The sequence below is a fragment of the Neobacillus niacini genome, assembly GCF_000759675.1.
Lineage (GTDB): Bacteria > Bacillota > Bacilli > Bacillales > Cytobacillaceae > Neobacillus > Neobacillus niacini_A.
Genome location: NZ_BAWM01000152.1, coordinates 57,672 through 115,342 on the forward strand (window position 1 = coordinate 57,672; position 57,671 = coordinate 115,342).

Here is a 57,671-nt window from a genome sequence, read left to right on the forward strand (position 1 = left end):
ATGACATGTTGAGGATTTGGACCGCATAATGCTGCTTTTAAAGACTTTATACCATCTTCCTGTCCAACAATATCTTCAAAGCTTGTAGGGCGTACTTTTTCAGCTAATGGTTCTGTTAATGAAATAGATCTCATCTTCCGAAGCTGTTCCATTTCCTTACGGGATTCCCGATCAATGGAAACCTTTTGTGTTCGTTGGTTCCTTAGCAAATTCCAAAAATACAGCCCAATGATTATTCCAAAAAACAGCTGTATAAATAAGGCAATCCCCGTCCAACTCATATTTTTCCCTCCTGCTACAAGTAAACTCATTAGATATTAATAAGTATTTCCTGCATAGAGGTGGAATAAACCACAAATTGTAAGAAACTGTTTGAGTTGGCATGTATAAGCTTCATAAAAAAGGACCCAGCGATTTTGCTGGGCCCTCGAAATTTTTCAATATTAAGCAGACTTTTCTTCTGCTACAACGGTTCCGTCTTCTAAGACAAGCTTTGGAAGACTATTGTCGATGACCGTTTCTTTTGTAATGATACATTTCGAAATATCATTACGAGAAGGAAGGTCAAACATAACATCCAGCATGATTCCTTCGATAATCGAACGTAATCCGCGGGCACCTGTCTTACGTTCAATCGCTTTCTTCGCGATCTCGTTAAGTGCGCCTTCCTCGAATTCCAATTCTACTTCATCGATTTCAAGCATTTTTTGATATTGCTTCACTAAAGCATTCTTTGGCTTCGTTAAGATTTCAATCAATGCTGACTCATCTAACTGCTCAAGACTTGCAATAACAGGTAGACGACCGATGAATTCAGGAATTAAACCGAAGCGGAGTAAATCCTCTGGTAATACTTTAGAAAGTAGTTCTTTCTGAGTAATTTCCTGTTGCTTGATATCTGAACCAAAACCAATAACCTTTTGACCTAAGCGGCGCTTAATGATTGGTTCGATTCCATCAAATGCACCGCCACAAATAAATAGGATATTTGTGGTATCGATTTGAATGAATTCTTGGTGTGGATGTTTACGTCCGCCTTGAGGAGGAACGCTCGCAACCGTACCTTCTAGAATTTTAAGTAATGCTTGCTGTACACCTTCACCTGAAACATCTCTTGTAATGGAAGGATTTTCTGATTTACGGGCAATTTTATCAATTTCATCAATATAGATAATACCCTTTTCAGCTTTTTCCACATCGTAATCAGCAGCTTGGATCAATTTTAAAAGAATATTCTCTACGTCTTCCCCAACATAACCTGCTTCAGTAAGAGAAGTTGCATCAGCGATAGCAAACGGAACATTTAAAATCCTCGCTAATGTCTGAGCTAATAAAGTTTTACCACTTCCAGTTGGTCCAATCATACAGATGTTACTCTTGGAGAGCTCAACGTCATCAATCTTACTATTAGAATTGATACGCTTGTAATGATTATAAACTGCAACCGATAGCGATTTTTTTGCTTGGTCCTGACCAATGACGTACTCATCAAGGATCTCACAAATTTCTTTTGGCTTAGGAACGTCTTTAAATTCTACTTCTTCTTCTGTTCCAAGCTCTTCTTCAACGATTTCTGTGCAAAGCTCGATACACTCGTCACATATATAAACACCTGGTCCGGCGACCAATTTACGAACTTGGTCTTGTGTCTTTCCACAGAAGGAACACTTTAATTGGCCTTTTTCATCATTAAATTTAAACAATTCTTTCACCCCTTGAAAACGTGTTATAACACTATTTAAAGTTGCGTAACACAAACAAAAATCCGTTTCTTTTTCGAAACTATTCAGATGTATGTATTGCATTGTAACACATGGACCCAGCGGACTGGAAATAAAAAGCTTTCTTCACTATGTTTTTCTGAAAGCGCATTTTTGTTTGGACACCCTTTAAATGATGCCTATGTACCCAATAAGCATAACCACATTTTAATAAAATAAATCTCTCACATGGCTGGTTTTACTTAATTCGATATGTATTCTTTTATTTCCTGCTTGTTAAAAAGGTTTCCCTGTCCTTATTATAATATGTAATTGAAAAAATGTATAAAAACAGGCACGATAAAATCGTGCCACGTTTTATATTATGTGTTATTTTTTATTTTCGATTAAGAATTCAACCGCTTTTTGCTTTTGAAGATCGCCTTTGATACCTTCAAGTCCGCCAAGTGCTTGCTTAATGTTTTCAACTGTCATGTTGTACATCCCAGCCATTTTTTCAAGCTCAGCATTAACATCTTCATCAGTAGCTTCAATGTTTTCAGCTTTTGCAATTGCTTCAAGAGTTAAAGCAACGCGAACGCGGTTCACAGCTTCTTCTTTCATTTGTCCACGTAGTGCATTCTCGTCTTGACCTGAGAATTGGAAGTAAAGCTCAAGGTTCATCCCTTGCATTTGTAAACGCTGTTCGAATTCTTGCAGCATACGGTTTACTTCGCTTTCAACCATAACATCTGGAATTTCAACTTCAGCATTAGCAGCAGCTTTTTCTACTACTGAATCACGTAAGTGGTGTTCTGCTTCGTGCTTTTTGCTCTCTTCTAAACGAGTTTTGATCTTTTCTTTTAATGCATCTAATGTTTCAACTTCGTCATCAACATCTTTAGCAAACTCGTCATCTAATGCAGGAAGTTCCTTTCCTTTAATTTCATGAAGAGTAACTTTAAATACTGCTGGCTTACCTGCAAGTTCAGCTGCATGGTACTCTTCAGGGAAAGATACTTCTACGTCTTTAGATTCGCCAGTAGCCAATCCTACTAACTGCTCTTCAAATCCTGGAATGAATGAGCCAGAACCTAATTCAAGTGAATGATTTTCAGCTTTTCCGCCTTCGAAAGCCTCTCCATCAACAAATCCTTCAAAGTCAAGAACAACAGTATCACCAAGTTCAGCAGTACCTTCTTCTTTCACTACAAGCTCAGCTTGACGGTTTTGAAGAGTTTCTAATTCTTTTGCAACATCTTCGTCTTTTACAGTTGTGTCGAACTCTTCTACTTCTATACCTTTGTACTCGCCTAATGTTACTTCAGGCTTAACTTGTACAGTCGCTTTGAAGATAAGTTCTTTCCCTTTTTCCATTTGCTCGATATCGATATCAGGACGATCAATTGGCTCGATTCCTGTTTCGTCAATTGCATTACCGTATGCTTCTGGAAGAAGAATATCTAATGCATCTTGATAAAGAGATTCTACACCAAAACGCTTTTCAAACATTGGACGAGGCATTTTCCCTTTACGGAAGCCCGGTACATTTACTGTCTTAACAACTTTATTAAAAGCTGCAGTTAAGCCTTCATTTACTTTTTCCGCGCTTACTTCAACTGTAAGGACGCCAGTGTTTCCTTCTAATTTTTCCCATTTTACTGTCATACATTTTCCCTCCAACAATCTATTATCAATTCATTCGTAACGAATATGGTAGGAATATGACTTGTACATCCAAGACATTTTCCACTTTTTTTATGTAAAATATAGTTTTTACACAATGCAACCCTTACATTATAACACAGGATTTTTTTCTTTCAACAGAGTTACCTATATATTAGGATAAGAAATTTCTTCTAATTCTTTGATTTTTGAGAGTGCCAGCTCTATTTTTTCGATAGAAATCTCGTATTCATCTGAAATATCATCGACATTCTTATCTCCGCCTAGATAATCAAGAACGAGTAGGTGAAAAGCAGCAGCCCAGGCTGACACAGCTTCAGGCTTGAGCTCAAAAGGATAGCTAATAAAGAAAATCCTTTCTACCATCCCTTTAATATTTTCAAATAAAACAGGGTCACTATTTTCTAATTTTGCTTCTAGTATATTCTCTATTTCCTTCATTCTCGGCTGTGTTTGAATGTCTGGAATTTCTGTGGGAACAACGCTTAGATCCTCACTAAACTTTCTAACCATTATTTTCTTATCATATTCCTGCTCTTTTAATAGAGACAGCAGCATGGTTTTTAAGAAGGGATGACCAGATTCTGAGTTTAGAAACTCTTTGATTTCATCCATATAGGGACGAATATTCTTTTCCGCCAAACTTGAAATCACGAGCATTTGCTCATTTAAGTTTTTTAGTGAAGATAGTTTTAGCTCTTTCAGATTGGTATCTTCTTTTGGTTCTTCCATTGGCTCCTCCTGATTATTGTCAGCCATTCGCCGGCTAAATTGGAGGATGGTGAGAAAGTGATCATGCCGGTCGGGCGGAATCTCCTTTTCGTCAAACAGGGCTTCAATCGTTGAGACTATTTCTTGATATTCGTGCAGCTGTATTAATATGGTCAGATAAAGATCAACCAAATGAAAATAATCACCAATACCCTTTAATAGCATTTCATTTGTAAGTTCTTTCGCTTTTATATAGGCTCCTGCTTCAAAGTAAGCGAGGACAAGACCTATTAATATATCACTATTTTCTGGGTCATGGACTCTTGCTTCCTCAAGCAAGGTAATCGCTTCTTGGTACCTTTTGTTTTGAAGGCTCTCAAGACCCTTATCCGTCAATCTCTTTTCGAGTCCGGGAAGGAATATAATATTATCTTTCCGTTTCGCTCGTTCCCGTTTTTTCATATAAATACCGTCCTCTGCATGAAAAGCGTCAGCGCCTTGGTCAGGGAAAAAAGCATTTCATTTTTTCCCCTGGGGCGACAAGCACTGGAGGGCCTGCTGGTGGTGAAGTTCGCTTTTTGACTTCATCTGCAGGACCGAAGCGACTCGAGCCCCTAGGCGCTAAAGCTAGACATAGTCTATATGGAAAATAGTGTAGCATGAAATTTGAGAAAAACAAAAAAACTCACCTTATTGAGCGAGCGAGTGAACAAACATAGTTTAAAAAATGTACCGGTAGATGGGTTTGTGCCCCAAAATCTGCTACTGAGTGGTTTTCGGGCACATCCTTATGCAAATTTAGTTTTTAATGCAGGATTATTGAATTATTGGTTTTTAAAACAAAAAAACTCACCTTCAGTAGGTGAGTAATATATTTTGGTATGTAGTTAAATGGCGTCCCAGGAGAGATTCGAACTCCCGACCGTACGCTTAGAAGGCGTATGCTCTATCCGGCTGAGCTACTGGGACGTAATAAGTTTTTCAAAGACAAGATTTATTATATAAAGGATATATATAAAAGTCAACACTATTTGAAGATTTTTTTTGTACATATAAAAATTGGGCTAATCGCGCAAATATATTACTTTTCCCATTAACAAGATCTTTGAAAAATAACATTGGGGCATTCCAAGATGACTGGAATGACCGTAGGGCTTTCTGAAATAGCATTTGCGGCATTCCAAGTAGTCTAGAGTGACCGTAATGCTTTCTGAAATAACATTTGGAGCACACCAGATAGTCTGGAGTGACCGTAGGGCTTTCTGAAATAACATTTGGGTCACTCCAGATAGTCTGGAGTGACCCAAGAGCTACCAGAAAAAACATTTCGGTCACTCCGGGTAGTTTAAATGGGGAAGAAGTAATCTTCCCTCATTTTTTTGGCAAAACAAATTCAAATGCTAACTCTTTAAGTTCCTGTCCACGGATGTCATATACGGACATTTTAATTTTCTCTTCTAATAAATCTAGAATCACATAAGTTTTTTCGTAGCGTTCCCTTGGCATGCGTATGCTCCCAGGGTTCAAGTACAGGGTACCACCAATAACTTCGGCACCTAAAACATGAGAGTGTCCGAAACAGGCGATATCTGCACCAACCTCTGCTGCCTTGTATTTTAAGTTCATTAATGATGTCTTCACTGAATACTTGTGACCATGAGTAATAAAGAACTTACGTCCAGCAATCTCAGTTGTTGTTTCTAATGGATAGCCGCCAAAGTCGCAATTTCCCATCACGGTCAAATAACCATTTATCGCTTTATCGTCAGCCATTAACTCAGAATCCCCACAATGAATCATTAAATCTACTTCGTTCAGGTGCCGCTCCCTTAATACCTCAAGCTCTTTCGTTAAACCATGGCTATCACTTACAACAAGAACTTTGCTCATGATTATTCCGCTCTCTCCACAATAGAATCTAGGATACCTTCAAGCTTTTTCAATGCATTGGCTCGATGACTTATTTTATTCTTTTCATCCGAAGATAGTTCTGCCATTGCGCAGCCTTTTTCTGGCACATAAAAGACGGGGTCATAACCAAATCCATTTGTTCCCGTTGGTTCCGCGAGAATTCGACCTTCACAAGTTCCCGCTACAGTGATGGTTTCTTTTCCAGGCAACGCTACTGCAAGAGCACAATAAAAACGAGCGGTACGATTTTCTTCAGAAACATCCTGTAATTCATCCAGCACCTTTTCAAGATTGTTCTGATCATTCTTTGGCTCACCTGCATACCGCGCTGAATAAATTCCAGGTCTGCCCTCTAGTGCGTCCACTATTAAGCCGGAATCATCCCCAATCACCATTTTATTCAATTGCTGCGAAACAGCTTCTGCTTTTAAGGTGGCATTTTCTTCAAAAGATTTTCCTGTTTCTTCTACATCCTCTATTTCAGGATAATCAAGCAGCGTCCGGACTGCTATCCTTCTTGGTGCAAAAATTTGTTCAAATTCCCTAGCCTTACCTGGATTTTTGGTTGCTATTATAACTTCCTTCATCTTCGATCCCCTTATTTCTTACGTCTTGCTTCAATTTTTGACGTTATTTCTTCCCCTAAAGCACTTTTTTGATGTTCAAATAGCTCCATCAGCCCTTCTTGAGCTGCACCTAATAGGTCCTGCAGCTGTTGGTAAGAGAACGTAGATTCTTCGCCTGTCCCTTGTAATTCTACAAATTCGCCATTTCCCGTCATCACAATATTCATATCCACTAGTGCTTTAGAATCTTCTGCATAATTTAGATCAAGAACGGTTTCGTTATTTTTTAAAATTCCAACACTCGTAGCCGCCAAGTAATCTGTAATCGGGAACTTCATTCCCTTTTTTTCTCCAAGTCGATTTAGGGCGATGGCCATCGCTACAAATGCTCCTGTAATGGAAGCAGTCCTTGTTCCGCCATCTGCTTGAATGACATCACAATCAATCCAAACCGTTCTTTCACCTAATGCAGATAGATCAACGATAGCTCTCAGAGCGCGTCCAATTAATCGCTGAATTTCCATCGTCCTTCCGGTAACCTTCCCTTTTGAAGATTCACGAATATTTCTTGTTTCTGTTGCTCGCGGCAGCATGGAATATTCTGCTGTTATCCAGCCTTTGCCTTCTCCGCGCATAAAAGGTGGAACTCTTTCCTCGATACTTGCTGTACAAATTACCTTTGTATTCCCCACTGAAATAAGGACAGAGCCCTCCGGGTGCATTAAATAACCTGTTTCAATATGTATGGGTCTTAATTGCAGTCGTTCTCTACCATCAACACGCACAACTGTTTCCTCCTTATGGATGGGTATACCACTCCCACCGTTTCTCAGACAATCAAAAAAATCAAATAAAGAAGAGGAAGCCTAAAGGCAACCTCCTGTGATTATCACTATATAGTATATCAAAAATTAATTTTTAGAAACTACCTGTATTGACTTTTTCTGGACGAGTGACCGGTTCAGATAATTTTTCTCCCTTATCGTTGACCAGCTCTGCCTTGCCATCTACCGTAACCGCAACACTTTCAATTCCCTTTTGTTCAGTCAATGAAAGTACAAGAGCGTTTAATAAATGTTCAGAAACAATTTTTTCTTCAAAGCTTCCATAGATGGATTCATTAAAGTTTAAAGTAACTTTTCCAGCTTCAATTTTCGGTACTTCTAGAAGTTTTACGTCAGGCATAAACTCTGAAGCCAAATTAGATTTTGTATCTGGTCCTTTTACCAGTTCATTAACCACTGCAACGATATTATTCTTTTCGCTCGTGTTAACCCGTTTTGTAACAGGTACATAATAATATGCTCCTTCTTCACCGCCGATATAATAAACTGTCACTGGCTTTGTGTTCGTAATATCCGTAACACCGGCAGTATCAAGATTGATACCTGTAGCTCTTGATAGATTCTCACTTATCGGTGTTCCATTTACAGGCATTTCCGTTAAATCATGACCATTCATTTGAAGCTTTACCTTTTCCACTGTATCAAATTGTGTGAGTGTCCAGGTTACGGCTTCAAGGATCTTTCTTTCATCCTCAGGCTGATAGTTTTTAAACTCCTTCGAGAAGTCGACCACTGCAACGCCATCTTTAATGTTAACGGAAACTTGAGTTTCTTCTGGTAACACAGCTCGGAAATCATTAGGCAGCATATCTGTAACTGGACCATTCGCAACTAAGTATTGTAAGGCTTGCGTCGCTACAGAGGTTGTTTTCGGCAATGTTAATGTTTGTGGTACAACTAAGCCATCTTTATTAATTAAGTATAACTCTGTTTTCACTGAACCTTCGACTTCTTCATTCTTACCGGTGGTTTCCTTAGTTGGGTTTGTATCGGTTACTGTAACCTGTTTTGGTGGATCCACTTTTTTCTGGACTTCTTTACCAAACAAACCGCACCCCGATAATAGAAGTGTTGAAGCAAAAACAGCGGTAACAAGGGGTTTTACTTTATTTTTAGACATTTTTTTCCCTCCTAAGACAGTTTGTACTAATATGTATACGAGCTTATTCAACTAAATAGACCGTCTTTAGAAAAGAAAATTGGACATTCTTTCATTTATTTTCCAAAAAAAATAGCCCCTTTAATAGGAACTTAATTATAATTTAATCTTTTTAACATTATTAATAGGTACTTCCAGCCACTGAGAAGCAATTTTTGAAAAGATATACCGTGACCCGGTCGTGTAAAATTCATGTTCCGGTTCATTCTCATCTGTATCGAGTATATTGTTATACTGGAGAATAGCACTAATTTCCCTTGCTGTTTCATCCCCAGAACTGATGACATTCACAGTTTCACCCATCACTTTTTGAATAAGCGGTTCAAGCAATGGATAATGGGTGCATCCGAGGATCAGTGTATCTAAATTTTGATTTTGCAAAGGTTTTAACGCTTCGTTGACAATTCTTTCAGCAATCTCCCCGTCATATTCACCACTCTCAACGAGAGGAACGAATTTTGGGCATGCTTGTCCTGTAACATATAATCGGCTGTTAAGTGCTTTTAACGCTTTTTCATAGGCACCGCTTTTAATGGTTCCTTCTGTACCTATAATCCCTACTCGATAGTTCTTTGTACGCTTGATAGCCGTACGTGATCCAGGATAAATAACTCCAATCACTGGAATGCTTAGCTCATGTCTAATCTCATCCAGGACAGCTGCCGTTGCCGTGTTACAGGCAATAACAAGCATTTTTATGTTTTTTTCTAGTAAAAATGTAGTTAGTTCCCAGGTGAATCTTTTTACTTCCTTTAGAGGTCTCGGACCGTATGGGCATCTTGCAGTATCCCCTAAATAAATGATTTTTTCATTAGGAAGCTGTCTCATAATCTCTTTTGCAACCGTTAATCCACCAACTCCGGAATCAATAACACCAATTGGTTGTTTCAAAATTCTCGCCTCTTTTTTAACGCATATCTTGATGCAGTTTCATTAAATTGCTTTGAAGTTGTTGAATTTCTTCTAATGAGAAATTTGTTAAAACTTCCTCTAAGTAAACTTGACGTTTCTTTATTACTTCATCTATTATTCTTTCGCCTTCTTCAAGTAAGTGAATTCTGACGACACGGCGATCCTTAGGATCCTTTACCCTTACAACCAGTTGGTTTTTTTCCATCCGGTCTACAAGGTCAGTTGTCGTACTGAAGGCCAAATACATTTTGGTGGACAACTCTCCAATGGTCATATCGCCATCTTCAAAAAGCCACTGCAGTGCCACAAATTGCGGTGGGGTAATTTTATAATGACTAAGCATCTCTCTACCTTTTTGCTTAACAATTCCTGAAATATAACGTAAATCTTTTTCTATTCTAGCGACAATTTCCACACTAACCTTTTGTGTATCTTCAACAGTCATTCTATAACACTCCTATATGTGGCTTCCCCTTGCCTTGTTTTCGCAGACATTACCGGTCTTCCATCTTGCTCTTATTTTCTACTTTTTTCGATAAAATTTCAAGTTGAAACATATTACAAAGCAAATTCATTTTGAGCATATGTATTTATCCAAGTCTACGACAAATAATTATTCTTCAAATTCCTTATAAAAACATGAACCGGCGTCCCGAAGGATGCCGGTCATGATTAAAGTTCTAGCTCTCCCATACGAAGGAGCTCTACAACCGCTTGTGAACGCCCCTTTACACCAAGCTTTTGCATGGCATTGGAAATATGATTTCGAACCGTCTTCTCGCTTATAAATAATTCACCAGCGATTTCCTTAGTAGTTTTATCCTGTACTAAGAGTTCGAATACTTCTCTTTCACGTTTGGTGAGTAACGGCTTGTGAGTATATTCATTCTCCTTCAAGTATTGTGACCCTCCTTGCCTTCGCCAGTTATGAACCGTGGGGTGGGTATATATTTAGTCACGATATCATATGTGAATGACACATCTAGAGTGACTAGAAATGCTTTAAGGAGAATAATTTTGTGAAAAAAGATTAATAAAAAAAGTCCTTATGTAAAAGGACTTTATATTGGTTTAGCATAAAGGATATAGCGTTGTGGGGCGTTACCTACAAAACGGAATGGATAACACGTGATAACAATTAATTCTTCGTTCGAATTTTGCAGGGTAATGATGGTTCTATCATCCGCATCAACAATCTTTGTACTGGTTAATTCATATTTAAATTTCCCATTTGGCATTTGCACCTCAAAGAGATCTCCCGGCTCCAGCTCACCTAACCACCTGAAAACAGTATCACGATGACCAGATAAAACAATCTGCCATTCTCTCCAGGAAAGAAAGAACCTTTGTAATGTCCTACACCTTTTTTCAAATCATTCGGGTCAGTACCTTCAACAATTGCCAGTTCAGATTTAATCTTCGGTATCGTCAGTAGTCCGACTGTGTCACCAAATTTTGGAGGGACAATTTTTTGTGGGTTTTTAAAAGGTTCTTCTTCATCATAATTTGACTCGGCCTGTGCTACTATTCTTTTAGCTTCTTTTAGTGAAGCATCACTCATAAAATTAGTCTCAACGATTTGCCAAACTCCGATTCCAATGACAACTAATCCTGCCAATATTATTAATAACGGAAGCTTTTTCACCCTCATATATCATCCTTTTTCCAACTTTGAAAAGATCTTACTATTAGTATACCAAAAGGCAGTTTAATGGTCCTAGCCTATAGATAGAAAAACCTTCTTTTCATATTAGAAAAGAAGGTTTTAAGAATCATAATTAGATCTAGCTACGCATTGTCGCTTCCGAAGAAGTTTCTAAATGCTTGGATCGTTGTATCACGATTTAATGCTGCAATTGATGTAGTTAATGGGATTCCTTTCGGACATGATTGGACACAGTTCTGTGAATTACCACAGTTAGCTAGTCCGCCATCACCCATAATCGCTTCTAAACGCTCTGACCTATTCATCTCACCAGTTGGATGAGCATTGAAAAGACGAACCTGTGATAATGGCTGTGGTCCAATGAAGCTTGAGCTGCTATTTACATTTGGACATGCCTCAAGACAAACACCACAAGTCATACATTTTGAAAGCTCGTAAGCCCATTGGCGCTTTTTCTCTGGCATACGAGGACCAGGTCCCAAGTCGTATGTTCCATCGATTGGAATCCAAGCTTTTACTTTCTTTAATGCATCAAACATTCTGCTGCGGTCAACCTGAAGGTCACGCACAACTGGGAATGTTCTCATAGGCTCTAAACGGATTGGCTGCTCAAGTTGATCAACTAGCGAAGAACAAGATTGGCGCGGCTTACCGTTAATAACCATTGAACATGCTCCACAAACTTCTTCGAGACAGTTACTATCCCAAGTAATAGGGGTAGTAGTTTGTCCTTTTGTATTGACAGGGTTTCTTCTAATTTCCATTAAAGCAGAAATTACGTTCATATTTGGACGATACGCAAGTTCAAACTCCTCATCATAAGGAGCAGAATCAGGGCTATCTTGACGGGTAACAATAAATTTTACTGTTTTATTTTCAGACATGCTTTTCTACTCCCCCTTACTTTTTGAGTAATCGCGTTTACGTGGCTGAATCAATGAAACATCTACTTCCTCGTAGTGGAAAGCAGGAGCAGATGAGCTATCAACAAATTTCGCCATTGTTGTTTTTAAGAATTCCTCATCATTACGGTTAGGGAACTCAGGTTTATAATGAGCACCACGGCTCTCATTACGGTTGTAAGCACCAATTGTCATAACACGAGCTAATTGAAGCATGTTCTCTAACTGGCGAGTGAATACTGCCCCTTGATTACTCCATTTAGATGTATCATTGATATTGATATTTTTATATCGCACTAAAAGCTCTTGGATTTTTTCATCTGTTTTCAATAGCTTGTCATTAAAGCGAACAACTGTAACGTTATCCGTCATCCACTCACCAAGCTCTTTATGAAGTACATAGGCATTTTCTGTACCACTTAATGACATGATAGAATTCCACTTATCTTCCTGTTCTTTTACATGACGGTCAAAAACAGTTGAAGAGACAGCGTCAGAACTCTTTTCAAGTCCTTTAATATATCTTACAGCATTAGGTCCAACGACCATTCCACCGTAAATCGCAGAAAGTAATGAATTGGCACCTAAACGGTTAGCACCATGCTGTGAAAAATCACATTCTCCAGCAGCAAATAGTCCTGGAATGTTTGTCATTTGATCATAGTCAACCCAAAGCCCACCCATTGAATAGTGAACAGCAGGGAAGATTTTCATTGGAAGTTTACGTGGATCATCTCCAGTGAACTTCTCATAGATTTCGATAATTCCTCCAAGCTTAACATCCAATTCATGTGGATCTTTGTGAGAAAGATCGAGGTAAACCATGTTTTCGCCATTAACACCTAGTTTTTGATTTACACACACATCAAAGATTTCACGTGTGGCAATATCACGCGGTACAAGGTTTCCGTATGCAGGATATTTTTCCTCTAGGAAGTACCATGGTTTTCCATCTTTATATGTCCAAACCCGGCCGCCTTCTCCACGTGCTGATTCACTCATTAAACGAAGCTTATCATCTCCAGGAATGGCAGTTGGATGAATTTGGATCATCTCACCATTTGCATAATATGCACCTTGTTGATAAACGATTGATGCTGCAGAACCAGTATTAATTACAGAGTTCGTTGTTTTTCCGAAGATAATTCCAGGACCACCAGTTGCCAAGATAACGGCATCCCCAGCGAAGGATTTGATCTCCATAGATGTTAAGTTTTGTGCCACGATTCCGCGACAAACACCATCGTCATCCACAACTGAACCTAAGAATTCCCAGCCTTCGTATTTTGTAACTAATCCAGCTACTTCGTGACGGCGAACCTGCTCGTCCAACGCATATAGCAGCTGTTGACCTGTTGTTGCACCAGCAAATGCTGTACGCGAATGCTGAGTACCCCCGAAGCGACGGAAATCTAATAGTCCTTCTGGAGTACGATTAAACATAACTCCCATCCGGTCCATTAAGTGAATGATACCAGGTGCTGCCTCACACATTGCCTTTACTGGAGGCTGGTTGGCTAAGAAGTCTCCGCCATATACGGTATCATCAAAGTGAATCCATGGTGAATCGCCTTCACCTTTTGTATTTACTGCTCCATTCATACCACCTTGGGCACAAACGGAGTGGGAACGTTTAACTGGAACAAGTGAAAATAATTCTACTGGTGTTCCTTCTTCTGCAACTTTGATGGTTGCCATTAAGCCGGCTAAGCCGCCACCAACTATGATCACCTTACCCTTACTCATTATGACTCACTCCCTTAATCCAAAAAATCCGATATTTTTCAACACAGAGTATGAAGTTATTTTTAAACAAAAGCTAAAAGTGTTCTAATTCCTACAATTGAAAGGATTACAAAAACACCAATTGTAAAATATGTAGAAATTACTTGAGAACGAGGGGAAACTGTAATACCCCAGCTAACAAAGAATGACCACAATCCGTTTGCAAAGTGGAAAATAGTTGAAATGATACCAATCAGATAGAAACCAAACATGAATGGTGAAGATAGGATATCTGCCATCATGTCATAGTTAACATGTGCACCAAATGCTGCTGCAACGCGAGTCTGCCATACGTGCCATGTAATAAAGATTAACGTAATGACACCTGATACACGCTGTAGTAAGAACATCCAGTTTCTGAAATAGCCATATTTCCCGGCATTGTTTTTTGCGGTAAAAGCAATATAAAGGCCATAGATTGCATGAAATAAAATTGGTAAATAAATAACTACTGTTTCTAGGATAATTCTAAAAGGTAGGTTCCCCATAAAATCTGCAGCTTTGTTAAAGGACTCAGCCCCTCCTGTAGCAAAATGATTGACTACAAGATGCTGCAATAGGAATACTCCGATTGGAATTACTCCAAGTAAAGAATGCAATCTTCGATTCAAAAACTCTCGATTCCCCGCCATAATTAACCCCCCTTGAATTTTTAAAATGATGTTAAGCCTTTTTTAAATGTCCTTTTAAATACAATTCCTAAACTTAGCACCACTGTGACAATTATGTGACATGTCCATTTTACTCCCATCAGCATAGAGCGTCAAGAAAACGGATACACAAAACTTTGATAAAAATAAAATTTTTAAAATATATTGATATTATAATAAATTATTAGTTTTATTTGTTAAAATGGAATTTTCTTGCATTAAATCCAGTAGAATTACAATGAAAAATTAAATTTAGTCCATACTCCATGATTTTATTTGGGAAACATAATTATGATGAAAGACAGGCTATCGTATTGCAAAATAACAATCCTTCACCACTCTAACGCTTTACACTATATTCCATAAAAAGTGTTCTTAACTTAAAGACGTAATTGTATATAATAGAATGGTAGAAAGAGGGGAAGAAAAATGAATGAAAGTACTGCCGTCGAACTTAATTTACAATCGAATGAACCAAGAAATATTTCTCTATTTGGTTATGAATTAATTAGGGAATTCATATTGCCAGAGATCTTAGGAAAAGACACACCCGAAATCCTTTACTGGGCTGGAAAACGACTAGCGCGTAGTCACCCTTTACAAAGCCTTGATGAAATCATCGAATTTTTCACAAGAGCCTCATGGGGACAGCTCGAAATTAAAAAAGAACGAAAAGATGAAATTGAATTTGAACTAGACAGCCCTTTAATCGTTTCTCGAGTCAAATCAAAAGCCGAACATTACTTCCAAATCGAAGCAGGCTTCCTGGCCCAACAAATCGAACTCCAAAAACAAGTCATTGCCGAAACCTTCGAACACCCAGTAAAAAAAGCAAACAAAGTCCAATTCACCGTCAAATGGGATCGTAAAGATACTATTTAGTCGGTGCCTGTCACCAAGGTGACACCTAAAAGGTGTTCACCTCTCGTGGACACTGTCCACCTCAGGCGGACACTTTGGATAAAAGCCTTCCTTGGAGTTTCCTCCAAGGAAGGCTTTTTCATTTTTATTTTTTATTATGCTTCGCTATTTAGGCCAAATGCTTGGTGTAGTACTTCTACTGCTTTTAGCATGTGTTTTTCTTCAACAACTGCTGAGACTTTGATTTCTGAGGTGCTGACCATTTTAATTTGGATCTGGTTTGCTGCTAGAACTTCAAACATTTTAGCTGCGACCCCTGGATTCGATATCATTCCTGAACCAACGATGGACACTTTAGCCAGTTTATTTTCGGCGTCAAGCTGCTCATAGTTCAGTACATCCTTGTTATCTTCAAGAACATTTAAAGTCTCTAGGAGGTCCTCCGTTTTAATCGAGAAGGCAAGATTTGCTGTTTCTGCTTCTGTTGTGCTTTGGACAATGATATCTACGTTTAAATGGTTCTCGGCCAATGTTGTAAAAATTGTTGATAAACTAGTTAAAGAATTGGCAAGTCCTAACACACTCACCTTTGTAATTTCATCTTCAAATGCCACTCCACGGACTACAAGGTTTTGTTCCATTGATGCTTCCTCCTCAACTACTGTTCCTTCTACTCTCTCCATACTTGAGCGAACCTCAAGCCGTACTTGATAGTTTTTTGCAAACTCTACCGCTCTAGGGTGCAATACACCTGCCCCTAAATTAGCCAGCTCAAGCATTTCATCGTAAGACACGGATCGTAATTTACGTGCGCTCTTCACATATCTTGGGTCACTGGTGAAAACCCCGGTTACATCAGTATAAATATCACATTTATCAGCTTTTAATGCAGCTGCTAGTGCTACCGCTGTCGTATCTGAGCCGCCTCGGCCTAGAGTTGTAATCTCACCATTTTCTGTAACCCCTTGGAAACCTGCGACAATTACCACTTTACCTTCAACAAGTTGCTTATTTACAGCTTCTGTATTTATCGTTGTAATGCGGGCATTCCCATGGACAGGCTCAGTGACAATTCCAGCCTGCCACCCTGTAAACGATACTGCAGGCAGATTCTGCTCATTCAATGCCATTGACAATAGGGCGATCGTTACCTGTTCCCCTGTGCTTAACAGCATATCCATATCCCGTTTATTTGGCTGTCCAGAAATTTCTTTCGCTAGATTCACCAGCTGATCGGTTGATTTTCCCATTGCTGATACAACCACTACAACCTGATTCCCCTGATCAGTTTCAGCTTTTACCCTCTGCACTACATTTAGAATTCTTTCTACACTTCCAACCGAAGTACCGCCAAACTTTTGTACAATTAAACCCATCTTTTCCCCTGCTTTCAGTTATAGGTTTAGCTATCATTATATTTTTCCCCGCAAAAAAAATAAAAAGCAATGAGAGGGCATCTCATTGCTTGAATACACAAAAAAATTCTGCGTCTACAATGTAAGATAGCTCTCCAAGACAATCGTCTTGACAATCCGGCATTTATTCAATACAGGACCAGAAAAGAAAGAAATGAGACTTTCTTCACTTCGGCGAACATCCCCTTTCATGATTCATCACTGAAGCTCATCCTTCTCCGAATCATTACTATTGAAGCTCGCACCTCTACCTTCACTTCAGTATTAAAAAGTGATAGTAATATAATTTTCACTCATTATAGCATAGTGGCATTTTTCTGACAATCACTAGGATTGAAGTTTTTTAATTAATTCCTCCGCTACAGGGGCTGGAATTCCGATGGCTCTAAACTCTTCAAATGTGGCTTCTTTCATTTTCTTAACCGAACCAAATTCTTTTAACAACTGCTTTTTTCGTTTTTCACCGACACCTGGAATGTCATCCAGCAATGATTGAAATGCGCTTTTTCCCCGGGTTTGGCGATGAAAGGTAATCGCAAAACGGTGAACCTCATCTTGAATTCTTTGTAATAAGTAAAACTCTTGGCTGTTTCTTCCAAGCGGGATAATTTGAAGTGGATTGCCATATAAAAGCTGAGATGTCTTGTGCTTATCATCCTTCACCAATCCAGCCAATGGAATATCCAAGCCAAGCTCGTTTTCTAGGACATCTCTGACAGCCTCCACATGTCCTTTTCCACCATCAATAATAATGAGGTCCGGAAGTGGCAATTCCTCTTTTAATGCCCTTGAATACCTTCTTCTCGTCACTTCACGCATGGATTCATAATCATCAGGTCCCTTGACCGTTTTAATCTTATACTTACGATATTCACGCTTATTTGGCTTCCCATCGATAAAGACAACCATGGCAGATACAGGGTCTGTCCCTTGTATATTTGAATTATCGAAAGACTCAATTCGGTGAGGGGTATAAATCCCCATAAGCTCTCCAAGATTCTCAACTGCTTTTATGGTCCTTACCTCATCCTTTTCAATTAGCGAAAATTTCTCATTCAATGCTATTTTTGCATTTTTGATTGCCATTTTAATCAGGTCTTTCTTCTGACCACGCTGCGGCTTTATGACTTTAACTTGAAGAAGCTGTTCTGCTAGATTTAAGTCAATTTCATCCTGAATCAGAATTTCCTTTGGCTTAAAATGATTGGATTTTTCGTAAAATTGGCCAAAGAAGGTGAGAATTTCTTCTTCTGGCTCATTGTAAATTGGAAACATGGAAACATCACGTTCAATTAGTTTTCCCTGGCGTACAAAGAAAACTTGAACACACATCCAGCCCTTATCGACGGCATAGCCAAATACATCACGATCAGTAAAATCTGTCATTGTGATTTTTTGCTTTTCCATAATGGTTTCAATATGAATAATCTTGTCGCGGAATTCTTTCGCACGCTCGAAATCCAATTCTTCAGAAGCACTGGTCATTTTTTCAGTTAGTTCTTTTTTTATTTCTTTAAATCCGCCATTGAGGAAGCGGGTGATTTCGTCGGTCATTTGTTTGTATTGCTCTTCGTGAACTTCATTTACACATGGCGCCAGACACTGTCCTAAATGGTAGTACAAACAAACCCTGTCAGGAAGGGTCGAGCATTTCCGTAATGGGTAGATTCGGTCTAGAAGCTTTTTCGTTTCATTTGCGGCCATAACGTTTGGATACGGACCAAAGTACTTTCCTTTATCCTTTTTGACTTTTCTAGTAATGATTAGTTTCGGATGTCTTTCCGCTGTCAACTTAATAAACGGATAGGTCTTATCATCCTTTAGCATCACATTATATTTGGGATCGTATTTTTTAATTAAATTTAATTCGAGTAACAGTGCTTCGATATTAGATGAGGTGACGATATATTCGAAGTCCTCAATCTCATTGACGAGTCGAAACGTTTTTCCGTCATGTGATCCGGTAAAATATGACCGTACGCGATTTTTTAGTACTTTTGCTTTTCCTACATAAATGATCGTTCCCTGACGGTCCTTCATCAAGTAGCAGCCAGGCTGATCAGGCAGCAGTGTTAATTTTTGTTTGATAGTTTCATTCATTCCCGACTACTCCAATCCGTCAATTTTAGTCTATCTTAAAATTTTATAGCAAAATAGCCATAAATTAAAGCGTAGGTATTTGGTAAATAAAAAAACCGGAAAAAATCCGGTTTTTTCAAAAGACTGACAGTTAAATAAAAAGAATAAGTTCATTATACCTTATTTAATTTTACTTGTAGTGGTAAACTTCCTTCTTCATCAAAAATAATAAGTTCATTTTCCTGTTTTAAGATACTTGTAGGTATTTTATATTCTTCTTGAGGTCCGATTTGCCAGTATCGTCCTAAACAAAAACCATTCACCCAGAAAGTTCCTTTTGATAACCCATCTAAACGTATCTTCACTTTTACATCATCAGTAGATTGCAATGATGTTGTAAATGTGGTTTTATACCAACATGGTCTGACCTCGTCATTACTTAATAGATGATCAATCCTTTGCCATTCGTTCGGTTCGGTTAAAAGAGCAGCGCTTTGCATTTTCCAATGTTCTATCTGATTTTCTTCCTTGTATAAATAAAGCTTTAATTTCGAAATTCCTTTGAGCCCCTGCCCATCAAATTCAAATTCATTAAAGCCATCATTTAAGAGATGACCTACATCAGCCACTCCATATGGTGCATCAAAACGATTCCAAGCAGTTTCGTTCGTCATGAGCATGACTGGCACCCCGTCATTCAAGCTCAATCTTTGAAGTCCTTCTCCAACAAGTATGGCTTTCTCGAAGCCTTGATCATTGACAAATTCCTTCAAAAATGAAATTCTTCCCTCGATTTCGGGAACATTTCTTAATGAATGTGTTTTACCGATACCTTCCACTTTCCAGCCATCTAATAAGTCAACCACAAGTCCATCAAGACTAGGAGACTCACTTATTCCCTTCGGTTCCCCTAAAGCTTGTGTGAAATTGTAGCGACCCATATTTTGAACCAAGAAGCGGATGCTATTATTGCCTTTTTCAACAGGAAGCTCGATAGAAGCTGCCCCTAAATCATTCACAAGTCCTATATATTGATTGTTAAGGAATACTCGTGCTGGATCTTCAATTCTTGGGAAAATTAAAGTTTTTTGACCAGTTTCGTTCGAATCAAACTGTGCAGTATACGATAAATACCCACTCCATTGTCCAAATGAACTAAAGTTCAGCGGTTTAACTGATTCCTTGCTCATCGATTCATCCATTTTTTCTGGCGCCTGATACCAATCTGCTAATGAAAATGTAACCTCCCCTTCGGGATCAATGACTTCGCCATCATTCTCCACCGTCTTTCGATCGTTCACGATGATTTCAAAACACTCATTTTTACAATCCTTAATGGAAATTACCTGCGGTTTTGACCCGTGAAATAATGTAAATTGCAATTCCCCACCACTTAGCTTTTCGTAACGCTGCGGATATGGGCAGGAAATCGAGAGTTCATCAAAATCTTTTACTTGTAAAACTAGTGAGGATTGCTGCCCTGTTTCATGGTAGACAGTACCAACATTATTTGAAAAACCTGTTGAATATGCAGTTAGTGCTGAAATCTTCACTGTTTTGCCCGCTAATTTTCCTGCTTTCATATTCTTTACGACAGGTAAAATTCCATCTGGCTCAATTGTAATACTGAGTTGATATTGATCCTCTGGGCTATAAAGGTTGTGAATTGCACGCTCCGATTTCGAATTTGTAAGAAACGTAATACTTCCAGCTTTAGTCTGTACTGTTTTGCCTTGCAGCCCTTCAGGTAGTGCGGTACACTCATCAATAGTCGCAGGATTTGTTAATACCGGTTCGACCCAATCAATAAAGCTGTGAACTCGTTTGATTACCTGATACTTTGGTGTTTCTTGCAAATACTCGGTTAGGGGTGCATCATAATCATACGATGTGATCATAAATGTATGTTCACCAATCGTACGACCGCCCCAATGGTCAAAATTCGTTCCTCCGAAAAACATATAATAATTGATGGCTGTAAAACCTTCCCGCAGCAATTCATATAAAGTTTTTTCTAACATACCTGCTGTCTTTTGATTTGCTTTCGGCCCGCTCCATTGTTCAAACCAACCAACCCAAAATTCAAGAACTCCTTTTGGTTGGCCTTCGAATCTCTCATCTAATATTTTTGCATGATCCGCTGCATGAGACCAAAAGTTCCGGAACTCAACCGCTCCTTCAACACCGCCATAACAAGTTACTAATGGAACATTAATCCCTCTTGTAATGAGTCCGTCTCGTAAATATTCCATATACTTTTTATCAGGTTTTCCAAGTGCTTGAAACTCATTTTCAACTTGAACCATAATTACTGTACCTGAATTAGTGATCAAATGGGGAAGAATCCGCGGTACTAATTCGTCAAAATACAGATCTACATAGTGTAAAAATGGTTCATGATAACAGCGGTATTTCATGTTTTCCTTGGAACTCAGCCACCATGGCAGACCACCGAAATCCCATTCCGCACAAATGTATGGCCCTGGTCGCAGAATGACATACAGATTTCTTTCTTCACACTTCTTTAGGAAAGTTCCCAAATCTTTATCGTTTGCAAAATCCCATACACCTTCTGCCTCTTCATGCCAATTCCAAGGAATATAAGTTTCAATACAATTACAGCCTGCTTTTTTTACTTTATCTAGCAGTTCATCCCACTCTGCACGAGGCAGGCGAAAATAGTGAACAGCTGCTGACTTGATGAAAACCCGATTCCTATCAATAATCCAGCTATTTTTATCAAATTGAATACTCGCCATACTGGCTCTCCCTTTCTATTACCTCTTTTTGTTCTTCTACATGAGCAAATACCTTCAAAGCTGTTTTCGTTACAATAAAACAATACAAGCTTCCGCTAAAGAAAAATAATGAGCCAGGAAGCAGCAATAAGATGAATCCGATGACCGCACCGGAAGCAATCATGATGAATGTTTGGATTGGGTATGTAAAAGTTAATAAGAATGCTGTTTTTATATATTGAAAAAATGGTAAGTCATAATGGACATAGAGTGGTATGAAATATAGGACAACGGCCAAAAATACCAGCAATAATCCGACAGATAGGATTGACAATAGCATAAATGGCAACCCATCTAAGGATTGAAATAACATGACATCCATTACAAAAACAGCACCAACAATCAATAATAAGTAACCGTAAAGATTGGCTTTCACAAATTCATCCTTATATTTATTCCAAAACAAGCTAGAGATCGATACCTGTTCCTCTTCCCTAATTAGTTTTCGCATTACCGCAAACATGGCTACAGTCGCTGGCATTATACCGATTAAGACAAAGCCTAGTAGAGAAAACAAAATCCATAAAATGTTTGTATAAGCAATCAGCATGACTTTCTCTGAAATTCGATAAATCCCTGAAAGCATTCCTTTCATTTCCATCATATTTCACCTATCTTTTCGGTTATATTTGTCTCATCAGCTGGTGCTATTTAATAAGAATCACTTCTTCTTCGGCACCCTTTCTTTTTATGAGAACAATTTCTCCAAAAAGCTGAGTCCCGTCAATACAATATGACATTCGGTGCAGGGAAGGTTTTTTATGACAAACGATTATCAAATGCTCCTCATCCAGATGTGGTATAAAAATTTTAAATGCTTGTGCATCTTTCCGATCCACTATCTCTCCAAACAAATCATAAACTTCGACCGTTGTCACAGTTGGTATTGCCTTGTCACCGGCTCTCTGAGGGTATATAAGCTGCATCAAAGCTGTTGGGCCTGTTGATTTTGTTTCATAATGAACACTTTTATTTTTATCAAGCAGATTGTATTCATACGAGATATGCCCCTCCTTAACTACAGCTGTAAAAGGAGTTGAGTTTATTGGAATGAGATGGAGATTTGCTTCATTCAAATTATCTGTAAAGCAGCTATTTGTTGAATCATCTAACTTAATTTCTCCGGGTGAAAAATGAAAGTTCTGCGAAAAAGTATGTTCACCTTTACATTCAAACTCATCCACAAGCAGCCAGTAATACGGCTTTACAAAGACAATTCTTCTTCGAACATAGACCGGGTCCTTTAAATGTAGGTAACCGTCATGACTACCTTCGACATAATCAAACTGTTCATCGCTAACCCATTTCGCCATTAGTGGCGCTGCGATTTTGCCAAAGCCCCATGTATCGATACACTCTGTAAATTCAATTCCATCAACAAGGGTTGTATTATGTGCGTTTGCACTTTTTAATTCTCTTCTTACTGGATACCTGTCACTGTAATTATATCTTCCAAGATCCGTTAAAAACTCTTTGCCGTATGCATGGACGTCCAGATGAAAAAGATCCGCGTGTCCATGACCACCACCTAATTGTCCGCAATGAAAGTATAAATAAAGTGCATCCTCGTCCCATCCTGAACGCATAAAAAAGTTCCCTGAATCCTCAAATCCACCAGACAAATCCTTTGGTTTTTCTACAGGAAGATTGGTGTAAAAGTCAATTCCCTCTAACCCAAATTCCCACATGTTCTCATAATCAATGGTTGGGAAACCTCCGAATTTTAAGATAGGATCCTTTAAAAGGATGGCCGCTCGTGTAATGATATCCCTGAGGTCAAAACTGTCACTATCACCTTTCATCGGCTGATGATGATTAGGCTTAGCCATGAATAGGTCTGCATACACCATTTTTCTTGCAGCATTTATTATTAATTTATCGACTTCAATTTGATTATTTTCACTCAGGTGAATCGTACTTAAATAACATAAAAGAACTTCATTATGATACATTGGGGATTGTTCCCAGTGCATTCCATCTTTCATAATTTGAAGACGCGCGGTGATCCTTAATCGCTCTAAACTTAATGTTTGCCAAATGCTTGCCTGATTAAATTCGTTTAAAAAAATAGAAAGTTCAAATAAAGCTTTGTTCTCGATGACACCCCAATTACTAATTGCTTTCCAATTCGTAAAATCACTTGCTAGATGTTGGGCATGCTCAAATAAAGAAAGCAGCATTTTTTCAAAATTCTGTGTTGTAAAATGGGGACTATTTCTAAAATAATAATAAGCTTTAATCCAGTTACTGCTTCTTATGCCGGCATCAATCGTCCGCCATGTCAGTGATGCCGAATTAGCTTGTTTAGGATTACAGTCAATCCAGTCTGAGAGCTGTTCACAAAAGGTTTGTGCATACCTTTCATTCCCTGTTAGTAAGTAGGCTTGGCCAAGAGGGATAAAAAATCGGTGTCTGTTTAACATATACGTCCATTCTGGGTCGTCAAAAGGAATATGGCTCCAATCTATTTTTCCTTTGAATGAAACAGGGATATTTGTCCGTTCCATATCCCAGGCTTCTTGAAACACAAACACTTGATTGACGACTTGTTCAGCTACAGCGTACACACGTTCAATGTCCTTTGGATAATGGATTTTTGCAAATTCCACAAGATGTTCTATTTCATGATTGTAAAAATAAAGCTTCGGTTCTTCTCTTTTTAGAAAATGAATATTTAATAAATCAAGGGCTTCCTTGAATTTGTTCTGAATAAATGCCTTTTTTACCTCGAAAAGACTAGGATGATCTAGATTAAGCAAGTTCCAAAGTGTGCTCATAGCCTTTCCCCCTCTTCGTGGTCAATGGTAAAGTTACTCATACCAATAGCCTTTATGATTTTTCTCTAAACGCATCAAAGCCTCAAGGTAAAAGTAATCTCCCCAAATCATATAATCATCTGTTGCCAAGTTACCATGAACATGATAAGAACCATGTTTAAGTAGCCCTTCCGCATCTTTTTCACTTTTTGTTGAATAATTTTCTACAAGCGATTTCATCATCTTATGGATTGCATCTTCAAAATATGATCGATCTGGGTCGTCTTCCTGTAAATGACTGATTAATTCTAGTAGTCCACACAGCGCTATTGAAGTTGCCGAACTATCACGCGGTGTATTTCCATCAACAGGCGCACTAAAGTCCCAATACGAGACATGGTCTTCTGGTAAATGTTCAATAAAATATTTAGAAACTCTTTTTGCTGTTTTTAAATATGATAGATTTTTCGTATAGTGATAGGAAAGGGCAAATCCATAGATTCCCCACGCCTGACCACGTGTCCATGTCGACCCATTTGTATATCCTTGATGGGTTGCTCCTCCGATGGGCTCACCTGTTTCTTGGTTAAAGAAAAACGTATGATAGGAACTGTCATCACCACGAATAAGATAACGCCTGCTTTTTTCCGCTTGAGCTTCAGCGACATCCCGGTATTTAGGATCTCCTGTTTGTTCACTCGCCCAATAGAGAATCGGGAGATTAAGCAGACAATCAATAATAATCCTTCCGCCTTCTTTTTCATCGTTTTTTGGCCCCCACGCTTGCAGATACTGACCTTTTTCACGCCAACGGCTAAGCAACTTATCTGCAGCTTGTAATGTTAGTTCTCTTGCTGCCTCGTTTTTTTCAATCATCCATTGGGCTTTTGAAGAAAGCGAATACAAAAATCCAATGTCGTGATGATCGAGAACGATATTTTTATTTAGGCGATTTTGAAAACTTTCAACCGTTTTTTGCGCCTTACCTTTAAAAATAGGATCATTAGAATATTCATAACACAGCCATAACATGCCTGACCAAAAGCCATCGGTCCAGTCATCATTATCGTTCAACTCATATTTTTTGCCATTCATACTAACGTGCGGGAATAACTCACCGAAACGGCAAATATTATTCCTAGTTTTTTCTATTGCATCTTCAATCGCTAATTTCCACATGAATACATTCTCCTATTCTCTAATCCTTAATCTATTCCTAAACAATTTCTACTACCCTTATGTATTTAGTTTAAAAGAAAAAAGAGGTAGGAAATATGTGTGATTTATTTAAAAGTGTGCACTATTTTTACCTTGAAATTTCATTTAGGGTTTGAACACATATTAATATTTCAAAAATTCCGTCAAAATAATTCTCTTATGGGTAAAAATTTTTATCCAAAACTTATTAGATTATGAACTAAAATGATTTATTAACTGGTTACTAGGAGGGATAAGAAATTTTAATTTGTTACCGGAGTTTATTTGCGAGGAGGAAGAAAAAAACCTGAATTTTACATTGTCAAAATGATGAGGGAAAGAGTTTTTACGAACATTATTAATTTTTTTCGAGGAGAGGAAGTAATGAGGAGATTAATAAATTTAGTATTGGTTTTCTGTTTAATCGCAGCTCTACCTGTCCCACTTTTCGAAAGCGCTGCCATGGCAATCGGTGAAACACCTTCTAATCTAGGTTCCGAAGTCAGCCTTGGAGAACTCTTGAAAAATAATGAGTTAAACGAAAGTGAAGATGCAGGGACGTTCGCTTCTATGTGGGAAAAGGGACAAAAGCCAACCTATTGGGATTTGCGTAACTGGGCAAACTCAGGAGGAGCGAATCCACAAGCAAAACTCATCCAAGACCAGGGAAAAAATATAGTTCAAATTGATTTAAACAAGACCGTAGGGTTTTTCCAATATTATAGCTCCATCCCTGTAAATCCAAACAGTATCTATCATTTAAATGCAAAAGTCAAAACAAAAGATATTCAAACACCTCATAGCTCGAAAAACGCAGTTACCCTTCGGGTAGAACAATTAAAAGATAGTACCGTTTTTGTTAGAAATGATCTTGCATTTGTTAAAAATCACAGCGGGGAATCGGATTGGGTGAATTTATCCGGATCCATCACGACACGCAGTGATACGAATCATGTCAAGGTGATTCTTATTACGGGACAAGTGTCATCAGGTAATGGCTCAACAGGAACCATTTGGGTTGATTCTATGAGCATGAAACCCGAAGTTGTTTCGCTCGAAAGTATTACCCTGGACCCTGAGACTCTCGCTATTCCTAAGGAAGATACCGCTGAATTAAGCTATACTCTTAATCCTAAGAATGCAACCTTCCAAGAACTTGAATGGTCCTCAAGTAATAAAACGGTAGCAAGTGTGGAGAATGGAAAGGTTACTGGCCATTCCGGTGGTGATGCAACAATTACGGTTAGTTCCAAGAACGATCCAAGTATTAAAGCCACAGCCACCGTTACAATCCTAGAGGGAGATATCCCTGTGACAGGAATCTCTTTAGATCGCAGCCAGGTTCGTCTAAATGAGGGAAAAGGGACAATTGTAACTCCAACCATATCACCTTCTTATGCAAGCAACCATCAGGTAGTCTGGAGTTCTTCGAATGAAAACATTGTAAAAGTCAATGGCGGCGTAATCCAAGCTTTGCAGCCTGGAAGTGCTGTTATCACAGCAACAACAGTTGATGGAAACCATCAAGCCTCCACTGCTATAGTAGTAGATCAGTATGAAGAAGACGAATACGATCAAATGAGAAAGAAATGGGCAAATTATGTTGTTCAAAATACCTATATTGATTTAGCTAACCCTCTGATAAAACAAAAGATTGACAAACTTTCAGAAGATGCGAAGGTATTATGGACCAGCATGGATAAAAGCGCAGACCGGACATACATATGGGAGAATGCGTCCAGTAAAACAAATTCCGCTGATGTAACAACTAGTTTTAGAAATTTAAAGACTTTAACAAGTGCCTATGCCACGAAGGGATCCGAACTGCAAGGTAATCCGGAACTTTTGAAAGATATTATTAAGGCATTGGATTGGATGATCGAAAACCGTTATAACGGTAAACACTACAACAATTGGTGGGATTGGCAAATTGGGTCGACACAACTTCTCAATGATATTACAGCCGTATTGTATGAGTATTTAAGTGATGAACAGATAGCCGAATATATGAATTCCATTAAAACCTATGTTCCAAGGCCAACCCATTATTATGGAGTAGGCGGAGCAACCTGGAGTGTCGAAGCAACAGGGGCAAATCTCGTTGATTTAACAAAGGTCGCTGCGGTCCAAGGTATTATTTCGAAAGAAGAAGCAAGAGTTATCTCCGGCCGGGATCATTTCCCCGTAATCGAAATAAAACGATCAGGGACGGGAAATGGGCTCTATCCTGATGGATCATTTGTCGACCATAGCAATATCGCCTATACAGGAACATATGGTGTCGTGCTGTTAGGGTCAATGGTAGATATGATTTATTTGTTGGAGAATAGTTCGTTTACATTAAATGAAGAAGATTTAAATAATATATATGACATGATATTGGATGCATTTCAGCCGGTTATTTATCGCGGGCTTATGATGGATATGGTAAATGGCCGTGCCATCTCAAGAGGAAATGTCCAAGATATCGGCCATGGTATAGGGGCAATCGAGAGGATCATTCAGTATATGGAATTTGCACCGAAGAAATATAAGTCAAAGTTTGAAAGCATGGTGAAATATTGGATATCATCTAATGATTCCGTAAACCTGATTGAACGCTTCAATCGTATTCCTGTTATTACTATGGCAAATACGATTATGAATGATTCTATTATTCAGTCAAGTGGAGAACTGATCGGTCACTATAACTTTGCTAATATGGACCGTGTCGTTCATAGAAGGCCGGGTTATGTTTTTGGTATTAGTATGTACTCTGACCGAATTGGTGCCTATGAGGGAAATATGAATGGCGAAAATCAAAAAGGGTTTTATACCGGTTCAGGCATGACCTATTTATATAATAATGATTTACAGCAATATAGCGGCGATTTCTGGCCAACGGTTGATTCCTACCGTTTACCTGGAACAACGGTTGATGCGACGAAACAACTGCCAGTAGGCGCAGGTACAGGAAGGACTTCCCCGCAATCCTGGGTTGGCGGCAGTACAATTGAAGGATTATATGGGACAAACGGAATGTTCCTAGACCAAAGTATTTACGGTATGAGTTTAAAAGGGAAAAAATCATGGTTTATGTTTGATAATGAAGTCATTGCACTTGGGTCGGATATTCAAAGTACTGACGGGCGGCCAATTGAAACGATTGTCGAAAATAGAAAGTTACTAGACAATGGAAATAATGCACTGTATGTGGATAATCAGGAAATGTCATCTAAACTGGGCTGGACGGAAGAAAAAGAAGGCGTTAAATGGGCACATTTAAGTGGAAATGCAAAAGGAAGCGATATCGGCTATTACTTCCCAAAAACTGCTGCCGTAAAATTCCACAGAGAAGCTAGAACCGGCTCTTGGAAAGAGATTAATACGACTGGCTCCGATCAATTGATTACTAGAAACTATATGAAAATGGCCATCAATCACGGAGTAAATCCTAGTGACGGAAGCTACTCCTACGTTCTTCTGCCAAACAAATCAAAAGAAGAGACAGCGAAATACTCAGAAAATCCAGACATCAAGGTTTTAGCTAATAATGAAAAAGTTCATGCTGTGAAAGAAAAGAAGTTAAATATCATTGGTGTTAACTTTTGGGAAAATGAAAAAATAACCATTGATAAACTTACAAGCTATCAGAAGGCATCTGTCATGTTCAAGGAAATACCAGGTGATATGATTGAAATAGCGGTAAGTGACCCTACTCATAAGCAGGATTCCATCGAGATAGAATTAGATTATAATATTAAGTCTTCCATCTTTGTAGATCCTAGAATTCAAATAAAGAAAATCAGTCCAGCTAAAACCAAGCTGGTGATCGATGTTAAAGGGGCAATGGGCCAAAGTATTACAGCAAGGTTCAGCCTAAATAATAAACCTTCGAACTGGAAAGACGAATTGGTCTATAGCAATGATTTTGAAGCAGGAGAAATTGGAACCTCAGTGAATGGCATCAACTGATTGATCCACTCAACAATAAGGTAATTATTCCTTCACTAGAACCAAATAAATGGTACAAACTCAAGCTTGATATCAATTTAGGATTAGGGAAGTATAATGTTTATATGAACAATGAATTAAAACAAACCAGTTTATCCTGGCATACACCAGATTCAGTACTTACGAACTTTGGTATCGAATCCAATAATGGACAGGAAAGCACACTCTACGTTGATGATCTTCAAAATCGTGGAACGACGGTTCCAATTGAACAAATCTTGTTAGAAGGCTATTCCAATGTTCTTACTGTTGGTGAAAAAATGGAAATGAAAGTGAAAGTCGTTCCAACCAATGCTTATATTGAAGGTATTGAATGGTCAAGCTCAGATGAAAGTATCGCAAAAGTTAGTAAAGATGGAATCGTTAAGGCGTTTAAAAAAGGAAATGTTCTTGTCAAGGCTAGAGATAGAATTACAGGTGAACGGATATTAAAGAATTTAACCATTACAGAATGAGCCATTTCTCAATAATTTCAGCAAATGCCTTCAAGCCCATTCATCTGGGTAAACTCATGACAGAAAAAAACAGGCAACTTCCAAAAGGGAGTTGTCTGTTTTAAAATCTTAAACTGATTATTTAAATTATTAAAAGCTAATGCCTTCTTAAATAGAAGGCCCCTATTTTAGAACAGGAATGGATAGCTTTTGCATTGCAGGAGATTGTTGAATATTTAACAACTCACATACTAAAGGTGCAATTTGCAGTTGTGGAATATCCTCTTTATATATCCCAGGTTTCACCCTATCACTAATGATAAACAAAGGTACGTCTCGATCAGCAGTTGTTGTGCCGCCGTGGTTACCATCATCATTCATTCCATGATCAGCAGTTACAATAATTTGATACCCCGCTTCTATCCAATTGGGGAGCAATTCTGCCAAGAGGCCATCAACATTAAGTACACGATTTCGATATTCCTTTGAATCTGCAGTAAATTTGTGACCATCATTATCAATGTTCATCGAGTGAACATATAGAAATTCGGGTTGATAGGTACTGAGCAGGAAATTGGCATCTGCGAATAAATGACTATCCGGGTAATGGTCTTCCCAATAAAAAATGCCTCTTTCAATTGGTTTTTGTCCGTCTAATTGAAATCGGTCAGTAATCTTATTAAATGGTGCCGAATTGTAGAGCTCACTTACCCAATAATAAGATGCTGTCGCATTCTTTAAGCCATTCTTTTTTGTTAAATGAAATATACTTTCTTCATGGGACAAACGAATTGTTTGATTGGATGTAATTCTGTTTTTATAAACGGGTGTTCCCGTAAGCAATACCTCATATAGAGGACGTGAAATACTTGGCAATTCGGATTTAACTTTAAAACGGGAAGCCTTTCCTTTTTCTATTAAATGATGTAAATATCCCATCCGACTTTCGGCCGTATCATAACGCAAACCATCCAACATGATAAAAATAAGTTTATTTGACATTTGTTATACCTCACATCACCTAAAGTTCAAGTAGTTAGTTGTGTTTGCTGCTTTATAATTAAGTACTAATAATTTACCTTGGATCGGTACTCTCTCGGCGTCATTTTCGTATATTTTTTAAATACTTTCGAAAAATAGGTTCGATCTGAATAGCCGCATTTTATTGCGACCTCTTCTACTGATTCTCCCGTTTGCTCAAGTATTTTTATGGCAACACCGATTTTAAAACGATGAACATAATCGGTAAAATTTTCGCCCGTCAATCGTTTAAAATAACGGGAGAAATAACTTGGGTTCATATATAAATGAGCGGCCACATCTGTAGATGTAACATTCTCAGAAAGATTCTGAACAATGTACTGATCAATCTCTTGTAACTTGGGCTCTCTGCTGCTGGCTCCGTCCATTTTTCCATTCCATTGAATAAGCTGTGTAAGCTTGTTTTCTACAAGTTTTACTACATCACTTAGTCTTGAGCATTCCTCAAGAAAAGAATAAAACTCTTCATTTCCCGTTTCAATAAACTGTAATTCAATTAAACGGATTCTCCGTGCAATAACCATTTTCAATTCTTCAGGGTCAAGATTCTTTTCCACTGCGGTTTGAGTGATAACTGTTAGTATCACATTTACTCTTTTACTGTCTTTTTCTTTTACAGCGATAACTAGTTCACTCATCTCTTTGTCTAGAAGCCGGCTAATCGGGCAAAAAGCGCTTTGTTTGGTCTGCTTATCCCAATTCAAAATCGGTACAGTATTATAAAAAAAACGATATCGATTGTGAATCATGTGTTGGAAAACAAACCCAACATTTTTTATATCATACGATTGACGACCATAGATAAAAGAAATCTCCAGACCTAACAATTCAAAAATGTTCTCTTGTATCTCTATTAATAAAGATTGAATGTACTGAAGATGATCAAATTTTATATTTTGACGATAGTTGTAAACGAAAACAATGGATTCTTCCTCATTAAAAAATGTAATTCCGTGATATTTTTTTGCGACATCACAAGAAATATTATAAAATCCGTATTTTATTATGGACAGATCTCGGTAGGAATACTTTTCCATAAATGTTGATAAGGATATGTGACCCGTTCCTAAAATAAACGAAGGATACTGCCAACTAATATCAAGCTTTTTTGCAAACTGAATTAGCATTTCTGGCTCATCTCTTTTAATAAGACGGTCGAATAACGAATGTTTCAGTATTTCAATATTCCGGTTGAGTATTTCCTTATAGGATAAACCTTCTAAGCTAACAGAGGTTTCTTTAATTTTTTTAATCGAAGCTTTCAAACTTTCTTCGAGCTGCTCTTTCGTTAATTCATCCTTAATCAAATAACTATCGGCATTAAGCTGAATGGCTTTTTGTGCATAATGGAAATCCTCATGACAGGTTAAAAAAATCATTCTCACATCTGGTTTGATTTGTTTAAGTTCCGAAGCTAGTTCAAGACCATTCATTTGTGGTAATCCAATATCGGAAATAACCAAATCTGGTTCGTACTGTTTAAAAATCTCTAAAGCTTTTACACTTGAATAAGAAGTACCAACTATATTCAAGCCATGTTCTTCCCAATTAATTAGTTGAAGTAAATATTTTATCATTGGTACATCATCATCCACTAGCATGATGTTAATCATTTATTTTTCACCTTCTTTATTCGAGTCGATCGGGAATTGAACAACAATTGTTACTCCACCATTATCATTTAATTGAAGATTAATGTCAGCATTTGGACCATATGAAAGCTTTATTCGCTTTGCAACATTCATTAAACCAACTCGATTATAAGAAGTTTCTTCAAAGTCAATCATTAACATTCGGTTTAACTCCATAAGTTGATTTTCACTCATCCCTTTTCCATTGTCACTTATCATGATAAAGATCCATTGATCCATTTTTTTGGCTCGGATGGTTATTTCTCCAGCTGTTTTTTCAGATAATCCATGAACAATGGCATTTTCTATAAAGGGTTGAAGTAATAATTTCGGTAAGCCAATATTTTCAACTTGATCCTCAATTTCAACTTTCAATTCTACATCCACTTCAGTTCTCATACTCATGATTTCTATATAATAAAATAATAGTTTGCATTCACTTTCAATCGTAGATGGTTCATCTATTTTCATATAAGCTCTTAATAAACTCATTAAAGCGTTTATTTTTTCAGCATGTTCATAATCATTATTTATAAATAAACTGCATTTGATAGAATTTAAGGTGTTAATCAAAAAATGAGGGCGAATTTGAGCGAATAATGCCTGGAGTTCTATGGCCCTTTTTTCTTCTTGTTCTTGTTCAATCTTTTCAATCAACCCTTTTATTTCATCTAACATGTGATTAATTGTTCTGCCCAATTCATTGATTTCATCTCTGCCTTCAAGCACGTACCGAACATCGTGTTTTCCCTTACCAAACTGGGTAGCAACGAAAGACAATCTCTGAATAGGACGATGAAGTCTTTTAGCAATTAATAGTGAAATTAACAAAAAGATAAAAAAGAAAAGAGCAATTAAAACTGAACTCAGTAAAAAGTTTTTTGTAATTTGTCCTGTTACTTCTTCATCCGAGGTCTCATGAATAAGCTTCCATTTTGAAATCGGGATTAAAATTTCGTCTCGTATTTCTCCACTTCTCTTATCCCCATCCCTATAAGATATTGCAGGGTCCCCTTCAATCAACTTTCCATTTTCATCAAATAATGCAAGTTTACCAGTCTTGGCAGATTGAAATAATCGTTTAAAATATTTATTCGAGATTCCTATATTTAACGTTGCCAATGGTTGACCATTTTCAGGATGTTTAATAACACGACTAAAGTAGTAATAAGAGTCTACATCTTCTTTCAAATAATTAACCAGACCCAAAGCCTGTAAATGACTGGACTGATCGACATCTATAAGACCTTGCACACGATTCCAATGATCTTTCAAAACTGTTAAAGAAGCGGTTTTACCTGAGATACCATCAGAATAAGGAATGATAAAATCTTTATTATTAACTAAAAACATATGTATATCGGTGTTTAACATTTTAAAAGATATATAATCAAAGGAAGTGACAACCTTCTGATAATTATCATAATCTCGATATCTTTTTATTTTCTCGGTTTCACTAAAATCACTAAGTGTTCGAATGATTTCATCGTTTTTCCCATAAAAATGAGTAACATAATTTAAATCATCGACTAGTTTTGTGATATCTTTGGAAACTAAATTCAATACAGAACGATTGGATAATTCAATTTTTTCTATTACATTATCCTTTGTTGTTTTGTAAGACAATATTGAAATAACCAATACTGGGAGCAAGATTAATATAATAAATGATGACTGTATTTTTTGATAATAGCTTAATTTGTTCATATCATTCCTGCCATCCTTTTATTGGACTAAGATTAAAAACGTTTACAATTAATATTTTACAACAAAATTAGTCATAAATTTGGTATAACTATTATTAACCAAAGTATCTAGTTTTTCAAATGGAACAAAAGACCCCCCCACCTGAGGCGCCTTTTGTTTAATACTTTTATTTTTCGTTCTCTTTAATCACTTTATTTGCTTCATCAGCCATCCACTGTTGAACTTCTTTGGCAGATTTATCTTCTAGGATAAACTGACTAAATCCATCGCCTAAAATTTTATCCAATTCTGCTGCAAATGTGATGGTTACTTCAGACGCAGGTAAAGCCTCTGTACTGTCAAACAAAGTGGACATCAGTGAATCTACATCATAATAATCTTCTTTTCCGGAAATCCATTTTTCAACTAATGGTTTCGCATCTCCCTTTTTCCAACCAGGTAACTCGGTTCTTGCCTCTGTCAAGTTAGTAGAAATAAAGCGGGCAAATTTAAAAGCAGCTTCTTTATTTTTGGAATTTTGACCGATTCCTAAATAGTTACCACCCATGTAGATTTCATTCTTATCACCTTTTGACTGAACGGGTACTGGAGCAAAAGCTGTTTTGAACTCATGTGGAAACTGTTGAGTATTGCCGGTATCTTGAATCATCCATGAGCCAGTTAATAACATTGCTGCATCGCCATTAAAGAATTCTGTTCGGTAGTTTAGTTTTGCACCAATCACGTCAGCATAAGGTTTAATCGATTTATCCGATTTCTCCATTTGACGTCTAAGGTTAAAGAAATAATCATAGGAAGGATCTGTGAAATTAGTTTTTCCATCCTCTGTCATAAATGGATGCTGAAAATGTACTTGAGCAATTGGGTTTGCATACAATCCCCAGTTGTGGAAGTATGCACCATATTGTTTTTCAGTGCCTTCACCCTTAGTTAATTTTTTAGCATATTCACTAAATTCATCCCATGTCCAACCCGCTTTAGGTACTTCAAGGCCCGCCTCATCTAAAGCATCTTTATTAAGCAGTACAAAATTTGATGATACATTGTGTAAAATCCCATAATACTTTCCCTCAAATTTAGGATTAACAAAATATTCTTCTTCAGGATTTAATTTATTTTCTTTATACAAGTCATCAAGTGGTGCAACTACTCCTTGTGCTGCACGTTGATAAATTCCGTCGATGTGTGGAGTAGCAAAAAGATCAATTGGTTCACCTGATGCCATTAATACATCGAGCTTTTTAAGTGTTTCAAGAGAGTTTCCAGGTACGAGTGATACATGTTCAACATCAATATTTGGATTCTCTTTTTCAAACTGCTCAATATATTTTTCCGTTGATGCCTGCATTACCTCATTATCCCAATTGTAATACTTAATCGTTACTTTTTCGTCTTTAGGTTTTTCACTCGTACTTGAATTTGACTCTGTACTTCCTGAACATGCAGAAAGTAGAGACATTGCTAGAAATGCGGTACTTAAGGCTAAAGTTGCTTTCTTTTTTAATTTCATTTGGATCCCCCTCTTTTTTTAAAACGTTTACATTTCAAATTATACTTCCTGTCCTTTTTACTTTGCGTGCACAATTTGATACAGTTTGTGCACTTTTTTTACCAGTTTTTCTTCTCTGCTATCAACCTTTTACACCGCCAAGAGCAATCCCTTTAATAACTTGCTTTTGCATAATGATAAAGATAATGACAAGTGGAACAATAGCAGATAATGAAGCCATCATTAAAACGGCAAAGTTATCAGCAAAGTCATCCTTAAATAATTGCAGTCCTAGGGTAATAGGATAAAGTTCTTTATTAATTAAGAAAATAAGCGGACCCTGATAGTCATTCCAAATCCAAATAAACTTAATAATACCAGCTGTCGCTAAAATCGGTTTACATAACGGCAGAATTAATTTCCAATAAATTGTAAAGTATCCTGCGCCATCTAATTTTGCAGCTTCAATATATTCATTGGAAATTCCGAGCATGTATTGCCTCATTAAAAAGGTAAAGTAGATAGAGAATAACCCCATCAAGATTAGACCTTCATGTGTATTATAAAGTCCAAGCCATTTTATCAAAAGAAACCTTGGTACCAATGTCGCTTGTTCCGGTATAATCATGAAACTAAGAACAAGTGCAAAGACGAAGTCTCTACCTTTAAACTGAAGCTTACTAAAGGCAAACGCAGCCATTGAAGAAAAAATTAGTGTCGACAATGTTTGTATGGTAGCTAGTTTTATAGAGTTAAAATAAAACTTATAAAAAGGAATTTCAGCCATCCAAACTGCTTTGAAGTTTTCAACAAGATTCCAATCTTTCGGAATCCACTGAATAGGAAATACCATTACATCTTTTTCAAATTTAAATGCTGCCGACATCATCCAAATTAACGGAACGAGGAAAAAGAATGATAATACTAACATACCAATTGTGAATAAAATCTTACTAATTTCAAGCTTTTTTTTCAATTTAATTCCCCCCCATCAAGAATGTACAAATCGTTTTTGCAGTTTCCAGCTAATTAATGTAATAATTCCTACTATGATGAAAAGTAACCATGAAATCGCAGAAGCATATCCCATATTGAACTGTTGAAAACCTTCTTCATAAATACGGAATACAATAACGGTTGAAGAGTTATTTGGCCCTCCTTGAGTTAAGAATGCGATTAAATCAAATACCTTAAAAGAACCAATTAGTAATGTAATAAATAAAAATACATTTGTTGGCCCAAGCAATGGAAGAGTAATTTTAAAGAATTGTTGAAGTTGTGAGGCACCATCAATACTTGCTGCTTCATATAATTCTTCTGGAATACTTGATAATGAAGAAAGGTAAATAATTATTTGATAACCAATTCCCGCCCAAATAGTAATTATGATTATTGAAATTAAGGAGGTTTTCGGACTCGCTAACCACATTGGTGGATTCTCAATCCCTAATCCGGCTAAAAATTGATTAATAGGGCCAAGGGACGGATGGAATAGTGCACTCCATACAGCACCAATAGCAATAATGGATGAAATATAAGGGATAAAAAACGCAATTTTAAAATAACTTGACATGTAAACTTTTGTATGAATAATGACGGCTAGTATAATCGCCAGAAACATTCCAATCGGAACAGTGAAAATGGTAAATAAGAAATTATTTTTTAATGCCATAATAACTTTTTCATCTTGAAATAATTTTAGGAAATTATCAAACCCAGCGAAGTGAATAGATGACAAGCCTCCAACTAAATTCCATTCAGAAAAGCTGAGTACAAGTGAAAATATAAGTGGAAATAAATAAAGTAACAAGATTCCTATTAATTCTGGTAATAAGAACAGCCACCCAAAAAAACCTTCTTTTCTCCGGTCTGTCCAAAATATTTTTTTGTGAACATATTTCACTGGTAAACCCGTTTTGATCACTTTATTTTCCAAGAATGATACCTCCTTTTTTTTATATTTTCACTATAATTGATAAGCGTTCTTTGATTGATACACGATTCTGACTATAATGTGCAATATTTTTACTTCTCTTCACTAAGCCTGCTTTTGGGTGACATAAAAAACCCAGGTATAAGACACTTTTTATCAGTGTCTTATACCTGGGTTTAGGTTACTAGAATTTCCTAGTAAAGTATAATTAATGCTTACACGTGCTTTTCTAATACACCTGCTAAAGCATCTTTTGGCTGGAAGCCGACTACTTTGTCAACTACTTCGCCATTTTTGAAAACAAGTAATGTAGGGATACTCATAACGCCATATTTCGCAGCAGTTTCTTGATTATCGTCTACATCTAATTTAACGATTTTTACTTTGTCGCCCATTTCTGAATCAAGTTCCTCAAGAACGGGAGCAATCATTTTACAAGGTCCACACCATGGAGCCCAGAAATCTGCAAGTACAAGACCAGAGTCTGTTTCAGCAGAGAAATTTGCATCTGTTACATTTGAAATAGCCATTTGTTTATTCCTCCTAATGAAAACTGAAATACTAACGAAAGTATAGCATTGTTTAAAACATCATGCTAATAATCTGTCTCGCATGTAATTTTCCCTAAAATACTTTTCGTATTCTGGCTTATTATATGTAATAAGACGAACAGTTTGCCACTGCTCGCCCTATAGAGTATTGCCCTCACGAATGGACTTTAAGCTTTTTAAACTCTTCTGTTAATAAAGGTACCACTTCGAATAAGTCACCAACAATTCCGTAATCAGCTACTTTAAAGATATTTGCTTCTGGATCTTTATTGATCGCAACGATTACTTTAGAGTTAGACATACCTGCTAAGTGCTGAATCGCTCCTGAGATTCCGCATGCAATGTATAGGTCAGGTGTTACAACCTTACCAGTTTGTCCGATTTGTAATGAGTAGTCACAATAATCAGCGTCACAGGCGCCACGAGAAGCACCAACTGCTCCACCTAATACTTTCGCTAATTCTTTAAGTGGTTCAAAGCCGTCTGCACTTTTTACACCGCGTCCGCCAGAGATAACGACTTTTGCTTCACTTAAATCTACACCTTCACTTGCTTTTCTAACTACTTCTTTAATAATGGCACGAAGGTCTTTGATTTCAACTGATAGGGATGCAACCTCTCCTGCTCTGCTTTCATCCTTAGCAAGTGGTGCAATATTATTTGGTCTTACTGTTGCAAAAATTAACCCGTCCGTTACGATTTTCTTTTCAAAAGCTTTACTAGAATAAATAGGTCTAGTAAAGACAACATTTCCACCTGCAACATCAACTGCAGTGGCGTCAGAAATTAAGCCGGATGATAACTTAGCTGCAATTCTTGGTGAAAGGTCTTTTCCTAGGGAAGTATGCCCTAAAACTAATCCTTCTGGGCTTTCCTTCTCAAGCACAGCAAGTAATGCTTGCGCAAAACCGTCAGATGTATATTGGTTTAACTTTTCATCTTCTACGACAACAACGCGGTCAGCACCATATTGAACTAACTCCGCAGATAAAGCGCTAACATTTTGTCCGATTAAAACACCTACCACTTCTCCGCCTTCTGCCACTGTTTTTCCTGCAGCAATTGCTTCGAAACTAACATTACGTAAAGAACCGTCACGAGTTTCCCCTAATACTAATACTTTTCTAGTCATTCCTTTACCCTCCTGCAAATCATTTTTGGCTAATCAGAATCATCATTCTGAACGTGTATGTGCAATTCCTATTAAACTACTTTTGCTTCTGTATGAAGAAGGTGAACGAGTTCTTTTACCTGATCATTTAAATCTCCAGATAACACTTTTCCAGCTTCCTTTTTAGGCGGCAAGTAAATTTCAATTGTTTTTGTTTTTGCTTCAACATCGTCTTCTTCTAGATTAAGATCATCCAATTCTAGTTCAGCAAGCGGCTTTTTCTTTGCCTTCATAATTCCAGGTAAAGATGGATAACGAGGCTCGTTTAAACCTTGCTGAGCAGTTACCAACAACGGCAGGCTTGTTTCGATTATTTCAGAATCGCCTTCAACGTCACGAGTAACGGTTACAGTTGTTCCATCAATTTCAAGCTTTGTAATGGTGGTAACATACGGGATGTTTAATAATTCAGCAACACGTGGACCTACCTGACCAGAACCGCCATCAATGGCTACATTTCCACCCAAAATGAGATCAACTTCTTTATCCTTTAGATATTCAGCAAGAATTTTTGCTGTTGTGAATTGATCGCCATTTTCCACATCGTCTTCTGTATTAATTAACACCGCTTTGTCTGCTCCCATAGCAAGTGCTGTACGTAATTGCTTTTCAGCTTCTTCTGTACCAACTGAAATAACAGTTACTTCACCGCCATTTGCGTCGCGGACTTGGATAGCTTCTTCTACTGCATATTCATCGTAAGGATTGATGATAAACTCTGCACCATCCTCATTGATTTTTCCGCCGGAAATAGTAATTTTTTCTTCCGTATCAAACGTTCTTTTCAAAAGTACATAAATGTTCATGATTTCCCTCCTATAATGCAAACATTTTTTCTGTTTCAAAGATTAAGAAAATTAAACGTAAAAAAATTTATTATTAACTTCTTTTTGGATAGAAGTTATTCACCTTTAAAATGCGGCTCTCTTTTTTCAATAAAAGCCTGAATTCCTTCTTTTGCATCGCTGGAAACAAATATTTCTCCAAATAACTCTGCCTCTTTTTTAGAGCCTTCATAAAACTCTTCATTTTTAGCATAGTTTAATAATTGAATCGTCGCTTTCAATGATCCTGTACTTTTCTTAGCGATTTTACCCGCCAATTTAAGTGCTTGTTCGAAAACTTCATTTTCCGGATAAGCATGGTTCGCTAAGCCAAATTGAACCGCTTTCAATCCTGTGATTGGCTCTGACGTAAACAGCATTTCTGCTGCCCGTGCAACGCCAACATATTTAGGAAGACGCTGTGTTCCAGCAAACCCAGGGATTAATCCAAGCTGAAGTTCTGGAAGACCAAGCTTGGTATTTTCTCCTACTAATCGGATATGACAGGCCATTGCCAGCTCCAAGCCACCGCCAAGCGCCGCACCATGTATAGCGGCAATGATTGGTTTAGGAAATTTCTCCATCCGATCAAATAGATCTTGACCATACTTTCCAAGATTCGCAAATCCTTCGGAAGATGAAACGGTGGTGAATTCTTTAATATCAGCACCCGCTGAGAAGAATCGCCCTTCCCCATGAATGACAATCACCTTAATATCATGATTAGGTTCAATTTCGTCTAGAACAGCCGACAGTTCTCTTAATAGTCCTTGTGAGAGGGCGTTTGCAGGTGGACGCCCGATGGTGATTGTCGCGATCCCGTCTTGATTAGACCATTTTAAGTATTCCAATAGAATCCCTCCTCCTCTTACACTCGAAAATTAATGATTTCCGCAGCCCTTAATCAACAGCTGATGAACCGGCTTAGCGAGTGCAACTAAGTCATATTTCTCCTCATTTAAAACCCAGGTTGTCACGGTTTCATCCATCGTTCCAAAAATCATTTGTCTGGCAAGACGGACATCGAGATCGCTTGAAAACTCTCCCGTTTCTTTTCCCTCTAAGATGATTTTATCTATCACTTGTAAATAGCCTTTTAGAACATTGTTTATTCTTAAACGCAATTCCTTATTTGACTGTCGTAATTCTAGCTGAGTTACGATTGCCATGTGATGGTCATCAGACAGGTTTTTGAAATGAGCTTCTATCATCATTAATAACTTCGCCGCCGCTGTCTCTTTTCCTGCTATCATTTCATCTATTTTTTCAATAAAGCTTCCCATTTTTTCTTCAAAGAGTGAGATGAGAATGTCTTCTTTGTTTTTAAAATAAAGATAAATCGTGCCATCCGCGACACCAGCTTGCTTTGCAATTTTAGAAACCTGTGCCTGATGATAACCCACTTCTGCTATAGCAATAACTGCTGCATCAATGATTTGCATGTATTTTGGCTTGTTTTTTTTCATAATTCTCCCTCCTCCTGAAGAAAGTAATTTAATAAATCAAAAAGAAAAATATGAATGAATAATCATTCATATTTTTATAATAGATATTACTTGTATTTCTGTCAAGAAATACAAAGATATTTTTATCTTACTTTATTACTTCCATAGAGACAAGCCCTATCACGCAAAAAAAAATAAGTGAAAGGATTGCAGCTATTAGGCATGTTTTTTGTTTTCTTCTTCTATCTTTCTCATTTCTTCTTCTACAAGTGTTCTTCTTAAAATCTTCCCTACTGCTGTTTTCGGCAATTCTTCTCTAAGTTCATATAATCTAGGAGCTTTATATGCTGCTAAATATTTCCTAGCATATTGGTTTAAGTCATCAGAAGTGATCTTTGAGCCTTCTTTTAACACAACGTATGCTTTAACGGTTTCGCCCCGATAAGGATCTGGAATTCCCGCAGCAACAGCTTCCAAAACATCTGGGTGTTCATACAGTACTTCTTCGATTTCTCTTGGATATATATTATACCCTCCGGCAATAATCATATCTTTCTTTCTGTCTACTACATAAAAATATCCTTTATCATCCATATAGCCAAGGTCACCCGTGTACAGCCAACCATCTTTAACAGTATCCTCTGTGGCCTCTGGACGATTCCAATAGCCTTTCATGACTTGAGGACCTTTAATAATAATTTCACCAATTTCTCCAACCGGTATGTTTTCGCCATCATCCATTGAAACGATTCTTACCTCTGTATTTGGCCATGGGACTCCAATACTTCCTTTTATCCGCCCTCGATCCCATAAGAAATTGGCATGTGTGACAGGAGAAGATTCTGTTAATCCATACCCTTCAACGAGTTTCCCGCCTGTTACTGCTTCAAACTCCTCTTGGACTTCAACTGGGAGTGGAGCAGAACCGCTTAAACAGGAATCAATCGATGATAAATCGTATTTTTTCAATTCAGGATGATTTAATAAACCAATATAAATCGTTGGCGCTCCAGGAAACAAGGTAGGACGCTGCTTTTGGATTGTCTTTAAGGTGGTCAATGCATCGAACTTAGGCAATATAATCATCTTATACGCCTGCATGACCGATAAAATCATCACGATTGTCATTCCATAGACATGAAAAAATGGAACAATACCTAAGACTGATTCTTTACCTGGTTTTGATTTGTATAGCCAAGCCGTACACATGGAAGCGTTAGCTACTAGATTTCTATGTGTCAGCATAACCCCTTTTGGAGAACCGGTTGTACCGCCTGTGTATTGAAGCAGCGCAACATCCTCCTCAAAATCAAAATCATATTCCACAAGTTTTTTAGGCTTTATTTTCACTATTTCTTTAAATAAATGGGTATTGCCTTCATGTTTAACACTTACGACAATTCCATATTGCTTTTTCTGAATAAAAGGATAAACAAAATTTTTTGGAAATGGCAGGTAGTCTTTGATAGCGGTTACAATTATGTGCTGCAAATCTGTTTGCGGCATCACCTTAGAAGCGCGAGGATAGAGGATGTCGAGTGTGATGATAGCCTTTGCTCCGGAGTCCTTCATTTGGTATTCAAGTTCACGTTCAGTGTATAACGGGTTGGTTTGAACGACAATTCCTCCAGCAATTAGTATGCCAAAATAACTTATGACTGATTGTGGTGTATTGGCAAGCATAATGGCAACTCGGTCACCTTTTGAAATACCAATTTGCTGAAGATAACTGGCAAATGACAATGATTCATGGTAAAGCTCTTTATACGTCATCTCCTTCCCCATAAAATGGATGGCAATTTTTTCTGGAAAGCTTTTTGCTGCATCTACTAAATACTGCTGAACAGCTTCTTTTCGAAATTCCAGTTCTGCAGGAATTTCCTCAGGGTAAGACGTGAGCCATGGTTTAGATTCATACATATTAACCCTCCTTTTTATTCTATTGTAAAATTTTCCACTTCCCTTTTATTATAATATAGTCAGACTCTTTAAACAATTACAATAGCAATATATGTTCACTATATCACGAAATTTTCAAGTAAAAAAAATCACCGCTGAAATGATCAGCGATGATTTCCACTTTAAAATAACATGTACCCCAAACCAATTAGCAAAAACAGGGCGCATAAACCAAGAAGCACTTTCGCTAATGTCTCCACTTTTTAATCTCCCCTTACGAAATTCCTGCACCGATTACAAAGGATAAGCCAATAGATATAATCATCGCAATGAATCCAACTGCACGATTATCATTTTTAATTTCATAATCAATATTAAATTTAGGTGTTAAGAATTCAAAGATAAAATATCCCACCAGTAAAAGCACAAATCCGAATACTCCCCAGCTAACCATAGTTACTAATGAATCATTTTGCTCAATAGAATAGCGAAAAATATTGGCAATCCCGAATATTTTTCCTCCGGTTGCCATTGCCACCGCGATATTACCTTTTTGGATTTCTTCCCAATTTTTATATTTCGTTACTAATTCAAAAATGGCTAAAAAGACAACCACACATAAAATAACTACGCTATAATTGGCAGCACTTTGAATATACATGTTATCCCAAAACTGGTTCATTCCTATTCTCCCCGGACATTATTTAAGGCTCTTTTCTTAAACTTTCTTGTTTGGAGATTAAGCGCTTGAATGTGCTATGATTTGTTGCAAAATAGCCTTCAATTTTAAGAAAAGAGCTTGCAAACTTAATTTCAAGCACAAAAATAGTTTGTTCCACGTTAAAATCGGCTTTAGGATTTTAACAACAATTTTTGTAAAAACAGCCTTATTTAAATTCAACCACAGTAACACCAGAACCGCCCTCACCAGCTTCTCCAAGACGAATCTTCTTAACAGAACGGTGATTTCGTAAATATTCCTGGACTCCCTGTCTTAATGCTCCCGTGCCTTTCCCGTGAATAATTGATACACGAGGATAGTTTGATAATAACGCATCATCTATATATTTTTCCACTCTCAGGAGTGCAGCCTCATATCTTTCTCCGCGTAAATCTAACTCTAACTTTACATCAGCATCTCTGCCCTGGACTATCGCCATTGGTCTTGTTTCCACTGGCTTTGGAGTGCTGATATACTCTAAATCTTTTTCTTTTACCTTCATTTTGAGGATACCAATTTGTACCTGCCATTCGTTACCTGTCACTTTTTCTAGAAGTGTACCCTTTTGACCAAATGTCAGAACTTTAACTTCATCACCAGGCGTGAAGGAATGCTTCTTCGTTTTCTTATTGATTTGTTTGGCGGATTTCTTTATTTCTGGTGTTGCGGCTTCAAGACGGCGCTTTGCATCAATTAATTCGTGTTCCTTAATATCAGCATGCTTCTCTATTCTCATTTTACGAAGGTCACGAATAACCTTTTCTGCCTCACTCTTTGCCTCTTCAAGAATTTCACCAGCTTGTTCAGCCGCTTTTTCAAGCAAAGAGTCCTTATTCTCATAAAATTCGATCATTTGCTTTTGCATATCCTGATGGAGCTTTTCTGTCTGTCTTAAATAATCACGTGCTTCTTCATGTTCGATTTCAGCTTGACGCTTACTTGCCTCAAGTGAGGCAATCATTTTATCGATTTGATTCGTATCCTCACTTACATGTGACCTCGCTGCTTGAATAACACGGTCACTTAATCCTAATCGTTTTGAGATTTCAAATGCATTACTTCGACCTGGTACCCCAAGTAGAAGCTTATAGGTTGGACTTAACGTTTCAACGTCAAATTCAACACTGGCATTTAGGACACCTTCACGGTTATATCCATAGGCCTTTAATTCTGGATAATGCGTAGTGGCAATAACCCTTGCCCCTCGATTGTGCACCTCATCTAAAATTGAAATGGCAAGCGCAGCACCTTCCTGAGGGTCGGTACCCGCACCAAGCTCATCAAATAGTACAAGTGAATTAAAGTCGACTTTTTCTAAGATGTCCACGATATTTACCATGTGGGAAGAAAAGGTACTTAAGCTCTGTTCGATGGATTGTTCATCACCGATATCTGCATAGATGGCATCAAAAACAGCAAGCTCTGAGCCATCATAGGCAGGAACATGTAAGCCTGCTTGTGCCATTAATGAACAGAGACCAAGCGTTTTTAAGGTAACGGTTTTACCGCCAGTGTTTGGTCCTGTAATGACAATCGTTGTATATTCCTTCCCCAGTAAAATATCATTCGGTACCACTTCGTCGATTGGAATTAACGGGTGTCTGGCTTTGTATAAGGTGATTCGTCCTTCATTATTCATGATAGGCATACTCGCTTTCATCTTACGGCCATATCTTGCCTTTGCAAAAATAAAATCAAGATTCGCCAGAACCTCAATGATCACCTGCAGCTCCGACTCAAATTCCGCGGTCTTTGCAGAAAGCTCCGTCAATATTCTTTCAATTTCAAGCTGTTCTTTTACTCTTATATCCTGTAATTGATTGTTTAATTGGACAATCACTTGTGGTTCTATAAATAGAGTCTGCCCTGACGAGCTCTGGTCATGGATAATACCGCCATAATGCCCTCTATACTCCTGTTTGACAGGAATAACAAAGCGATCATTTCGGATTGTGACAATCGAATCTGACAGCATCTTTGCTGCATTTGATGAACGAATCATGCTCTCTAATTTTTCACGTACACGTGCTTCATTCGAACGCAGTTGTTGTCTTAACGAACGTAGTAGATCACTGGCACTATCAAGAACTTCCCCACTCTCATCAATCGCATGCCTAATCGACTCTTCCAAATTAACTAAAGGGATAATACGATCGACCTGCTCCAATAATATTGGGATTTCTGTTCTCTCTTCTGCAATATCTTCAATAAATCGTTTCATTTGCCGGCTTGCATGTATGGTACTAGCAACCTGTATCAACTCATGAGAGCTAAGTACTCCCCCAATAACCGAGCGTTTAATATGGGCACGAATATCGTGAATACCTGATAACGGGACATTTCCTTTTATTCGTAAAACAGTCGATGCCTCATCTGTTTCCGCTTGCAGCTTAACGACCTCTTCATAATCAGTTGATGGTGCTAATCTTTTTAACTTATCTATACCAAGAGACGAAGCGGCATGCTCGATGAGCTGGTCTCTCACTTTGGTAAATTCTAATACTTTTAACGTTCTTTCTTGCATGGAGATAAACCCCCTATTTTCGATTATGCAAAAATTCTAGTAAGTCATTCGGTTCTAATGCGTTGATCACCGATGATTTTTTTATCCAGCCTTTTTTCGCTGTTGAAACGCCCACAGACATATGTGCTAACGTCTCCTTCTTATGGGCATCTGTATTAATAAATATTTTAACTCCCGCATCCTGTGCTTTTCTTAAAGATTCTGGTTTAAGGTCCAATCGATTAGGATTGGCATTTAGCTCTAATGCTGTATTTGTTTCTTTTGCTAACTCTATCAGCAAATCGATATCAACATCATAGCCTTCCCGGCGTCCAATTTTTCTGCCAGTCGGATGGGCAATTAAATCCACGTGCGCATTTTTTAATGCTGTTGTTAGCCGCTCCATGATTTTTTCTCTTGGCTGTGAAAAAGCAGAGTGAATGGAGGCAATGACGAAATCCATTTCTGCAAGTAGGTCGTCCTCATAATCCAATGTGCCATCTGGTAAGATGTCCATTTCAACTCCGGATAAAATTAGTATATCATCGTATTTTTCATTTAATTTTTTTATTTCTTCTTTTTGCTGCAGCAATCGCTCACGTGTCAGTCCATTTGCCACTTTTAAATACTGAGAATGGTCGGTGATCGCCATATATTTATAACCCTTTGCACGACACGCCTCAACCATTTCCTCAATCGAATGAGCCCCGTCGCTCCAGGTTGAGTGCATGTGCAAATCGCCCTTAATATCACTTAGTTGTATCAATTCATCTTCATATGCGGAGAAATCCTCAACTTCTTTTCCATCTTCTCGTACTTCTGGTGGAATAAATGGCAGGTCAAAATGCTTGAAAAACTCTTCCTCTGAAGAAAAAGTAAGAACTTCACCTGTCTCAACATTTTCCACACCATACTCACTAATCTTTTCTCCCCGTTCCTTAGCAAGCTGTCTCATCCGGACATTGTGTTCCTTTGAACCAGTAAAATGGTGGAGAGTGGTCGTAAATTCCTCTGGTTTGACGATTCTAAAATCGACTGAAACATCATAATCAAACTCAAACACAAGTGATACCTTTGTATCTCCTGCACCAATAACCTCTTTTATATTTGGTAAATCCAGCAGGAACTGTTTCACCTTTTCTGGCTGTTCGCTAGAAATAATAAAATCTAGGTCTTTAATCGTCTCTCGCACTCTTCGCAAACTTCCAGCTCGTGAGAATTTATGAATCTCAGGAAGTTCAGAAAGCTTCGCCTCAATATGTTCAGCAATTGGGAGCATATAGGCAAGAGGCAGGCGGTCAGGTCTAGAGCCAACATTGGCAATCGCACTTAGGATTTTTTCTTCAGTCTTTTTCCCGAAACCTGCCAGGTTTTGCACTTTGCCTGCTTTACATGCTTCTTCTAAGGTTGTGACATCTTCAATTCCTAGTTCTTTATGAAGCTTAGCAATCTTTTTACCGCCTAGCCCTGGTAATTGTAATAACGGAATTAACCCTTTAGGAACCTCTTCCTTAAGCTCCTTCAATACCGAGGAAGTGCCCTCATTTATGTATTCTTCAATAACAGCTCCGGTCCCCTTGCCGATTCCTGATAACTTGGTAAAATCCTCGATATCTGATAGGCTGCGATCATCAAATTCTAGTGCAGACGCAGCTTTGCGGAAGGCAGATACCTTGAATGGATTTTCACCTTTTAGTTCCATATATACCGCGATTGTTTCTAATAAACGAATTAAATCTTTTTTATTTATCTCCATCACTTCAACCCACCTTACTATTATTTTAACCTTTTAAAAGAAAAACTTCTCTCCTAGAGAGAAGTACGGCATTCTCTCCTAGAGAGAAGTAGGGCATTCTCTCCTAGAGAGAAGTTAAAGCAGCAGTATATTCTATCCACATACTTTTTATTTGCTGCGAAAGGAATGGTGTATGATTAACAATTAAGTTCGCCATAATGGAATCATCCAAAGGTTTCTGCAATATTTCCATTGGTACTAGCGCAGCAATATATAATAAAATAAAAATAATTAAATAGACTTCAGCAAAACCAAGCAGTCCGCCTGCCCACACATTTAATTGCTTAAGAATAGGCAGATGGGCAATAAAATCCAGCATGGATCCAATGATTTGCAGCAAAATCTTAACCGCGAAGAAAATAATCACAAATGCAATGGCACGGTAAAAGGCCTCCTCCATATTACTGTTCTCACTTAATAGTTTTAGAGGAGAAGTAGTACCAAGATTCGGATATGGAACCCATAGCGTTAATTTGGGAGCCAAATCGCTATAGTATAAATTTGCCACTATGTATGCAATAATAAAACCTGTTAAATGGACTACCTGCAAAATGAGGCCCCTTTTTAAACCGATAAAAAAACCAAAAACTAATAATACAATAATTGCTAAATCCAGCATGACTTATTCAGTCCTTTTCCTTTTGTAATTCAGATTGCAGCCGCTCTAATTGTTCCTTCATTTTAATATAATCATTGACGGCATTCACAGCTGTTAATACAGCTAGTTTATTAACATCTAGTAATGGATTCCTAGAACCAATTTCGCGCATTTTATTGTCAACTAATGAAGCGACATGTCGAACATGACTTTGGGTTTCGGTACCTAAAATAACAAATTGCTGTCCGTATATATCAACGGTTGTTCTAGTTTTTTCTGTATTTGACAAATTACTGCCTCCATTCGATTCGAAGAAATCCCTATTTTATAATATAACACGAACGGATGTGTGTCGAAAAGAGAAAAGCAAAAGCGCCTTCGGAACAAGCACAGCTTGTTCCTGCGAAGAATACTCTAAGGAGTTTTCCTTTGTGTTCAGCCCCGACAAGCGCTGGAGGGCCAGCAGGTGAAGTCGCGCCTTTTGACTTCGCAAGTTGGACCGAAGCGACCTCGAGGGGCTAGGCGCTCCTCAGAAAAGCTAACGCTTTTCTTTCGCGCGATGCGTCGCTTCCGTAGCTTACTCTTGTGGAGCTAGACAGCGAAACAGTTTTAACTGGAGTTTTTTACTTTTTTTAGAAAATTGTCGAGGAGTGGTTCCAACTTGGGAAATGTTGTGTTAAATCTAAGTATGTCTGAAATTAATAAAATGAAAAGCTACTACGAAGGTAAATTACTAGAAAAAACTCCTCCTGGCAGTGTGTTTGCTGCTAAGACTTCTGGATCCATGATTACGGCTTATAAATCAGGGAAAGTATTATTTCAAGGGAATGGCAGTGAAGCAGAAGCCAGCAGGTGGGGGGAGGCTGCTGCAAAAGCTCCAGCCAAATCTAAAGTTCCTAAAGGTAATCTTCCAGAAGGTATTGGGAAAATGTCAGTTATTGGATCTGATGAAGTCGGTACCGGTGATTTTTTTGGTCCAATAACGGTTGTCGCTGCTTATGTTAGGAAGGAAGATATCCCTTTATTAAAAGAATTGGGTGTCAGAGATTCAAAGGATTTAAATGATGATAAAATTATCGCGATTGCAAAGGTAATTAAAGATATTGTTCCATTCAGTTTAATGACACTAAAAAATGAAAAGTATAATCAGCTTCAAAAGGCGGGAATGTCACAGGGTAAAATGAAGGCCATCCTCCATAATCAAGCCATCCTAAATGTGCTGGAGAAGATTTCACCGGTTAAGCCTGAAGCCATTCTGATTGACCAATTTGTTCAAGGAAGCACCTATTTTCAACATGTGAAAAATCAAAAAGCAGTTGCAAAAGAAAATGTTTATTTTAGCACGAAGGCAGAGGGTATTCATCTTGCCGTAGCAGCAGCATCGATCCTAGCACGCTATGCCTTTGTACAGTATATTGACAAGCTTAGTGATTCGGCAGGATTTAAGATTCCAAAAGGCGCAGGAGCTCCGGTGGATGAAGCGGCAGCAAAGCTGATTTTGAAAAAAGGAAGAGAGGTATTGCCTCAATTCGTAAAGCTACACTTTGCCAATACCGATAAAGCACTTAATCTTGTGAATAAAAAATTTAAAGGTTGACCAAATCTGGTAATGATTTGGTCTTTTTTCTTGTATATAGGGGTTTGGCGAGTAAACTAGTATATTCGGCGAGTAAATTTCCAAAACTCGCGAGTTATTAGAGAAATTGCGCGAGTAAAAGTAGATTTCCCGCGAGTAAACCAATCCAACCTATCTAAATAGTGTCAAAATTATGTATTTTCATCCTTTTGAAAGGGTATTTCATTCTCCAAACAGAATTATTTTTAAAAAGTTAGAAAGGATTGATGTTTTTGATCTCAAAACCATGTGAAATAACGATAAGAATTGAAAAATTACAGGCACTTGATAGAAGATTAGCCCCCTATCATCAAGTCCATCCTGAAGTAACCACTGAATTAAGCAATAGAATGGCAGGTTATCGTGGTGAGAAATCGTTGGACTTCCATTTAAGCATGCTTCCGGATAAAAAATACTATATTTTCCACGGTCTTCGGCTTCTATATCGAAATTATTTCTTTCAATTAGATAATTTCCTCCTTTGTTCCGCTTTTGGGTTAAATCTAGAAGTAAAAAATATGGGCGGAGAACTCCACTTTGAAAAGAAATTTAATCAAATGGTTCAAACGAAGAAAGACTCAAGTGCCAGAAAAACAAATCCTGTTTTACAAGCAAGACTTCAGGCAATCAAGCTAAAAAAGTGGCTAAAGGAGCATAATTGTCTAGACATACCTATCTATTACCTTTTTGTAAATAGCAATTCAAAGACGCTTATTATTTCGGAACCAGGAAATGAACATATTACTCAACATATATGTAATAGTGAATTTTTAATAGAAAAAATAGCTCAAATTGAAACAAACAACAAAACAGATCTTTTAGATCCAAAGGAATTGCGAAAAATTAAACGCCTCCTTTTAAACAATCACACTCCGGAAAATCCCGATATCCTCCAACACTTCAACCTAACTCCAAAGGATATACCCACAGGTGTACATTGCCCCGGATGCAGCTTTTTACCCATGAAATATTTTCGTGGCTCTTGGAATTGCCCAAATTGTAAACTGAAGTCAAAAACTGCCCATTACCAAGCAGTTCATGATTATTTTCTACTCATTAAGCCCTCTATTACAAATGCTGAGTTTCGCCATTTTCTTCACATTGATTCTATTCATATTGCTCAGAAACTACTGTTTTCCATGAATCTACCCTATACAGGAAAGTTTAAAGATCGTGTTTATCATTCTCCTGCTTTATGGAAGGAATAGAAAAACACCTTGGCTTCCCCAAAGTGTTTTCTAGAATTATTATCCTCTCAATACTGCTCCGGCCTTTTCTTTTAAGGCTTCGAGTACTTGAGTATGAACTTTTGTTACTTCTTCATCTGTTAATGTACGTTCTGGATCCATGTATTTCAGTGAGTAGGCAATAGATTTTTTACCCTCTTCCATACGTTCACCTTCGTATAAGTCAAAGACGATTACTTCTTTAAGAAGCTTTCCGCCGGCTGTTTGAATAATGTCTCTCAACACACCTGAGACTGTTTCTTTATCAACGACAAGAGCGATGTCTCTTGTGATCGATGGGAAACGTGGAATGGCTTCGTATCTTAGTGATGCTGTCGCAGCTTCAAGCACTGCTTTTAATGAAAGCTCGAACACATAGGTATCTTTCAAATCAAGCTCTTTTTGCATCGTTGGGTGCACTTGACCGACAAAACCAATTCTTTCACCATTCAAGTGAATTTCAGCAGTTCGTCCTGGATGCATGTTATCCACTTTAGCCTGAACATAAGTCACACTATCTGTTAGGCCAAGTTTTGCAAATAATCCTTCTAAAATACCTTTTAGCACATAGAAGTCAACTGCCTTTTTCTCACCCTGCCAAGAATGGCTGTGCCAAAGACCAGTAATGGCACCAGCTAAATGCTCTTGCTCTTCAGGTAGGACTTCGTTTCCATTTGCTAAAAATACTGCACCTGTCTCATAAACAGCGAGGCTGTCGTTTTGACGGGCACTGTTGTATTTTAATACTTCCAATAGCTGCGGCATAATACTTAAGCGTAGAATACTGCGGTCCTCACTCATCGGCATTGCTAGACGAATAAAGTCGCGTTTTTCAAGTGCGAATTGTGCAGCTTTTTCCTCACTTGTTAATGAATAGGTTACTGCTTGGTACAAGCCAGCACCTTCTAAATATTGACGGACAATACGGCGTTTTTCCTGATAGTCCGATAATTTACCTGGTGTAGCAGATCCGATTGGCAATGTCTTAGGAATGTTGTCATAGCCGTATAGACGCGCTACTTCTTCAATTAAGTCTTCTTCGATTTTAATGTCACCGCGGCGTGTTGGAGCTGTAACAGTAATTACATTTCCCTCCACATTAACCGCAAATTGAAGGCGTTCGAAAATAGCTTCAACATCCTGAACAGTCAGGTTCGTGCCGATGACACTATTTATTTTTTCTAAATTAATCGAAACCACTGCAGGTTCAACAGTTAATGTATCAACCTCTGAAGCACCTTCTAATACTTCGCCGCCAGCGTATTTTGCCATTAAGTAAGCTGCACGCTCACCCGCTGCACGTACGCGATTTGGATCGACACCCTTTTCAAAACGAGCACTTGCTTCACTTCGTAAGCCATGGTCCTTAGATGCTTTTCTTACAGTTCCCCCTGTAAAATAAGCAGCCTCCAACAACACGGTTGTTGTATCAGAACTAACTTCAGAATTAGCTCCACCCATTACACCCGCTAATGCAACTGGTTCTGTTCCATTTGTAATCACTAAATGATCAAAAGTTAAGGTACGTTCTGCATCATCAAGCGTTACAAATTTTTCACCGTCCTGTGCACGGCGCACAAGAATTTCTTTTGAACCTAAGCGATCATAATCGAATGCATGTAGCGGCTGACCATATTCTAAAAGAATGTAGTTGGTAATATCGACTACATTGTTGTGTGGACGAATTCCAGCAGACATAAGTCTTGTTTGCATCCATAGTGGTGCAGGACCGATTTTTACATTTTTAATTACTTTTGCCGCATATAAAGGATTATCCTCATTAGCATCAACTTTAACGGTAATATAATCCGTTGCCTTTTCATTTACAGGTTGAAGATCGCTTTCTGGAAGCTTTACTTCTCTGCCTAGAATCGCTGCAACTTCATAAGCCACACCAAGCATACTCAAGCAATCCGCGCGATTTGGTGTTAAGCCAAGCTCAAGAACTTCATCATCACGGTTTAATAAGGATAATGCATCTGTCCCCACCTCTGCATCCTGAGGAAAAACAAAGATTCCTTCAGAATATTCCTTTGGTACAATCTTCGCTTCCATACCGAGCTCAGTTAAGGAACAGATCATTCCATTTGACTCTTCACCGCGAAGCTTTGCACGCTTGATTTTAAAATTACCTGGTAAAACTGCACCAACGGTTGCCACTGCTACTTTTTGACCTTGCGCGACATTCGGTGCCCCGCAAATAATTTGAACTGGTTCACCCTGACCAATATCAACCTGGCATTTGCTTAATTTATCAGCATTTGGATGCTGTACACGCTCAACAACGTGACCAACGACAACTCCTGTAATTCCTTCGTTAAGAACTTCTACACCCTCAACCTCAATCCCACTTTTTGTAATTTTTTCAGCTAACTCGTCAGCAGACACTCCGGATAAATCTACATAATCCTGGAGCCATTTATATGAAACGAACATATCGTGTTCCTCCTCCTACTCATGTTTTGCAAATTGCTTTATGAAACGTACATCATTCGTATAGAAATGACGAATATCATCGACGCCGTATTTCAACATGGCGATTCGCTCTGGGCCCATACCGAATGCAAAACCAGTGTATTTTTTAGAATCATAGCCAGCCATTTCAAGGACGTTTGGATGGACCATTCCTGCTCCAAGAATTTCAATCCAGCCTGTTTTCTTACAAACATTACAGCCATGTCCGCCGCAAATCATACAGGAAATGTCCATTTCTACAGATGGCTCTGTGAATGGGAAGAAACTTGGACGTAATCTAATTTCACGGTCTTCACCGAACATTTTCTTTGCAAAAACCTCTAATGTACCTTTTAAATCACTCATCCGAATATTCTCGCCGACAACAAGACCTTCAATTTGCATGAACTGGTGAGAGTGTGTCGCATCATCATTATCACGGCGGTACACTTTACCTGGGCAGATAATTTTGATTGGACCCTTCCCTTGGTTCTTTTCCATTGTCCGCGCCTGAACTGGCGATGTATGCGTGCGTAGTAAAATTTCATCTTTAATATAGAAGGAATCCTGCATATCACGAGCAGGGTGACCCTTCGGTAAATTCAACGCTTCAAAGTTATAATAATCCTGCTCAACTTCAGGACCTTCAGCCACCTGATAACCCATACCAATAAATAAATCTTCAATTTCTTCAATGATTCTTGTTAATGGATGGTGGTTTCCAACCTTAACTGGTCTACCTGGCAATGTAACATCAATTGATTCAGAGGCTAGTTTTTCTAAAACTGCAGCTTCTTCTAAATCCTTTTGTTTCGCTTCTAAAATTGTGGCAATGGCTTCACGGACTTCATTTGCTAGTGCTCCCATAATCGGGCGCTCTTCAGCTGAAAGTTTACCCATCCCACGCAGCACTTCAGTTATTGGACCTTTTTTACCTAAATAGGCAACACGAATGTCATTCAATTCTTTTAAGCTTGAAGACTGTTCAATTTTTTGAATAGCTTCTTGCTGCAATTCCTTTAATCGTTCTTGCATTTGGATTTCCTCCTTAATTTTTAATTAATCATGTTCGAATGAGGGAAAAAACAAAAAAACCCCATCCCTGGAAAGGGACGAGGTTTATAGTCGCGGTACCACCCTTGTAAACACGGTATGTAAAAAAACATTGTGTTCGCTTCATTCGGATAACGGCATAGGCCGGTGCACCTTTACATTTCTATTTGAAATGGTCCCGATGCCAACTCTGGAGGTGAACTTCTCCTATCCTTTCCATAAAAGTGCTTTCAGTCACGGCACTTTCTCCCTAAATGGTATTTGATATGATACTTTTCTCCGTCATCGTTTTTGTTATTTTCAATAATGTAGATTATTATATAATACTTTATCGATGGATTCAAACAAGTATGGTCTATTTTTTCAAAAAATATAACAAGATCCCCGTTGCGACTGCAACATTTAATGATTCACTCTTGCCGTAAATGGGAATATAAAGATTTGCAGTCGTTTTTGCCAGCAGATCTTTGTTTACACCATTTCCCTCGTTTCCAACAAGTAATGCATAGGATTCCCCTGTTGAAATATCAGTATATGCAGAAGCACCTTCAAGTGCTGTACCGTAAACAGAAATATTTTTTTCATTAAGCTTTTCTATCCATTCATGGAGGTCCCCTCTTATGATTGGCAGGTGAAAATGACTTCCCTGTGCGGACCGAAGAACCTTTGAATTATATACGTCTACGCTTCCTTTTCCAACAATCACAGCATCAATGCCGGCAGCATCTGCTGTGCGAATCATCGTTCCTAAATTCCCTGGATCCTGAACCGCATCGATGAGCAGATACGTCTTCGCATTTGGTACTTCTATTTGAACCTGATGGCAAACAGCATAAATTCCTTGTGGTGCCTCAGTGTCAGATAATGAATTTGAAATCTCCTCGGTTACAATGGTAACAGGTGTTTCCCCAGAATCCCACCGTGGCGGAAGACCTGTCTTATCGGAAACTATGATTTCTATAACACTGTCACCTTGTTTTAATGCTTCTTCTACTAAATGAAAGCCTTCTACTAAGAAAGTTCCGGATTTATCCCGTTCCTTTTTCGTTAACAGCTTTTTCCATTGTTTTACTTTTGGATTTTGAATGGACTCAATATGCTTCAACTTTGTACTCCTTCAGTGTTTTTTCTCATTATATCCCAAAAAAAATACATAATAAAACCTAATTTAGAAATCATATTAAAGAAATACAGGATTTAATAAGGAGTGTGTGATGATGAATTTAAATTTGCGAAATGCTATTATTCACAATGTTGCTGGTAACTCACAAGATGAATTAGAGGATACAATTGTAGATGCCATCCAAAATGGTGAAGAAAAAATGCTCCCAGGCTTAGGAGTATTATTTGAAGTCATCTGGAAAAATTCTTCTGAAGAAGAGAAAAAAGAAATGCTCACAACTCTTGAAAGCGGGTTAAAGTAATAAAGTTTAGAGCTGCCGATCAACCTCGGCAGCTCTTTTTTATATTTATTCAAATGTAATTTTATCAACCGTTTCACGGTCTAGACGCTTGATGACCTCAACAATCAGCTTAACCGCATTTTCGTAGTCATCACGGTGGAGCATAGCAGCATGTGAATGAATATATCGTGTGGCAATGGTAATCGCAAGAGAAGGAACACCATTATGAGTAATATGGATTGGACCAGCATCGGTGCCTCCACCAGGGATAGCGTCAAATTGATATGGAATATTCAATTCATCTGCCAAATTGGTAATGAAATCACGCAAGCCTTTATGAGCCACAAGGGTAGCATCGTATAAGATGATTTGTGGACCTTTCCCCATTTTACTCATTGCTTCTTTTTCAGATATTCCAGGTGTATCCCCGGCAATCCCTACATCTACTGCGAAGCCGATATCCGGGTTAATTTTGGATGCAGAAGTATGTGCACCGCGTGTGCCTACTTCTTCTTGGATGGTTCCAACACCGTACACAACGTTTGGATGCTCAACTCCCTGCAATTGCTTTAAAACATCAATTGCG

At 38.0% G+C, this 57,671-nt stretch carries 47 protein-coding genes, 1 tRNA gene, 1 pseudogene, 1 riboswitch and 1 other annotated feature (2 of these 51 cut by a window edge); of the genes and pseudogenes, 6 read left to right on the forward strand and 43 right to left on the reverse strand.

Annotated elements, in window-relative coordinates; genetic code table 11:
• The 16 genes and pseudogenes from lonB to TR08_RS26790 all read right to left on the reverse strand — a co-directional run.
• Positions 1 to 281 carry the start of an ATP-dependent protease LonB gene (gene lonB, locus TR08_RS26710; protein WP_045523468.1) on the reverse strand. The gene continues 1,387 nt to the left of window position 1, outside the view, so only the first 281 of its 1,668 coding nucleotides appear in the window; it begins with the start codon at positions 279 to 281; its stop codon lies beyond the left edge, outside the window.
• Between the two features lie 162 nt (positions 282 to 443).
• Positions 444 to 1,703, reverse strand: coding sequence for an ATP-dependent protease ATP-binding subunit ClpX (clpX, locus tag TR08_RS26715; RefSeq protein WP_045523469.1), 1,260 nt, complete (start codon positions 1,701 to 1,703; stop codon positions 444 to 446).
• A gap of 387 nt (positions 1,704 to 2,090) precedes the next feature.
• On the reverse strand, positions 2,091 to 3,368 hold the full coding sequence (gene tig / locus TR08_RS26720; RefSeq protein WP_045523470.1) for a trigger factor: 1,278 nt from the start codon (positions 3,366 to 3,368) through the stop codon (positions 2,091 to 2,093).
• A gap of 165 nt (positions 3,369 to 3,533) precedes the next feature.
• Complete coding sequence (locus TR08_RS26725; RefSeq protein ID WP_045523471.1) at positions 3,534 to 4,559, reverse strand: tetratricopeptide repeat protein; 1,026 nt, start codon at positions 4,557 to 4,559, stop codon at positions 3,534 to 3,536.
• Positions 4,560 to 4,989: 430 nt separating this feature from the next.
• Positions 4,990 to 5,066, reverse strand: a tRNA-Arg gene (locus TR08_RS26730).
• 402 nt (positions 5,067 to 5,468) lie between these two features.
• Complete coding sequence (locus tag TR08_RS26740; protein WP_045523473.1) at positions 5,469 to 5,987, reverse strand: metallophosphoesterase family protein; 519 nt, start codon at positions 5,985 to 5,987, stop codon at positions 5,469 to 5,471.
• Between the two features lie 2 nt (positions 5,988 to 5,989).
• Positions 5,990 to 6,595 (reverse strand): XTP/dITP diphosphatase, encoded by a 606-nt coding sequence (locus TR08_RS26745; protein WP_045523474.1) that lies wholly within the window; start codon positions 6,593 to 6,595, stop codon positions 5,990 to 5,992.
• An 11-nt stretch (positions 6,596 to 6,606) separates the two neighbouring features.
• On the reverse strand, positions 6,607 to 7,359 hold the full coding sequence (gene rph, locus TR08_RS26750) for a ribonuclease PH (RefSeq protein ID WP_045523475.1): 753 nt from the start codon (positions 7,357 to 7,359) through the stop codon (positions 6,607 to 6,609).
• Between the two features lie 133 nt (positions 7,360 to 7,492).
• A complete protein-coding gene (locus TR08_RS26755) occupies positions 7,493 to 8,539 on the reverse strand; it encodes a GerMN domain-containing protein (protein ID WP_045523480.1) in 1,047 nt (348 codons plus the stop codon).
• 135 nt (positions 8,540 to 8,674) lie between these two features.
• Positions 8,675 to 9,469 (reverse strand): glutamate racemase, encoded by a 795-nt coding sequence (racE, locus tag TR08_RS26760; RefSeq protein WP_045523482.1) that lies wholly within the window; start codon positions 9,467 to 9,469, stop codon positions 8,675 to 8,677.
• Positions 9,470 to 9,485: 16 nt separating this feature from the next.
• Positions 9,486 to 9,935 (reverse strand): MarR family winged helix-turn-helix transcriptional regulator, encoded by a 450-nt coding sequence (locus TR08_RS26765; RefSeq protein ID WP_045523485.1) that lies wholly within the window; start codon positions 9,933 to 9,935, stop codon positions 9,486 to 9,488.
• Positions 9,936 to 10,162: 227 nt separating this feature from the next.
• Positions 10,163 to 10,387, reverse strand: a complete 225-nt coding sequence (gene gerE / locus TR08_RS26770) for a spore germination transcription factor GerE (RefSeq protein ID WP_009796032.1) — start codon at positions 10,385 to 10,387, stop codon at positions 10,163 to 10,165.
• 164 nt (positions 10,388 to 10,551) lie between these two features.
• Positions 10,552 to 11,141, reverse strand: a pseudogene (locus TR08_RS26775) (class D sortase).
• Positions 11,142 to 11,278: 137 nt separating this feature from the next.
• On the reverse strand, positions 11,279 to 12,040 hold the full coding sequence (sdhB, locus tag TR08_RS26780) for a succinate dehydrogenase iron-sulfur subunit (protein WP_045523486.1): 762 nt from the start codon (positions 12,038 to 12,040) through the stop codon (positions 11,279 to 11,281).
• A 6-nt stretch (positions 12,041 to 12,046) separates the two neighbouring features.
• Entirely contained in the window at positions 12,047 to 13,804 is a 1,758-nt protein-coding gene (gene sdhA, locus TR08_RS26785; RefSeq protein ID WP_045523487.1) for a succinate dehydrogenase flavoprotein subunit, read from the reverse strand.
• 62 nt (positions 13,805 to 13,866) lie between these two features.
• Positions 13,867 to 14,475, reverse strand: coding sequence for a succinate dehydrogenase cytochrome b558 subunit (locus tag TR08_RS26790; protein WP_045523488.1), 609 nt, complete (start codon positions 14,473 to 14,475; stop codon positions 13,867 to 13,869).
• 447 nt (positions 14,476 to 14,922) lie between these two features.
• Here TR08_RS26790 and TR08_RS26795 point away from each other — a divergent pair, with 447 nt between their 5' ends.
• Entirely contained in the window at positions 14,923 to 15,375 is a 453-nt protein-coding gene (locus TR08_RS26795) for a YslB family protein (protein ID WP_045523489.1), read from the forward strand.
• Positions 15,376 to 15,509: 134 nt separating this feature from the next.
• Here the strand turns inward: TR08_RS26795 and TR08_RS26800 are convergent, their stop codons facing one another.
• From TR08_RS26800 to TR08_RS26825, 6 genes are all read right to left on the reverse strand, one after another.
• On the reverse strand, positions 15,510 to 16,730 hold the full coding sequence (locus tag TR08_RS26800; RefSeq protein ID WP_045523490.1) for an aspartate kinase: 1,221 nt from the start codon (positions 16,728 to 16,730) through the stop codon (positions 15,510 to 15,512).
• 119 nt (positions 16,731 to 16,849) lie between these two features.
• Positions 16,850 to 17,027, reverse strand: a riboswitch (Lysine riboswitch).
• A 69-nt stretch (positions 17,028 to 17,096) separates the two neighbouring features.
• Complete coding sequence (gene uvrC, locus TR08_RS26805) at positions 17,097 to 18,869, reverse strand: excinuclease ABC subunit UvrC (RefSeq protein WP_045523491.1); 1,773 nt, start codon at positions 18,867 to 18,869, stop codon at positions 17,097 to 17,099.
• 152 nt (positions 18,870 to 19,021) lie between these two features.
• Entirely contained in the window at positions 19,022 to 21,607 is a 2,586-nt protein-coding gene (locus tag TR08_RS26810) for a beta-galactosidase (protein WP_045523493.1), read from the reverse strand.
• Entirely contained in the window at positions 21,588 to 22,247 is a 660-nt protein-coding gene (locus TR08_RS26815; protein ID WP_052427647.1) for a YesL family protein, read from the reverse strand. Before TR08_RS26815 ends, TR08_RS26810 begins: the two co-directional genes overlap by 20 nt.
• Positions 22,248 to 22,293: 46 nt before the next feature.
• A complete protein-coding gene (locus TR08_RS26820; protein WP_045523497.1) occupies positions 22,294 to 24,423 on the reverse strand; it encodes an alginate lyase family protein in 2,130 nt (709 codons plus the stop codon).
• Between the two features lie 33 nt (positions 24,424 to 24,456).
• Entirely contained in the window at positions 24,457 to 25,581 is a 1,125-nt protein-coding gene (locus TR08_RS26825; protein WP_045523499.1) for a glycoside hydrolase family 88 protein, read from the reverse strand.
• A gap of 402 nt (positions 25,582 to 25,983) precedes the next feature.
• Between TR08_RS26825 and TR08_RS30585 the strand changes: the two genes are divergently transcribed.
• Both TR08_RS30585 and TR08_RS26835 read left to right on the forward strand, forming a co-directional pair.
• Positions 25,984 to 29,553 carry a polysaccharide lyase family 8 super-sandwich domain-containing protein gene (locus TR08_RS30585; RefSeq protein WP_152597539.1) on the forward strand — a complete coding sequence of 1,190 codons (3,570 nt, stop codon included), beginning with the start codon at positions 25,984 to 25,986 and terminating at the stop codon, positions 29,551 to 29,553.
• Between the two features lie 104 nt (positions 29,554 to 29,657).
• Positions 29,658 to 30,047, forward strand: coding sequence for an Ig-like domain-containing protein (locus tag TR08_RS26835; RefSeq protein ID WP_045523500.1), 390 nt, complete (start codon positions 29,658 to 29,660; stop codon positions 30,045 to 30,047).
• A 162-nt stretch (positions 30,048 to 30,209) separates the two neighbouring features.
• On the opposite strand, the gene TR08_RS26840 is transcribed toward TR08_RS26835, so the two are convergent.
• The 17 genes from TR08_RS26840 to zapA form a co-directional block, all read right to left on the reverse strand.
• On the reverse strand, positions 30,210 to 31,028 hold the full coding sequence (locus TR08_RS26840) for an alkaline phosphatase family protein (protein ID WP_045523502.1): 819 nt from the start codon (positions 31,026 to 31,028) through the stop codon (positions 30,210 to 30,212).
• 65 nt (positions 31,029 to 31,093) lie between these two features.
• Positions 31,094 to 32,680: a response regulator transcription factor gene (locus TR08_RS26845; protein ID WP_045523504.1), complete on the reverse strand. Its 1,587-nt coding sequence runs from the start codon at positions 32,678 to 32,680 to the stop codon at positions 31,094 to 31,096.
• Positions 32,681 to 34,405, reverse strand: coding sequence for a sensor histidine kinase (locus TR08_RS26850; protein ID WP_045523505.1), 1,725 nt, complete (start codon positions 34,403 to 34,405; stop codon positions 32,681 to 32,683).
• Between the two features lie 166 nt (positions 34,406 to 34,571).
• Positions 34,572 to 35,915 (reverse strand): ABC transporter substrate-binding protein, encoded by a 1,344-nt coding sequence (locus tag TR08_RS26855; protein ID WP_045523507.1) that lies wholly within the window; start codon positions 35,913 to 35,915, stop codon positions 34,572 to 34,574.
• A gap of 121 nt (positions 35,916 to 36,036) precedes the next feature.
• Positions 36,037 to 36,825 (reverse strand): carbohydrate ABC transporter permease, encoded by a 789-nt coding sequence (locus TR08_RS26860; protein WP_045524248.1) that lies wholly within the window; start codon positions 36,823 to 36,825, stop codon positions 36,037 to 36,039.
• A gap of 60 nt (positions 36,826 to 36,885) precedes the next feature.
• The gene (locus TR08_RS26865) at positions 36,886 to 37,830 is read right to left on the reverse strand and encodes a carbohydrate ABC transporter permease (protein WP_238579259.1); all 945 of its coding nucleotides are present in this window, start codon (positions 37,828 to 37,830) and stop codon (positions 36,886 to 36,888) included.
• Between the two features lie 212 nt (positions 37,831 to 38,042).
• On the reverse strand, positions 38,043 to 38,357 hold the full coding sequence (gene trxA, locus TR08_RS26870; RefSeq protein ID WP_045523509.1) for a thioredoxin: 315 nt from the start codon (positions 38,355 to 38,357) through the stop codon (positions 38,043 to 38,045).
• A 175-nt stretch (positions 38,358 to 38,532) separates the two neighbouring features.
• Positions 38,533 to 39,510 (reverse strand): electron transfer flavoprotein subunit alpha/FixB family protein, encoded by a 978-nt coding sequence (locus TR08_RS26875; protein WP_045523511.1) that lies wholly within the window; start codon positions 39,508 to 39,510, stop codon positions 38,533 to 38,535.
• A 71-nt stretch (positions 39,511 to 39,581) separates the two neighbouring features.
• Positions 39,582 to 40,355, reverse strand: a complete 774-nt coding sequence (locus TR08_RS26880; protein ID WP_045523513.1) for an electron transfer flavoprotein subunit beta/FixA family protein — start codon at positions 40,353 to 40,355, stop codon at positions 39,582 to 39,584.
• 95 nt (positions 40,356 to 40,450) lie between these two features.
• Positions 40,451 to 41,224 (reverse strand): enoyl-CoA hydratase, encoded by a 774-nt coding sequence (locus TR08_RS26885; RefSeq protein ID WP_045523515.1) that lies wholly within the window; start codon positions 41,222 to 41,224, stop codon positions 40,451 to 40,453.
• 30 nt (positions 41,225 to 41,254) lie between these two features.
• Positions 41,255 to 41,839 carry a TetR/AcrR family transcriptional regulator gene (locus TR08_RS26890; protein WP_045523517.1) on the reverse strand — a complete coding sequence of 195 codons (585 nt, stop codon included), beginning with the start codon at positions 41,837 to 41,839 and terminating at the stop codon, positions 41,255 to 41,257.
• Between the two features lie 195 nt (positions 41,840 to 42,034).
• Positions 42,035 to 43,738, reverse strand: a complete 1,704-nt coding sequence (locus TR08_RS26895; protein ID WP_045523519.1) for a long-chain-fatty-acid--CoA ligase — start codon at positions 43,736 to 43,738, stop codon at positions 42,035 to 42,037.
• 253 nt (positions 43,739 to 43,991) lie between these two features.
• Positions 43,992 to 44,399, reverse strand: a complete 408-nt coding sequence (locus tag TR08_RS26900; RefSeq protein WP_045523521.1) for a DUF350 domain-containing protein — start codon at positions 44,397 to 44,399, stop codon at positions 43,992 to 43,994.
• Positions 44,400 to 44,604: 205 nt separating this feature from the next.
• Complete coding sequence (locus tag TR08_RS26905) at positions 44,605 to 46,962, reverse strand: endonuclease MutS2 (RefSeq protein WP_045523523.1); 2,358 nt, start codon at positions 46,960 to 46,962, stop codon at positions 44,605 to 44,607.
• A 13-nt stretch (positions 46,963 to 46,975) separates the two neighbouring features.
• The gene (gene polX, locus TR08_RS26910) at positions 46,976 to 48,697 is read right to left on the reverse strand and encodes a DNA polymerase/3'-5' exonuclease PolX (protein ID WP_045523525.1); all 1,722 of its coding nucleotides are present in this window, start codon (positions 48,695 to 48,697) and stop codon (positions 46,976 to 46,978) included.
• A 103-nt stretch (positions 48,698 to 48,800) separates the two neighbouring features.
• Entirely contained in the window at positions 48,801 to 49,355 is a 555-nt protein-coding gene (locus tag TR08_RS26915; protein ID WP_045523526.1) for a CvpA family protein, read from the reverse strand.
• Positions 49,356 to 49,362: 7 nt separating this feature from the next.
• Complete coding sequence (gene zapA / locus TR08_RS26920; protein ID WP_045523527.1) at positions 49,363 to 49,623, reverse strand: cell division protein ZapA; 261 nt, start codon at positions 49,621 to 49,623, stop codon at positions 49,363 to 49,365.
• Positions 49,624 to 49,995: 372 nt separating this feature from the next.
• Here zapA and rnhC point away from each other — a divergent pair, with 372 nt between their 5' ends.
• Positions 49,996 to 50,931 (forward strand): ribonuclease HIII, encoded by a 936-nt coding sequence (gene rnhC, locus TR08_RS26925; RefSeq protein ID WP_081954669.1) that lies wholly within the window; start codon positions 49,996 to 49,998, stop codon positions 50,929 to 50,931.
• Between the two features lie 251 nt (positions 50,932 to 51,182).
• Entirely contained in the window at positions 51,183 to 52,157 is a 975-nt protein-coding gene (locus TR08_RS26930) for a nuclease-related domain-containing protein (protein ID WP_045523528.1), read from the forward strand.
• Positions 52,158 to 52,196: 39 nt separating this feature from the next.
• Here the strand turns inward: TR08_RS26930 and pheT are convergent, their stop codons facing one another.
• The 3 genes from pheT to TR08_RS26945 all read right to left on the reverse strand — a co-directional run bounded on the left by pheT (position 52,197) and on the right by TR08_RS26945 (position 56,787).
• Positions 52,197 to 54,611, reverse strand: a complete 2,415-nt coding sequence (gene pheT, locus TR08_RS26935; protein ID WP_045523531.1) for a phenylalanine--tRNA ligase subunit beta — start codon at positions 54,609 to 54,611, stop codon at positions 52,197 to 52,199.
• Positions 54,612 to 54,626: 15 nt separating this feature from the next.
• Positions 54,627 to 55,664, reverse strand: a complete 1,038-nt coding sequence (pheS, locus tag TR08_RS26940; RefSeq protein WP_045523533.1) for a phenylalanine--tRNA ligase subunit alpha — start codon at positions 55,662 to 55,664, stop codon at positions 54,627 to 54,629.
• 70 nt (positions 55,665 to 55,734) lie between these two features.
• Positions 55,735 to 55,977: a binding site (T-box leader), on the reverse strand.
• 60 nt (positions 55,978 to 56,037) lie between these two features.
• Positions 56,038 to 56,787, reverse strand: coding sequence for a TrmH family RNA methyltransferase (locus tag TR08_RS26945; RefSeq protein ID WP_045523535.1), 750 nt, complete (start codon positions 56,785 to 56,787; stop codon positions 56,038 to 56,040).
• Positions 56,788 to 56,899: 112 nt separating this feature from the next.
• Between TR08_RS26945 and sspI the strand changes: the two genes are divergently transcribed.
• On the forward strand, positions 56,900 to 57,106 hold the full coding sequence (gene sspI, locus TR08_RS26950) for a small acid-soluble spore protein SspI (RefSeq protein WP_045523537.1): 207 nt from the start codon (positions 56,900 to 56,902) through the stop codon (positions 57,104 to 57,106).
• A 45-nt stretch (positions 57,107 to 57,151) separates the two neighbouring features.
• Here sspI and TR08_RS26955 read toward each other — a convergent pair whose 3' ends face one another.
• Positions 57,152 to 57,671, reverse strand: partial view of a M42 family metallopeptidase gene (locus TR08_RS26955; protein WP_045523539.1) — the end only. The gene runs 566 nt beyond the window's last position; only the last 520 of its 1,086 coding nucleotides appear in the window; its start codon lies beyond the right edge, outside the window; its stop codon occupies positions 57,152 to 57,154.

Excerpts from the sequence above, each read along its gene's own strand:
- tig (WP_045523470.1), bottom strand. The coding sequence starts at position 3,368 with ATGACAGTAAAATGGGAAAAATTAGAAGGAAACACTGGCGTCCTTACA.
- TR08_RS26725 (WP_045523471.1), bottom strand. The coding sequence starts at position 4,559 with ATGAAAAAACGGGAACGAGCGAAACGGAAAGATAATATTATATTCCTT.
- TR08_RS26740 (WP_045523473.1), bottom strand. The coding sequence starts at position 5,987 with ATGAGCAAAGTTCTTGTTGTAAGTGATAGCCATGGTTTAACGAAAGAG.
- TR08_RS26745 (WP_045523474.1), bottom strand. The coding sequence starts at position 6,595 with ATGAAGGAAGTTATAATAGCAACCAAAAATCCAGGTAAGGCTAGGGAA.
- TR08_RS26755 (WP_045523480.1), bottom strand. The coding sequence starts at position 8,539 with ATGTCTAAAAATAAAGTAAAACCCCTTGTTACCGCTGTTTTTGCTTCA.
- TR08_RS26765 (WP_045523485.1), bottom strand. The coding sequence starts at position 9,935 with ATGACTGTTGAAGATACACAAAAGGTTAGTGTGGAAATTGTCGCTAGA.
- sdhB (WP_045523486.1), bottom strand. The coding sequence starts at position 12,040 with ATGTCTGAAAATAAAACAGTAAAATTTATTGTTACCCGTCAAGATAGC.
- sdhA (WP_045523487.1), bottom strand. The coding sequence starts at position 13,804 with ATGAGTAAGGGTAAGGTGATCATAGTTGGTGGCGGCTTAGCCGGCTTA.
- TR08_RS26790 (WP_045523488.1), bottom strand. The coding sequence starts at position 14,475 with ATGGCGGGGAATCGAGAGTTTTTGAATCGAAGATTGCATTCTTTACTT.
- TR08_RS26795 (WP_045523489.1), top strand. The coding sequence starts at position 14,923 with ATGAATGAAAGTACTGCCGTCGAACTTAATTTACAATCGAATGAACCA.
- TR08_RS26800 (WP_045523490.1), bottom strand. The coding sequence starts at position 16,730 with ATGGGTTTAATTGTACAAAAGTTTGGCGGTACTTCGGTTGGAAGTGTA.
- uvrC (WP_045523491.1), bottom strand. The coding sequence starts at position 18,869 with ATGAATGAAACTATCAAACAAAAATTAACACTGCTGCCTGATCAGCCT.
- TR08_RS26810 (WP_045523493.1), bottom strand. The coding sequence starts at position 21,607 with ATGGCGAGTATTCAATTTGATAAAAATAGCTGGATTATTGATAGGAAT.
- TR08_RS26815 (WP_052427647.1), bottom strand. The coding sequence starts at position 22,247 with ATGGAAATGAAAGGAATGCTTTCAGGGATTTATCGAATTTCAGAGAAA.
- TR08_RS26820 (WP_045523497.1), bottom strand. The coding sequence starts at position 24,423 with ATGAGCACACTTTGGAACTTGCTTAATCTAGATCATCCTAGTCTTTTC.
- TR08_RS26825 (WP_045523499.1), bottom strand. The coding sequence starts at position 25,581 with ATGTGGAAATTAGCGATTGAAGATGCAATAGAAAAAACTAGGAATAAT.
- TR08_RS30585 (WP_152597539.1), top strand. The coding sequence starts at position 25,984 with ATGAGGAGATTAATAAATTTAGTATTGGTTTTCTGTTTAATCGCAGCT.
- TR08_RS26835 (WP_045523500.1), top strand. The coding sequence starts at position 29,658 with ATGAACAATGAATTAAAACAAACCAGTTTATCCTGGCATACACCAGAT.
- TR08_RS26840 (WP_045523502.1), bottom strand. The coding sequence starts at position 31,028 with ATGTCAAATAAACTTATTTTTATCATGTTGGATGGTTTGCGTTATGAT.
- TR08_RS26845 (WP_045523504.1), bottom strand. The coding sequence starts at position 32,680 with ATGATTAACATCATGCTAGTGGATGATGATGTACCAATGATAAAATAT.
- TR08_RS26850 (WP_045523505.1), bottom strand. The coding sequence starts at position 34,405 with ATGAACAAATTAAGCTATTATCAAAAAATACAGTCATCATTTATTATA.
- TR08_RS26855 (WP_045523507.1), bottom strand. The coding sequence starts at position 35,915 with ATGAAATTAAAAAAGAAAGCAACTTTAGCCTTAAGTACCGCATTTCTA.
- TR08_RS26860 (WP_045524248.1), bottom strand. The coding sequence starts at position 36,825 with ATGTTAGTATTATCATTCTTTTTCCTCGTTCCGTTAATTTGGATGATG.
- trxA (WP_045523509.1), bottom strand. The coding sequence starts at position 38,357 with ATGGCTATTTCAAATGTAACAGATGCAAATTTCTCTGCTGAAACAGAC.
- TR08_RS26875 (WP_045523511.1), bottom strand. The coding sequence starts at position 39,510 with ATGACTAGAAAAGTATTAGTATTAGGGGAAACTCGTGACGGTTCTTTA.
- TR08_RS26880 (WP_045523513.1), bottom strand. The coding sequence starts at position 40,355 with ATGAACATTTATGTACTTTTGAAAAGAACGTTTGATACGGAAGAAAAA.
- TR08_RS26890 (WP_045523517.1), bottom strand. The coding sequence starts at position 41,839 with ATGAAAAAAAACAAGCCAAAATACATGCAAATCATTGATGCAGCAGTT.
- TR08_RS26895 (WP_045523519.1), bottom strand. The coding sequence starts at position 43,738 with ATGTATGAATCTAAACCATGGCTCACGTCTTACCCTGAGGAAATTCCT.
- TR08_RS26900 (WP_045523521.1), bottom strand. The coding sequence starts at position 44,399 with ATGAACCAGTTTTGGGATAACATGTATATTCAAAGTGCTGCCAATTAT.
- TR08_RS26905 (WP_045523523.1), bottom strand. The coding sequence starts at position 46,962 with ATGCAAGAAAGAACGTTAAAAGTATTAGAATTTACCAAAGTGAGAGAC.
- polX (WP_045523525.1), bottom strand. The coding sequence starts at position 48,697 with ATGGAGATAAATAAAAAAGATTTAATTCGTTTATTAGAAACAATCGCG.
- TR08_RS26915 (WP_045523526.1), bottom strand. The coding sequence starts at position 49,355 with ATGCTGGATTTAGCAATTATTGTATTATTAGTTTTTGGTTTTTTTATC.
- pheT (WP_045523531.1), bottom strand. The coding sequence starts at position 54,611 with ATGTTCGTTTCATATAAATGGCTCCAGGATTATGTAGATTTATCCGGA.
- pheS (WP_045523533.1), bottom strand. The coding sequence starts at position 55,664 with ATGCAAGAACGATTAAAGGAATTGCAGCAAGAAGCTATTCAAAAAATT.
- sspI (WP_045523537.1), top strand. The coding sequence starts at position 56,900 with ATGAATTTAAATTTGCGAAATGCTATTATTCACAATGTTGCTGGTAAC.